Raw genomic sequence first — 57,152 nt, 5'->3', positions numbered from 1 at the left:
CCAGGTTGCGCGCAAGGACTTGGTGAGCCGTTTCGGAATCAGTGAACCCGCCGCCACAAAGGACCTGTCACTTTATGCAGAGATGGCCCCATCAATGTTGGAATATGACCTACGGCAACGCTGCTATGTCTATGCAGGCGGCACGCCACTTTTCACGCATGATGTTGACCAGTCGCTGTATTCCCTGTCTGGGGAGCGCGCAATTGCGCTCAATTCGGAGCATGCCAAGCGGCTGTCGAGCAGCGTACAGTCTTCAATAAAAAGGAAAGTGCCGGTAAGCCTTGTTGCTGCGCTTACCCGTGCCATGTATCAACGCAGGCAGATTTCCGCAACCTATGTGTCACTTGAAAGCGGCGCAAATGAGCGCACTCTGTCGCCAGCAGCATTGGTCCATGATGGTCTGCGTTGGCACATTCGATGTTTCAACCATGCGAAGGGAAAGTTCAGGGATTTCAATCTCGCGCGCTTCCATGAGGTAGCCGAAAATGGTCCTTCGGAAAAGTCGATAGACCAAGATCCTGAATGGACCAAGGAAGTAGCAGTTGTCCTTGGGCCTCACCCAAAAGCAGAATATCCAGAAACTATCCGATTCGACTATGACATGGAAGGCAATACCAAGATCGTTGCCATGAGCCTCTGCCTGGTGCCGTACTTCTTACGGCATTGGCATGTCGACACAACACCGACTGGCTCGAAAAACCCGAAAGAACATCAACTATTTCTTCTGAATCGACAGGAGCTAATTGATCAAGAAGTCGCGGGTTGGGTGTTCGACGCTGGCGTCGCCCACGAAACGCCGTTCACTGCTCGCGTCGAATAGACAGACTCTGAAAGTTCCACCTTTCCGAGAAGATGAATGGCGACAGGTCCCTAGTCGTAACTCTCATGGACAACTCGCTCAATCGCCCTATAAGCGGATTTTTTATAATTTTGATAATTACTAGCTATTGACATCGTAGATGACACCAATCGTAGACTAGCAAGTGAGAAATGGCCGTCGCTTGGAAGTGGCTCAGTAACTCCGTCAATAACCACCGCCTGCACCTCTTCGATACCATTTGTGAAGCAATAGTGGAGGCGTGCCGCACCCTCAATTAAGACAAGTGATCCCGAATGTCGCTCTAGAACAGGCGGAGTGACAATAGAACTTCCTCCGTCTGCGAGCTGTACTGACGTCGCTCCGAATAGCTTTTGCTCTCGCTCCAACAAATCCGTCAGAAAGTAACGTGCTTGAAGTGCCTTGTACTCTTTCACTCTTTTTTGCATAACAAAAATATCCCGAGTTACTTGAACGTTCTGAATCGTAATCGTCGCCCGAGCATACGCTGGGATCTGACGAAGACGGCTGATCAGGTTGCTTTCGTCGCGGGTGCCATACTCCAATGTAAGCGGCGTTCTCTTCCCTAATGATAGGTAGGGCTTAGCGTGACTAGCTAACATGCTGAGAATAGCCGGATCATTGTCCGTTGTGTATAAGCGTACATTTTCGGATTCGTAGCGGGATTTGTTTTGCGCATCTGAGGGTAAGTGAGTAAGAATTGCACTCGCTCGACTCGTTCCTAAATCAAACGCAAATCCAGTAAAAGGCAGGTTTCCCGTTGTTTCCTGGACTAGTACTCCTAGTAACTTTAGCAACTTCCTACGACGTTCCTCCTGTTCCTGGAAATCAGAGTGCAACTGCTTAACAGGCGAGACGACCATCGCTAAAGATATTCCACGGCGCAGTAACAGCAACAAACTTGGAAACACGTGGTCTAGCCAATATGTGTCAGAGCCCATCAGCACCAATGTTTTAGCACACGATCGCATCTGATGCACAACCAGCAGCATCTGCTCATCGAATCCACGAAATTCCTGCGCAGCCGAGTCATGACGTATCGAATTGAGCTTTTCCTTCTCGATAAAACTTCTCACTCCGATCATTCCTCGCTCGTAAAGAAAGCGCTTACTCTTCATATCGATGCGATCAAAATCTGTTGAACTAATTGACCCAGTCTTGATCTGCACGGGGTAGACATTTGGCTGTAGCTGTAGTTGAATTTCGGATGCACTGTCAATGACAGTCGCACTCATTCGGAGGGCGAAGTCCTTAAGGTCCTGAACCGGCTTGCTCCGAGTATCATCTTCTACAAGTCTAAACGCGAGAATGCGCGTGAGAACGTCACGTTCGTCGCTAGTCTGACTTTGCTTATTTAAGACATATGCAGGAAGATTGGATACCGCACCTCCATCAAGAAAAATGGAAGCCCCTGCCGGCGCTGGCTGAAAAAAGAAGGGAATGCTGCAGGAGTATCGGACAGCTAACGTTACGCTCTCCTCCGCAGTCGTACTTGAAGACCAAATTTTAGGTTGGCCATTAGAGAAGTCAGTTGCGACGACGTGCAGCGGTAAAGGCAATTCTGAGAACAGGACAGGCTTTTTGTTGATGGAATTGTTTCCCCGCAAAAGCTCGACCAGTCTTTGTTCAATCCAATCCCCAAGGCGCTTCGAGTCGTATAATCCTCCATATGTTGCTACATTTGCTAATCGTCGCATATCGCCCCAAGTAAAAGGTTTCAACACACGTGCCCAAAACGGCAATTTTTTTTCGAAAAAGATATTTTTTTTTGACGGCTGATCAAGCAACGGCAAGAAATCTAACTCCTGCAGATGTTGCCGAAGATACGCGGGAGTCGCGCCCGCAGCGACGAGTGCGGCAACGATCGAGCCACCGGAGGTTCCTGCCACCCGACTGAATGTGACCCCAGCTCTTTTCGCAGCAGCGTAAGCGCCAGCATGGGCTGCCGCTCGAACACCGCCGCCTTCGAACACTCCCCAGCAATGAAAGAAGAGTTCTGTCTTGGGCCGTCCCCCCATAGCTCCTTGACGGATACGCGCAAGCAATTGCAACGTGCTGGTCCTAAGCTCCACTGGACAGTAGACGTGTATCGCTGCCTGGACCTCTTTCGCCGTCGCATTGTTCTCACATACATCTTGGATAAAATCACATACTGTTTCCGAAAGTATGAGGTCAAGTTTGGTCGCAAGGATGACCGCACGTGCCGCTTGGATTTTTGGCTGCGCAACCTCATCAGCCATAAAGTCAAGGATACTTGATTTTAGAGCGATGCCAGCCCCCAAGTCCATGATGGAAGGCATTCCGTGGCATTGAGAGGGGAAGAATACCAGAGCATTGACGCCGTAATCTGCCGTTGTCGGAAGCGCATCAAACGTCGCATGCCGATTCTGACGTTTGAACAGGAAAGTATTATGTAAATTCCAAGCCTCCAATGGCATCAACCTCCCGCGAATCCCAACACCACCAAATGGATTCGCGAGCGCGTCCTTTGGGAAAAACTCCGCTACGTGCCGCTCGCTGTCAACTACGAAATCAATGTCACGCGACGAGACCTCTTTACCGTGTAAAAACTCAAGCAATCTGTCTCGAGCCCATCCGCCAAAAACGACCATTTTTTCGTTAGCAGCACTAATCTTCGTTAGAATTTCAAATAGCGTTGGGTCTTGCAAAAGAAGCTCATTGAATGCCTTTTGCATTGCTTGCGCAGCGGCATCTAACGTAGATTTATCAAGTGAAATCGCACTCGGCCGTTGTCGCTCTGACGGTAGCTGGACAGTCTCAATCATTTTTCTTGTACTCACACTTCAAAATCAAATTCCAATCAATGCGGTCCCGATCTGAGAAAATCGGATGGCCGAAGAATATTCCCGCCCTCGCAATAGGGTCTACAAAAGGATTCATTTTACATGTTGCCGAACGGAAAACACTCACCAACTGTCACAATATCACTAGTCTTGTTGTAAATTAATATTTTCATCTGATCAACGACATATAAGCTCTGCTCCATATTGCTAGATGATGACGTCACCTCGCTGGGAAGCGGAGTGTTTTTGAGCTGCGGGGCGCAATGCAACGGTAGAAAGTCGTAAGTCTGGTTGCCCGGATTGTCGGCCGTGTACACCAGCACATGACGCAGCCCGGCCTAGGAAGCTACAGCAGTTGGCAAGTCCCCTGCGCGCTCTACACCGGCAAGTCGTCAACCTGTTTTGTGCCAAAGCGAAGCCCTGGTTGACGTTGATTCACGGCGCCCCCGAGAAATCGAGATATTGGAGATCAGCGAGTGGGCAAAAACGACGCGCTTGAATTCGGCGACGTCCCGCCGATATGTGCCGCGCTCGGGCGACGAAATGACTAGTTGAATTTGTGTCCACAATTGCATTTGTGGGCCCAATTCTTTGGGCACCCCATTCGACAATGTAGGTATTGGATCAGCTCGCCCAGACGTGATTGATGAGACACTTATGATAGTTCATGAAAAATGATTCTGATTTTCAAGAAGCATGCTATCTTTGCAAGCAACATTGAGACTTACAATCTGAAGGATACCAATAATGACTATGGACTGGAAATTACTTACGTCCGCCAAAAGGCTTGGTCGCGAAACAACGCCAAGTGCTGCTGATGCACGATCTGAATATTTGAAGGACTGGGACCGGATTGTGTATTCCAGTGCATTTCGGCGGCTCCAAGACAAGACCCAAGTCTTTCCGTTAGCGGAAAGTGACTACGTTCGTACCCGTCTGACACACAGCATTGAGGTGTCATCTGTGGGGCGTTCTCTCGGGACGCTGTGTGGAGCTTATATTTTGGAAAGTGAGCGTGATCTCGACATTGGCTCTCAAGATTTCGGAAGTATTGTCGCGGCAGCGTGCTTAGCGCATGACATCGGAAATCCACCTTTTGGACATTCCGGAGAAGATGCGATCCAGTCTTGGTTTTCGCTCAAAGGAGAAGAGTATCTGGGGGAGCTGTCGGATGCGGAGAAAATGGATCTCTGTAAATTTGAAGGAAATGCACAGGGTTTCAGACTTATTACTCGGTTACAGAACGCGATTAATCGCGGTGGATTCCAGCTTACCTATGCTGTACTGTCTTCATATGCGAAATATCCTCGTGGCTCAGATATGCCCCATGCTTTGAAGACCAATATCAGTGAAAAAAAATTTGGTTACTGTTCCCAGGATGCTGGCAATTTCGAGTCCGTAGCGATAGGAACGGGGTTGATCAAAAAATCGAATGGTGTTTACGCGAGGCATCCTCTAGCGTTCCTCATGGAGGCTGCAGACGATATTTGCTATGGTATCGTCGACCTGGAGGACGGACATCGCCTTGGTAGAGTATCCTTTACAGAAACGCATGATTTATTGTGGCCAATTGCTTTCCCTACTGGACAAGAACCAAGCGCTTCATACACATCTCTCGACGATAATGCTGGAAAAATTGAGTATTTGCGTGCACGATCTATCGGAAATTTAATCAACGCAACGGTCGATGTATTTAAATTAAATTACGCGGCGATCATGCAAGGAAAATTTGAGAGTGCTTTGGTAGAAAGTTGCAAATTCTCCAACGATCTCGAAAAGATACTTGTTCTATCTCGAGCGCGAATTTATACAACGCCTACAGTACTTCAGATCGAGGCTGCAGGCTATGAAATACTTGGTGGACTTCTTACGAAGTTGGTACCAGCTTTACTTGCGCCAGCTAATGAACGATCAAATGCTCAAAAGAAAATCGTTCAGATAGTGCCAAAGCAATTTACGTTGGGCAACTCCGCTTACGAACGACTAATGGGCGCAACCGACTATGTTTCAGGTATGACAGATTCATTTGCACTCACCTTATTTCGGCGTTTAAACGGAATTGAATTGCCAGGAAGTTCAATTTGATTCAAATAAATTAAAGCGTCATAGGTATAGCCTTCAGGCAGAGGCACTTGCAGAAGTGGATCTTCAAGCTCATACCGCGCAAGTGAAGGCTGGATACATTGAAGATATCCCTGAGCAAGCTCCTGCGGTAATTTCTCTTAATATGTGAGCAGCAAGTGCTTGCGTCATGGAATTTATCGCTCGTGCCTATCCTTTCCGGCATAATCAAATGCAAAATTTGCGTGTACTAGATTTATGCTCGCCGAGGGCATAGAAGAGTTCATCGGCGAGGCCGAATTTCAGGTCAATTTTGCGCCTGAACTTGGTAGAGGTGCACGCGAGCCATTGCTAGGCTTACCCGCGCTGGCTGCTCCGAGGCTGGAAGCGGGGCAATGAATTGGCGAATTTGGTGGCTCAAACTCAAGGAAGCATTGCTCCCTCACGCCAACTACAAATGCTTAACTCCAGCGATCTACCGGAGCGTTTGCCCGCGCGTGACCTTGTGCTCCTAATCGAAAGTAGTGAACTGTGGCGTATTGGTATGGCTTGCCTATGTGGTTGCAAACAGCAGATTGATTTACCTCTCATAAAAGAGGTAAGACCAAGGTGGGAGGTGAGTGTCCATAAAAACGTCGGCCAACTTTTCTTCCTTCGGTCTGGCTGAAAGACGGTTGTTGTTCACACTTTTACGTGCGTGGAGGTAAGGTCATATCGGCATAACACTGGCAGTTAATATTCAATATTCTTCAATGAATCAGTTTTCCATAAATCTAGTTTGTAAATTCGCTTCACATACAAAGGCGGTCACATGCAGAAGATTGGACAGGAAATAATTTTTTCGCCGACCGACCTCTCGGTCTTTGTCGAAAGCCCATTTGCTAGTTGGATGACGAGGTCCGAGCTGGAAAACCGAGATGATGCAGTTCCTCGTGACCCACCGGATGGTTTGATGACTCTTCTTGCGGATCGGGGGATCGAGCATGAAAGAGCTAAGCTAGAGGAGTTCCGGAAGCAGGGGCTCAGCATTATAGAAATTGCCACGTCGGGGTCTGTCAGTGATCGAATAAAGGCTACCGCAGTTGCGCTGCAAAGCGGTGCAGATGTCATTTATCAAGCGTACCTCTCCCTGCCTCCTTTTGCTGGCGTCGCTGACTTCCTATTGAAGAGCTCAGGTGATTCGACGCTAGGTGATTGGCATTATGTCGTCTGGGATACAAAGCTATCGTCAGTAGTGAAGCCTACTTATCTCCTTCAGACATGTTGCTATGCTGAGATGTTGGCAGGCGTCCAAGGCATCGTGTCTGGAACTCTAACCATCGCGCTTGGAAATGGGACTGATGAAGTGTTCCGAACTGCTGATTTCATGTCTTACTATGAATGCACGAAGGCCGAATTTCTCGCGGTGCAAGCTTCGTTTAACGCATTAGACCAGCCGGACCCCGCTAATTCGCGCTCTTGGGGTAATTGGTCGAACTATGCGAACGAATTGCTTACCGAACGTGACCATCTAATTCAGGTCGCGAATATCGGAAGAAGCCAAATAATTCGGCTTAATACGGCAGGAATTTTCACTATGCGGCAACTGGCGGAGTTGTCGGCTAGCGACGACATAAAAGGTATCGCCAGTCCTATGCTTGCAAGGCTACGAGCACAGGCCGCCATCCAACTTAGCAGTTTGGGTTTGGACAAGCCTTTATATGAGATTCGCGACATTCCTGGACAAGGACTCGCATTGTTACCTCCTCGTTCATCAGCTGATATTTTTTTCGATATTGAAGGATTTCCACTTGAAAAAGGTGGGCTCGAATATCTATGGGGAAGCTCGTATTTTGAGGGCGAGCAGCGACAATTTATCGATTTTTGGGCCCACAACGGCGAGCAGGAAAGAAAATGCTTCATCGATTTTATAGAGTGGGCATATGCGCGTTGGATTGAAGATCCCTCTATGCACATCTATCACTACGCCAGCTATGAAATTACGGCATGCAGGAAGCTGATGGGCCGTTATGGAGTTTGCGAAATGGAAGTGGATCAACTTCTTCGCAACGATGTCTTTGTTGATCTGTACAGGATCGTCAAGGATTCGCTGTTACTTGGCGAGCCACGCTACTCAATTAAAAACGTGGAGCATCTGTACCGATCAAAGCGAAGTTCTGATGTTGCCACAGGGGGTGACTCTGTAGTGGTATATGAGAAATGGCGTACAGAGTTCGCTAACGAACATCCAGGTGAAACACCTTCACAGGATGCATGGAAGAACTACGCCGACCTCTCAAATATACGAGATTACAATAAGGATGACTGTGATTCGACACAGGAACTTGCCGCCTGGCTACGCATACAGCAAAAAGAATTGAGCATCGCATATACGGGAAAGGCGGAGATTGTTGCTGCGCCTGAATCTGAAGCGTTAACAAACCTGATTCAGCTACGCGATTCATTGCTTGCGCGATCCACCTATGATATGGCAGCGAATTTAGATGAAGCAAACGTAGCTGAGACCTTGGCTTGGTTACTTGAGTTTCATCGCCGCGAGAGCAAACCGGTATTCTGGCGATTGTTCGATCGGCGTACAAAAAATGAGCATGAACTTTTTGACGACCTGGATTGCATTGCTGGGTGCGAACGAACAGTACGTCCGGCCTATAAACACGCGCCAAAAGATCGAAACCTAACGTATGAATACAAGTTTGACCCTGCTCAGGAATGTAAGGGGCAGCGAGGGAAGTCTTATATTCTTGAGCAAATCGATAATAGCAAAGTTGATGTTGTTAGTATTGATACCTCTTTGGGTATTGTTTGCATAAAGGCGGCGCAAGAACCTCTTGCCCGCATTACGCTTATTCCAGATGAATATATAAGCCCAAATCCGATTCCAAGTGCAATTGAAGCAGTCGCATCCCGATTTTTCACCTCACCTGAGAGTCTAGGGGCAATCCTTGATTTTCTTCAACGAAAACTTCCTCGCATTGCTGGCATTGAATTAGGTAGCGCCATTACAGTCGATGATCGGGCGAGCGGCCGTTTGGACTCCATTATTGCTGCAGTAGTTGGTATGCAGGATACATGTCTCACAATACAGGGTCCGCCAGGAACAGGTAAGACCTATACTGCATCGCATGTCATCGCCCAATTAATGAAAAATGGAAAAAGGGTAGGGATCAGCAGTAACAGTCATAAGGCGATTAACAATCTGTTGATGGGAGCCGCCCAAGTATGTGCGGATCAAGGCATTACAGCGAAATTCGTATGTACCTCTAATACGGATGAAAAGCTCAATGAGTTAGGCGTTTCCATCACCGAAAACAAGGGGCTGGCGGCTTGTGTTTCGGCTTCGTGTGTCATAGGAACGACCGCGTGGGGTTTTTGCCGAGAGGATCTAGAGCAACAGTTTGACTATCTATTCGTGGACGAGGCAGGCCAGGTCAGCGTCGCAAATCTTGTAGGGATGAGTCGCGCGACTCGTAATATCGTACTTATAGGAGATCAGATGCAGTTAGGACAGCCGACGCAAGGTAATCACCCTGGGGAAAGCGGGATGTCAGCACTTGATTACTATATGGGTACGCAAGCCACAATTCCAGATAATCAAGGAATTTTTTTGGGCGTGACCTGGCGCATGCATCCAGAAGTTAATCAATTTATTTCTGATGCAATTTACGAGGGAAGGTTGAATGCAGCAGAAGGCAACGAGCGCCAAATAATTCTAGTTCCAGATGATTATGCTGGGGTACTAAGGAGCGAGGCTGGCATCGTAATCGTACCCATTGAGCATCGTGGAAATACTCAGGGAAGTGATGAGGAGGCGGATGAAATTGCTCGCCTCACACAAGAACTCATTGGACGCACGATGATAAAAAAGAATGGCTCCGAAATGCCGGTTGGGTGGAGTGATATTCTCTTTGTTGCCCCATATAATTTCCAAGTGAATAAACTCAAGGAACGTCTAGCCGTACTGCCAGGGGGACACGCAGCACTTGTTGGAAGTGTGGACAAGTTCCAAGGACAGGAGGCGGCTATAGTATTTGTATCTATGTGTAGCAGTGATGCAAACGAGTCCGCAAGAGGCTTGGATTTCTTATTCGACGAGCGACGTCTCAATGTCGCGGTATCCCGGGCAAAGTGCCTAGCCGTGGTAGTTATGAATCCGTCACTTGCCACTACGAGAGTTTCGAGCCCAAATCAAATGAAAAAGGTAAATGTGCTTTCACGACTTTCTTTAACTCGATGAGCGCTGGCGACGAAAAATTGTTGATAAACTCGCCATCGACAAGTACAAGGCGAGCTTTAGAAACATATCCTATCGTTCGTCGATTCGGCAAAATTCTGACATTAGTCCGCGACCAATGAGTATCACAATAATGATGTCAGGGATTAGCCTGTTTGCAGACATGAACACGAACAATGCCGGGGCTGTTACCTGAGCTTTAGCACCGTAGGCTTCGCTTTGCTTGAGGGACTGCATAAAATGCTAGGTCTCAGTTTTGTACCTGACTGGCTGATGCGGCTATCGCAGGTCACTGGTGCGGTTTGCGCCTTCTATCCCGGGCTGAGCGGGCCTTTTGTCTGGGAACATCAAGACAGGCAAGCGGCCCTCGACCAACTTTATTAAAGCCCGACCAACTTTATTTGCTCTAGTCAGCGCAGTCCAGCCGGCTTACTCCACCGTCACCGACTTGGCCAGATTGCGTGGCTTGTCCACATCCGTGCCGCGCGCCAGCGCCGTGTGGTAGGCCAGCAATTGCAGCGCCACCACGTGCAGGATCGGCGACAGGTCGCCGTAGTGCTCGGGCAGGCGGATGACGTGCAGGCCTTCGCCGGAACTGATGCGCGAGTCCACGTCGGCAAACACATACAATTGGCCGCCGCGCGCGCGCACTTCCTGCATGTTCGATTTCAGCTTTTCGATCAGGGCGTCGTTCGGCGCGATGGTGACGACCGGCATTTCATTCGTCACCAGGGCCAGCGGGCCATGTTTCAGTTCGCCGGCCGGATACGCTTCGGCGTGGATGTACGAGATTTCCTTCAGTTTTAACGCGCCTTCCAGGGCGATCGGGTAGTGCATGCCACGGCCGAGGAAAAGGGCGTTTTCCTTGCGCGCGAATTCTTCCGACCAGGCGATGATCTGCGGTTCCAGCGCCAGCACGGAAGCGATGGCGACGGGCAGGTGGCGCATGGCTTTCAGGTGCGCCGCTTCCTGTTCTTCGGAGAGGCGGCCGTTCACTTGCGCCAGGCACAGGGTCAGCAGGAACAGGCCCGCCAACTGCGTCGTGAAAGCCTTGGTGGACGCCACGCCCACTTCCACGCCGGCGCGCGTGATATAGGCCAAGGCGCATTCGCGCACCATGGCGCTGGTGGCCACGTTGCAGATGGTTAAGGTGTGCTGCATGCCCAGGCTGCGCGCGTGTTTCAGGGCGGCCAGGGTGTCGGCCGTCTCGCCGCTTTGCGAAATGGTGACGACCAGGGTGTTCGGGTGCGGCACGCTGTCGCGGTAGCGGTATTCGCTGGCCACTTCCACGCTGACGGGCACCTTGGCGATCGATTCGATCCAGTATTTGGCCGTCATGCCCGCATACGAGCTGGTGCCGCAGGCGAGAATCAGGACGCGGTCGATCTGCTTGAAGATTTTATAAGCGCCGTCGCCAAACAGTTCCGGCATGATGCTGGTGACGCCTTCGAGGGTGTCGCCGATGGCGCGCGGCTGCTCGAAGATTTCCTTCTGCATGTAATGGCGGTACGGGCCAAGCTCGGCCGCGCCCGTGTGCGCATGCACGGTTTTCACTTCGCGTTCGACGGGCTTGCCGTCGACATCAACGATCCAGCAGCGCGACAGTTGCAGGTCGACCACGTCGCCTTCTTCCAGGTAGATGATCTGGTCGGTCGTGCCTGCCAGCGCCATGGCGTCGGAGGCAACGAAGTTTTCACCATTGCCCAGGCCGACGATCAGGGGCGAACCCTGGCGCGCGGCAACCACGCGGTGCGGTTCGTCGCGGCAGAACACGGCAATCGCATACGCGCCATCGAGGCGTTTGACGGCCTGCTGCACGGTCTCGAACAGGTCGCCGTTGTACATGTGTTCGACCAGGTGGGCGATCACTTCCGTATCCGTCTGGCTCTGGAAAACGTAGCCGAGGGCCGTCAGTTCGGCGCGCAGCTCGTCGTGGTTTTCAATGATGCCGTTATGCACCAGCGCCACGCGGGCATTCTCTTCCGTTGGGGAAAAGTGCGGGTGCGCATTGAAATTGACAGGCGCGCCATGCGTGGCCCAGCGCGTGTGGGCGATGCCCGTAAAACCGCTCAAGCCTTCTTCGGCGATCTGCTTTTCCAGTTCGGCCACGCGCGAGGTGGAACGCGAACGCTGCAAGCGGCCATCGGCGTGCAGGGCGATGCCGCAGGAATCGTAGCCGCGGTATTCCAGGCGCTTCAAGCCTTCGACCAGGATGGGAGTGATATTACGCTGCGCTACCGCGCCGACGATGCCGCACATGGAAACCTCTGTCTAAAATTTAATCAATGCACGCATGCTAATGCAGAGTGATTGAAATATGCTTTCTAAATCGGTGCATTTTTGACTGAATATTTCACCGCTATTTCATAGTGAAATATTATTTCATTTAGAATGGATTTATTTCCTAATTCATCACCATCATGAGCGAACACAACATTACCCTCGACGAGATCGATCGTCGCATCCTGAATGCTTTGCAAATTGATGCATCGCAAACCAACAGCGAGCTGGCCAAGGCGGTGCACGTCTCTGCGCCCACCTGTTTGCGGCGGGTCAAGCAGTTGAGGGAAAGCGGCGTGATCGAACGCCAAGTGGCCATCGTCGCGCCGCAGCTGGTGGGCGCGCGCCTGACGGCCATCGTGGAGATCACGCTCGACGTGCAGGCGGCCGAGCGCATGGCGGCATTCGAGCAGCTGGTGGCCGACGAGGCGGCCGTGCTGCAGTGCTACCGCGTCTCGCCGGGGCCTGACTTCGTGCTGATGGTGCAGGTGGCCGACATGCCAGCCTATCACGCGCTGGCGCACCGCGTCTTTACCGCGCATGCGAATGTACGCAACGTGAAAAGCTATTTTTCCACCTTCCGCAGCAAATTCGAAACGCGTATCGCCGTCTGAGTTCCTACGGCCAAGTTACCCACCGCTTGCCCACCGCTTATACGGCACTTTCCCACTGGCTATACGCAGCTTCTGCACAGGCTTATGCACAGGACAGGTACCTGCGGCAGGCAGTGCCTGTCAGGGATCTTCGCCAGACAAGGCCAGACGCCGCACCCTGCGCGCGCCGGCAATATCCCCATGCCATCCGATTATCGGGTCTTGCACCGTATCCAGAGAAAAATAGATGGGCTTGTGCACCACTTCCACACAGCTTGCCAACAGTTTATATGGCACTTATCGACAGGCTTATCCACAGATACCCGCCTCGACCCGCTTGCAACAGCGAAACCAGGCCCGTGAGCGCCGCACAATGCAGGCGGCGTGGCCCGTGCAGCGATGATGGACGCACACCAGGCAAGCGAACTCCACGAAAACAAATGGATGATCACGACAGCGCATCAAACAGCGAAGTTTTCCACCAGCTATCCACCACCTATCCCGGGCATTTCCACAGACTTACCCACATACACGGTCAACGTCATCCGCGTGCGGAAGGAGTTATCCCCACTTGTCCCCGCGCTATGCAGCGCTTATCCGCAGTCTTACGCACAGACTTGTCCACATTCCGGGAATAAACACATGGCTGGCAGCGAGGCCCTGGCAGGAAACGTGAAAAGAGCGGGGACAGGCGCAGGCCAGGCCATCAAGTGAGAACTTGCACATAGCTTATGCGCAGCTTGCCCACATGCTTATCCAGCACTTGTCGACGGGCTTACCCACATAGTTATCCACAGAAAGAAAAAGGCAGGCCGATGGCCTGCCTGTGTGCAAGGACTGCAGTGACGGTTTACTTCTTGATCTTCACGGGACGCGCCCAGCCGTCGATGGTCAATTGGCGGGCGCGCGAGACGGTCAGCTTGCCGGCCGGCGCATCTTTCGACAGGGTCGTGCCGGCGCCCAGGGTGGCACCCTTGCCGACGGTGACGGGCGCGATCAGCTGGCTGTCGCTGCCGATGAAAGCATCGTCTTCAATCACCGTGCGGAACTTGTTCACGCCATCGTAGTTGCAGGTAATGGTGCCAGCGCCGATGTTGACCCGTGAGCCGATGGTGGCGTCGCCGATGTAGGCCAGGTGGTTGGCCTTGCTGTGCGCGGCGACCTGGCTGTTTTTCACTTCGACGAAATTACCGATATGCACATCTTCGGCCAGGGCCGTACCCGGGCGCAGGCGCGCGTACGGGCCGATCAGTGAGCCAGCGCCGACGACGGCATCTTCGATATGGCAGAAGGGCTTGATGTACGCGCCGGCCGCCACGGTGGCGTTGATGATGACGTTGTTGGGTCCCACGCGCACGCCGTCGCCCAATTCCACCCGGCCTTCAAACACGCAGCCGACGTCGATGCTGACGTCGCGGCCGCAAATGAGTTCGCCGCGCACGTCGATGCGCGCCGGGTCGAGCAGGGTCACGCCCCGTTCCAGCAGCGCTTGCGCGATATTGTTCTGGTGAATGCGTTCCAGCTGCGCCAGTTGCACCTTGCTGTTGACGCCCGCCACTTCCCACACGGCGGCAGGATGCGCGGAGGTCACGACGACGCCATCGGCAACGGCCTGGGCAACGATATCGGTCAGATAGTATTCCCCTTGCGCATTGTTGTTCGACAGGGCCGCCAGCCATTTTTTCAGGGCAACGGTGGGCGCGACCATGATGCCGCTGTTGATCTCCCTGATGGCGCGCTCGTCCGGCGTGGCATCCTTTTCCTCGACGATGCGCACGATGGCGCCGTGTTCGCGCACGATGCGGCCCAGGCCGAAAGGATCGTCCTGTTCCACGGTCAGGATGGCCAGCTTGTCCTTGCCGGCGGCCTGCACCAGTTGCTGCAGGGAAGCGGCACTGGTCAGCGGCACGTCGCCATACAGCACCAGGGTGGGCACCGTGTCGTCGAGCAGGGACACGGCTTGCTGCACCGCGTGGCCCGTACCGAGCTGCTGCGCCTGTTCTGCGGCCTGTATCTGCACGGCATGGCTGGCGTTGTAGCCATCGAGCAACTTCAGCACCGCTGCGCCCCCATGCCCGTAAATCACGCATAATCGGGACGGCGCCAGGCTACGCGCTGTATCGATCACATGCGACAGCAGCGGCTTGCCAGCCAGCGGGTGCAGTACTTTTGGCAGTGCCGACTGCATGCGTTTCCCCATACCGGCGGCGAGAATGACAACGTTCATAGACCGTAATTTTTTTAAGTTAAGAATATGAAAAAGTTTAACACGCAGCCCCCATTCTCCAGCCGCTTTCGTTACGCCGTGCTGGCCATGCTGTTCATCATCGTCGCCGGCTGCAGCGGCTTGCGCCTCGCGTATAACAATGGCGACACCGTGCTGTACTGGTGGCTCAACGCCTACGTCGACCTGGACCGCGACCAGAAGGGCTGGGTGCGCGAGGATATCGACAAGCTGTTCGACTGGCACCGCAAGACGCAATTGAAGGATTACGTGGAAATCCTGCGCACAGGCCAGAAACAGCTGCAGGGCAACGTCACGCAGGCGGACCTGATGGCGGACTACAGCGAGATCAAGCACCGCACCCAGGCGCTGCTGTTGAAGGCGGCGCCCGAGCTGGCCGACCTGGCCCGTTCGCTCAAGCCCGAGCAGATCGCGCAGATGGAAAAGAAGTTCAAATCAAATAATGACGATTACCGCAAGAAATACCTGAGCGGCGACCAGGACAAGCGCCAGCAGTTGCGCTACAAGAAAGCCATGGAGCAATTCGAGCTGTGGTTCGGCAGTTTCAGCCGCGAGCAGGAAGCGCAGATTCGCAAGGCATCGGACGCGCGCCCGCTGAACAATGAGATCTGGCTCGACGAACGCATGCGGCGCCAGCAGAATGTGCTCAACCTGGTAAAAAAGGTGCAGCAGGAAAAGCTCGGCAAGGACGCCACCGTGGCCCTCATCAACACCCTGGTCAAGGACAGTTTCGAACGCCTCGAGCACTCCGAGCGCAAGGCCTTTTTTGATGCCTACGAAAGCAGCACGGCGCAGATGGTCCTGACGGTGATCAAGATCGCCACGCCGGCGCAAAAAGAGCATGCGATCAAGCGCATGCAGGGCTGGATCGACGATTTCAATTCCCTCGCCAGCCAGCCCAAATAAGGCCAACTGGACGCCAGCGCCAGCCGGGGGGCGGGCGCTGGGCCAGGGGGCCATATGCTATAGTGGCCGCCATTGAATTGAAGAAATCCCCATGCAAAAGAAGATTAAAAAACCCGCCAAAGTTCCCGTCCACCACGCGCCGCCACCGAACCAGGTGCGCATCATCGGCGGCCAGTGGAAGCGTTCCGTGCTGCCTGTGTTGCAGGCACTGGGCTTGCGCCCGACACCGGACCGCGTGCGCGAAACCGTGTTCAACTGGATCAACCACTTGCGCGACGGCGACTGGTCCAGTGCCCAGGTGCTGGATCTGTTCGCCGGCAGCGGCGCACTGGGCTTTGAAGCGGCCAGCCGCGGCGCCGCGTCCGTCACCATGGTCGACACGCATACGCCCGTGATCCGCCAGCTGGAAGAGAACAAGACGAAATTGCGCGCCGAGAACGTGCAGCTGCTGCGCGGCGACGCCCTGCTGACGGCGCAAGGCCTGGCGGCACGGGGCCAGCGCTTCGACCTGATCTTCCTCGATCCGCCCTACCAGCAGGATTTCCTGGCGAAAGCCTTGCCGCTGTGCGCCAACCTGCTCAAGGAAGGCGGCATGGTCTACGCGGAATCGGGCTTGCCGCTGGTCTTCGACGAGAATAGCGCCCTGGAGAAGCCGGAATGGATGGCGCCGTGGGAAGTCATCCGCGCCGACAAGGCGGGCACCGTCTACTATCATTTGCTAACTTACAACAAAGTACCGGCAACTGCCTGAATCTGCCTGTTAATTGAGCAGAAACAGCCCCCAGCCCGAGGCCCTGCACCAAAGTAGACACCATTTTCAGGCATAATGCGCGTCTATATTGGTGCATCGTTAGGGAGCCGCAATGGTTGTAGCCGTTTATCCAGGAACATTCGATCCGCTCACGCGTGGTCATGAAGATTTGGTGCGCCGCGCATCGGGTCTGTTTGACAAGCTGATCGTCGGTGTGGCCGACAGCAAGAACAAGCAACCGTTTTTCTCGCTCGACGAACGCCTGGAAATCGCCAACGAAGTGCTGGGGCATTACCCGAATGTGCAAGTGGAAAGCTTTTCCGGCCTGCTCAAGGATTTCGTGCGCAAGCATGAAGCGCGGGTCATCGTGCGCGGCTTGCGCGCCGTCTCCGACTTCGAATACGAATTCCAGATGGCGGGCATGAACCGCTACCTGCTGCCCGATGTCGAAACCATGTTCCTGACGCCATCCGACCAGTACCAGTTCATTTCCGGCACCATCGTGCGCGAAATCGCGGCGCTGGGCGGCGACGTCTCGAAGTTTGTCTTCCCCTCGGTGAACCGCTGGCTGCAAAACAAGATTGCCGCCAACGCGGCCTCATCGCAATAAGTAAGAGTGAAATCATGGCATTACTGATCACCGACGAATGCATCAATTGCGACATTTGCGAGCCCGAGTGCCCGAATGACGCGATCTACATGGGCGCGGAAATCTACGAAATCGATCCCAACAAGTGTACCGAATGCGTGGGCCACTTTGACGAGCCGCAATGCCAGCAAGTGTGCCCCGTCAGCTGCATCCCGTTCAATCCCGCCTGGCGCGAAAGCCCGGAGCAATTGATGGCCAAGTACGAGCGCCTGCAGGCAGAGCTGCCTGCCGCCAAGCCTTAACCTTTCCTCCACGCCACTGTCCGTGGCGCCAGCTTCTGCCAACTGTTCTACACTGTGTGCTGGCTGTTCCGCAGCACCTGGTTATCCACGGAGGTAGAAGATGCAAATAAGCACATCCCGTCTGGCCCGCTGCCTGGCCGCCGCCAGCCTGTGCGGCGCCCTGGCGCAGCCGGCCCTGGCCGTCGACGTGGGCGGCGTCAAGCTCGACGATACGGTGCAGCTGGCCAGCCGCGAGTTGAAACTCAATGGCGCCGGCGTGCGCTACAAGGTCATTTTCAAGGTCTACACGATCGCCCTGTACCTGCCGGAAAAGAAAACCCAGCTGGCCGACATCCTGGCGCTGCCGGGTCCGCGGCGCCTGGAAATCGTCATGTTGCGCGATATCACCTCCGACGAGCTGGGCAAGGCCTTCATGCAGGGCTTGAACCGCAGTTCCGACCAGGCCGACCGTACCCGTTTGCTGAGCCAGACGATGCAGTTCGGCGCCATGTTCGAAATGGTCCCGGGCTTGAAAAAGGGCGACATCCTGACGGTGGACTGGCTGCCGGAAGAGGGCACATTGTGCAGGCTGAACGGCAAGCAGGTGGGCGACAAGGTACCCGAGCTGGCCTTCTACAATGCGCTGCTGAAAATTTGGATCGGCGCCCATCCGGCCGACACCCAGTTGCGCGCCCACTTGCTGGGCGACACGGCATAGCCAACAACGCGGACGAAAAAAAAGCCGGTTCGCACCGGCTTGTCATGCTGCAATAGCGAACTTAGGCGCGGCTCGACAGGGCGCGCAGTTCAGCCGCATTGCTTGGCGATACGCCATCCATCTTGCCCAAGGTACGCTTGAGCGACTGCGCTTCGCGCATCTGCTGGCGCGCCAGGCGCTGCTCGCGGCTCAGCTTTGGACGCACCACCAGCACCATGGCGCGGGCAATGCCTACCAGCAAAGGCTTGAACAGCAGGGCAAAAGCGCCCGCAGCCACGATCACCAGTACGATTTGCAGGGCGTTGAGCAGGGAAATCTCCAGCACGGGTGCGGATACTGCGTACAGGGCGGAGGCGAAGGTAGACATACTGTTCCAGTGCATTATAGAATTTGACGGTACTATAGTGCAGTGCAACATATAAATCTAATTCCATTTCTTGATACCAATTATATGAATCATGAATGGAAAGATGTAATATTTTTTAACGAGTGAAAATATTCGTGCCCGGCGCGGTTTACACTCATGACACATTACTTTGAATTCAACTTTTATCTGGGCTTTCCATGAGTTTTCTGACGCTGGATCTGAACTTGCTGCGGGTTTTCGACGCCGTCATGACGGAACAAAACCTGACGCGCGCAGCCGGCCACCTGGCGATGACGCAGCCGGCGGTATCGAACGCCATCAAGCGCTTGCGCGAAAGCCTCGGTGACGAGTTGCTGATCCGCACCGCGTATGGCGTGAAACCCACGCCGCGCGCCGAAGCCCTGTGGCCTTCCGTGCGTTCGGCCCTGGCCAGCCTGGAAGCGGCCGTCACGCCGGAAACCTTTGACGTGTCGAAAACCCACGCCACCTTCCGCATGGCCATGGCCGACGCCACGGCAGCGTTCTGGCTGCCTTCCCTGATGCGCTCGATCGAACGCGAAGCGCCCGGCGTCAACGTGCGCATGATGCCGCTGACCACGCGCGAACCGCGCCCGATGCTGCTGCGCGGCGACATCGACCTGGCCGTCGGCTTCTTTCCCGGCGTGGCGGCGCAATTGTCGAGCGAGACGGGTTCGCCCATCCGCCATGAACGCCTGTATTCCGGCAAGTATGTGTGCGTGATGCGGCGCGGCCATCCGCTGGCCGACAAGGAATTGACCTTGGATAACTACTGCGCGGCGAACCATTTGCTGGTGAGCTTTTCCGGCCGCGCGCATGGCTTGATCGACGAGGCGCTGTCGCAGATCCACCGCGAGCGGCGCATCCTGTTGACGGTGAACCAGTTCTTCACGGCCGGCAGAGTCGTCGCCAATTCCGACCTGATCACCGTCCTGCCGCGCCATCTGATCGCCTCGACGGGCATGACGGAATCGCTGCTGTACAAGGATTTGCCATTGACCTTGCCTGCCGTCCACCTGGACATGCTGTGGCACGAGCGCGACGCGCGCAGCCCCGCCCACAAATGGCTGCGCAATCACCTGGAAAGCATGAACACGCCCACCCTGCGCACCGCCACGGCGGCCGGCGGCGGCGTGGCACCGAAGCCCCATATAGAGTGACAAAATTAGCGGCACGAACGTCTGAGAAAATCGTGGCGAGCGGAAGTAAGGCTCGGCGCCCCCGTTGGCCCGAGAAGCGGAACTGTGCTCTGGCACAGTGAGCATCGCAGGCCGCAAATTACGACGCGCAGTAGATTTAATCAGATGTTCATCATGCGTGGCTGCTGGAACGATATCCCACCCTGAAGCCGCCCCAGTGCTTGCCATCGACGTGGATGGGAACGGATAAATCGTGCATGACTTCGCCCGTGTCGCGTTTATACGTCTGCAGCAGGAACGGTTTGGTGTTGCTGCCGCAGCGCGCGCCCGTGCGGTCGCTGAAGATGCGCTTGGTCCGGTTGTTGACGATATCGGTGGCGTAGTCGCCCGTCAGCGGCTGGGAAAATTTCTTGTTATGCGTTGGAAAGTATCCATTGTTGTCGACGGCGCCCGCATACGCCAGGTGGGGCAGGGCGGCCAGCACGCCTTCCTGCAAGTCCGGCAGCACCTTGTCTGTAAACGCGTCGAACTTGGTGTTGTGCTTGGGCGGATTGGTGTTCGGGATGGGCCGGTAATGGCGGTCGAACAGGGCTTCGCGCGTGATGCGGCCCGAAGCGATCGCCTGCTCGAACAGCTTGCCCACGTCGCGCGCGGCGCGCTGGGCGGCCGCGCGGATTTCATCGTGCGGCGTGGCCACGCTCGATTCACCGAGGGCGCCGGCGATCACTTCGGCCCGCTCGGCCAGGGCCATGGCCGATTGCGTGGCACGCGGCAATTCGGCGTTGGTCGACAGCATGCTGTCACGGATTTGCAAGATGGCGTCGGCAATGACCTGCGTCGTGTCGACGTGTTCGCGCGAAGCACGGGCGATCTGCCCGATCTCGTCTTCCGACACGCCCGATGATTCCTCGATATGGCTCAAGGACGCGTGCACGCTTTCCACATTGCGCGCCGCTTCCGTCACGCCGGCAGCCAGCGAGCTCATGCCGAGCGCGGCTTTTTCCGACTGCTCATTGATTTCGCGCACCATCACGCTGATCTCATCGGAGGCTTCCTTGGTGCGCTGCGCCAGCTGCCGCACTTCCCCGGCCACCACGGCGAAGCCACGGCCATGTTCGCCGGCGCGCGCCGCCTCGATGGCGGCGTTCAGCGCCAGCAGATTGGTGCGCGCGGAAATATCGGAAATGGCTTCCGTAAAGCCCGTGATGCGCCTGGATTTTTCCTGCAGGCTCAGCATGGCGCTGGAAGCGCCCTGCGCTTCCTCGCGGGCGCTATTGATGCGCCGCAAGCCCTGGTCCACTTCGGCGCGCGCCGCCACGCTTTCCACGCGCACGCCGGCAGCCACCTTGGCGGCCCGTTCCGCATTGGCGGCGATCTTTTCCGTCATCACCGCGTTCTGTTCCGAACTGTCGGCGATGTCGCTGGCCGTCTGCACGTCGAGTTCCACCTTCTGTTTGACGGAGTCGACGAAATACGAGGTTTCCGCCGCGCCGATCATGATGGCGTCGATGGCCGTGCCCACCGTATCGGCGAACTGGTGCAAGCCCGGCTCGCCGCGCGGACGGCTGGCAAACGCCAGCAGCGCGGCGCCGATGGCGGCGGCCACGCAGGCAATCAGATAGGGATGGTCGCCGCCCGACAGCAGCAGCAGATAGGCCAGGCAACAGGCCACGGCCATGGCCAGGATCGTGAATACAAAGAAACGCACCAGCTGATGCTGCAACTGCTTCATTTGTCCCCCGCTGCGCGAAACCGTCACGCCCCCATCGGGGACGTGGTGTAACCGTATGCGGGGAGGCACGATTGCCCGCCTTGCACCCTGAACTGGCGTCTGTGCGTCGTTTCAGGCGGCTACCGGATAGCAGAATTGTAGTTCTACCCTACAACATTTGTTCCGATAGCTCAATCACAAAAGAGGCGACACTACTCCCCGGTCACTTAATCGGCAATTTGGTCGTGTTTTTGACCTCTTCCATGACGGCATAAGTGTGGGTTTCCCGCACACCTTTTTGCAACAGGGTCTTGCCGAGGAATTCGCGGTAAGCGGCCATATCCTTGACGCGCGCCTTGACCAGATAATCGAAACCGCCGGCAACCATATGACATTCCAGTACCTCTGGAATGATTTGTACGCTATGCTTGAAGGCGTCGAACACTTCCGGTGTCGTGCGATCGAGCACCACTTCGATGAAGACCAGCAACGAGACGTCGAGCAACTGCGGGTTCAACTGGGCCGTGTAGCCCATGATGTAGCCCGATTCATGCAGCTTGCGCACGCGCTCCAGGCAAGCGGCAGGCGACAGGTTCACACGTGCGGCCAGCTCCACGTTGCTGATGCGTCCATCACTCTGCAATTCCATCAGGATTTTCTTACTGATCTTGTCCAGCATGCGAATCACCCCCATATAAATATTATTTGGTTAAATTGTCGCATCAAAAACTATCTATTGCTAGTGCTGTGTATTACCAGAATTAATCCATAAGAATCCCCTTTACAATCGAATCATCTTAACGTTCGACTTTCTGTATTTTTTTGCACCAAAAAAGGGCAAGAATTACCGCAAGTTTCGTCTTCTTTTTCCTTGTAAAGAGTTCCTATGCACCCTGCTGGCCCCTCGGCTTTTACCCCGATTCCCTTTGCCGCGCTCCAGGCGGAAATCCTGCCCGAAGCGACGCCACAACGCGCTGCCATCACGGCCGCCTATAGGCGCGACGAGGTTTCCGCCGTGCAGTGGTTGTTGCAGCAAGTGCGCGCCAGCAGCGATGAAACAACGGCCGAAGGCCAGGCCCTGGCGCACCGTCTGGTCTCCGCCGTGCGCCAAAAACGCACACGCGCCTCCGGTGTCGATGCACTGATGCATGAGTTCTCGCTGTCCTCGGAAGAGGGTGTTGCATTGATGTGTTTGGCCGAAGCGCTGTTGCGTATACCCGACAGTCAAACGGCCGATCGCCTCATCGCCGACAAAATCAGCAAGGGCGACTGGCGCAAGCACCTGGGCGAATCGCCCTCGCTGTTCGTCAACGCGGCCACCTGGGGCTTGCTGATTACGGGCAAATTGGTCAGTACCAGCAGCGAATCAGGCCTGGGCTCGGCCATGACCAAACTCATCGCCAAGGGCGGCGAACCGCTGATACGCAAGGGCGTCGATCTGGCCATGCGCATGCTGGGCAACCAGTTTGTCACGGGCCAAACCATCGAGGAAGCGCTGAAAAACAGCCGCGAGAACGAAACGCGCGGCTACCGCTACTCGTACGACATGCTGGGCGAAGCGGCGCTGACGGAAAAAGACGCGGCCAACTACTATGCCTCGTATGAAACGGCGATCCACGCCATCGGCAAGGCCTCGAATGGCCGCGGCATCAAGAACGGCCCCGGCATTTCCGTGAAACTGTCGGCCCTGCACGCGCGCTACAGCCGCGCCCAGCGTGCCCGCGTCATGGACGAATTGTTGCCTCGCGTCAAAGCGCTGCTATTGCTGGCGAAGCAGTACAACATCGGCTTCAATATCGATGCGGAAGAAACCGACCGCCTGGAACTGTCGCTCGACCTGATGGAAGCGCTGGCCTTCGATCCTGACCTGGCCGGCTTTGAAGGCATTGGCTACGTGGTGCAGGCGTATCAAAAACGCTGCCCGTATGCCATCGATTACCTTATCGACCTGGCGCGCCGCAGCAACCGCAAGTTCATGGTGCGCCTGGTGAAAGGCGCGTATTGGGATGCGGAAATCAAACGCGCGCAAGTCGACGGCCAGGAAGGCTATCCCGTCTACACGCGCAAGGTCTACACGGACGTGTCCTACCTGGTGTGCGCGCAAAAACTGCTGGCCGCCAGCAAGGATATCTACCCGCAATTTGCCACGCACAATGCGCAAACGCTGTCGACCATTTACACCTGGGCCAAGCGCGACGGCATTACCGACTACGAATTCCAGTGCCTGCACGGCATGGGCGAGACCCTGTACGACCAGGTCGTCGGCCCGGCCAACCTGGACAAGCCATGCCGCATCTACGCCCCTGTCGGCTCGCATGAAACCCTGCTGGCCTACCTGGTGCGCCGCCTGCTGGAAAACGGCGCCAACTCTTCGTTCGTCAACCAGATCGTCGACGAAAGCGTGGCCATCGATAGCCTGATCCGCGATCCGCTGGAACTGGCGCGCCTGCAGGGCGGCTTGCCGCACCCGTCGATTCCGCTGCCGCTGGACATGTTTGGCAACGAACGCAAGAACTCGTCCGGCCTGGACCTGTCGAATGAAGACACCCTGCGCACCCTGGCCGCCGGCCTGGCACAGCAGCATCAATGGCAGGCGACGCCGCTGATCGATGGTGCCGTCAGCCTGAACGCGCCCACGCAGGTCATCCATAACCCGGCGCAACACGACGATATCGTCGGCAAGGTTGCCGAAGCTGGCCCAGCGGATGTGGAAACGGCGCTGGCCAGCGCCAGCGCCTACGCCATGGACTGGCAGACCACGGAGCCGTCGATCCGCGCGCAAGCCTTGCTGCGCGCGGCCGACCTGTTCGAGGAACACCATATCGAGCTGATGGCCCTGGCCGTGCGCGAAGCGGGCAAGTCCCTGCCGAACGCGATCGCCGAGATCCGCGAAGCCGTCGATTTCCTGCGCTACTACGCGGCGCAGGTGGAGCATGCGCCCAACACCCTGGCGCTCGGTCCCGTTACCTGCATCAGCCCGTGGAATTTCCCGTTGGCTATCTTTACGGGCCAGCTGGCCGCCGCCCTGGCCGCCGGCAACGTGGTGCTGGCCAAGCCGGCGGAGCAAACGCCGCTGATCGCCTGGCGCGCCGTGCAATTGCTGCATGCGGCTGGCGTGCCGCGCGGCGCGCTGCAATTTTTGCCTGGCAGCGGTGAAGTGGTTGGCGCCGGCCTGTGCAACGACACGCGCGTAAAAGGCGTGATTTTCACAGGGTCGACGGAAGTGGCGCAGCTGATCAACCGCAACCTGGCCGCGCGTGCCGTGGCGGAAAGCATCGACATTCCCCTGATCGCCGAGACGGGCGGGCAGAATGCCCTGATCGTCGATTCGTCCGCCTTGCCGGAACAGGTGGTGCAGGACGTGATGTCGTCCGCCTTCGACAGCGCCGGCCAGCGCTGCTCGGCCTTGCGCGTGCTGTTCCTGCAGGCGGAAATCGCCGATAAAACCATCCACATGCTGAAAGGCGCCATGCAGGAATTGCGTGTTGGCAATCCTGACCGCCTGGCAACGGATATCGGCCCCGTCATCGATGCGGAAGCGCAAGGCAATCTGCTGGCGCACATCAACAAGATGAAGACCGTGGCCCTCGACCATTATTCGCTCGACCTGCCCACCGTGAAAGGCACGTTTGTCGCCCCGACCGTGCTGGAAATCAAGTCGCTGTCGCAATTGACGCACGAAGTGTTCGGCCCCGTGCTGCACGTGATCCGCTACAAGCGCGCCGAATTGCCGCAACTGGTGCAATCGATCAATGACAGCGGTTACGGTTTGACCCTGGGCATCCATACGCGCATCGATGAAACCATCGACTTCATCACCAAGCGCGCGCATGTGGGCAATATCTACGTGAACCGCAACATCGTCGGTGCCGTGGTGGGCGTGCAGCCGTTCGGCGGCGAAGGCAAATCGGGCACCGGTCCGAAAGCCGGTGGCCCGCTGTACCTGAAACGCCTGCAGCGCAATGCCCCGGCCGGCGCGCAGCACCAGCGCCAGGCGGCACCGGCGCTCGATGCGCTGACCGTGTGGGCGAAGATGCATGGCCACGACAAGGTCATGCATCTGGCGCAGGAATACACGCGTACGACCTTGCTGGGCAGCACCACCGTCTTGCCAGGCCCGACGGGCGAACGCAATACCCTGAGCTTTGCCGCGCGCGGCACGATTCTGTGTGCGGCAGCCACGACGGGCGTGCTGATGAACCAGCTGGCGGCCGTGCTGGCGACGGGCAACCAGGCGCTGGTGCTGGCGCAATCGCCGGCATTGATCCCGGGCGACTTGCCGGCGGCGTTGAAAGACCGCATCCAGGTCGTCACCAGCCTGGAGTCCGTCAAGCATGATTTCCAGATCGCCATGATCGAACCCGTGCTCGACAGCCAGCTCAAACCACTGCTGGCGGCCCGGGAAGGCGCCCTGGTGGGCACGATCGAGACGACGGAAGAGGGTGTCATCCCCCTGTGGCGCCTGGTCGCCGAGCGGGCGCTGTGCGTGAATACGACGGCGGCCGGCGGTAACGCCAGCCTGATGATGCTGAGTGTTTAAAGGACGCTGAGAAAAACTCCAGGCGTTGTTGCCTGGCCTGGCCGTACAGTCGTACTGCCTGCGGCAAGGCGCCTCACCCTGAACATTTTTCAGTTTCCCTTGTGTTGAAATAGAAAGGGCAGAACCAGTGGTTCTGCCCTTTTTTTATGCACGCCGAATAAAAATCAGCCAGCCAGGCGCTGGCACAGTTGCTGGATCACGGTAAACGCATACGGTGAGGCGACGCTCTGCACGAAACGCATGAAGTCGACTGCCGCCTCTTCGTTGGCGTTGTCGGAAATGGTGCGCATGACGGTAAACGGCACGCCCAGTTCAAAACATACTTGCGCCACGGCGGCCCCTTCCATTTCGACGGCCAGCAAATCGGGCAGATCCTGTTTCAATTGACGGATGTGCGCGGCATTGCTGATGAACTGGTCGCCGCTGGCAATCATGCCGCGATGTACTTTGGCGTGCTGCAGACCAAATTGCGCGATATCGGCCGCCTGCAGCACGCTGGAAGCGTCGTTACGCAGGAAATCTTCCGCAGCGCCGGCCAGTTGCGTGCTCAGCTCCAGGTCCGTGGCAAAGCGCTGCAGACCCGTCAGCGGCACTTCAAAGCGGGGAAACAGGGGACGCGCATCCATATCGTGCTGCAGCAGCGCTTCCGCGACCACGATATCGCCCACTTTCACGTGTTTATCCCCACTGCCGGCCACGCCGGTGAAGACGATGTGGGTAACTCCGTACTTTTCCACAAGGATAGAAGCTGTCATGGCAGCGGCAACCTTGCCCAGACGCGACAGGACGCACACAGCGTCGATATTCCAGAGTGTTCCCAGGGTGTAGTCGCGCATGACGTGCGAGTGCCTCTGGGGGCCTTGCATGGCTTCTACCAGCCCCTGCTGTTCTTCGTGCAAGGCACTGATGATGCCTAAACGCATTTTTTTGTGTGGATACATGCCGTTTTTACAGGTTTTACAGGTTGCAAGACTTAAAACACGTGCTTGACAGCCGTTCGGGCAACTTTTCCACCGTCCGCGTTTGTCTCTGTGTTTTAAATAAAGATGTATACATAAAAATAGTAATGATAGTAAACGCCCATTTTTTTGTGGATAAGTCGGTATACCGTATAAAAATCATCGACTTGGCGTCCAAAAAAGTAGGCGCACAAGCATTGTATCCACGCCGGACTTGTTTGGGATAAAAATCGGCTTGTGGACAAAGATCGACTTTTCCCACATCTCATCCTGTGGATATGCAGGCACTTATCCACAACGACAAGCAAAAATCGGGGTTTCTGTTGCAATCCAGGCCACTCGGCGCTTGCCGGGACGCGATACGCATGCCGGTGCAAAGAACGTCGGCAGTTCACTGGCGCGGTTCTTTCACCGACGCTGGCATCAAGGTAATTCCTGGAAGACGGTTTGGCAGTGCGTCGTGCTGTCGCCTTTGACTTTTTTTTTACCGTTCGATGCCTGTTTTTTGCAAGTATCCCCGGACTTCCGCTTTTTTTGTCGGTTTACAATAGATCTATATATAAAAATAGTAGTAATAGTAAACGCGTATTTTTCTGTGGATAAGTCGCTTTTTTTCAACAGGATCAACCGTTTACGTGAAAAATAAAGCGTGCATAATCGCTGTATCACACGAGGAGCGAAATTGTATAAAATGCGGGCCTGCGCATAACTTCGTGTTTACACACAAGTCATCCTGTGGATATCAAGTGAGTTATCCACAATCGTTTCAAAAACCCCCTCTTGACACCTATCTTGTTACCAGTCCTGTGCCTGGCAGGAACCGTTTGCGTCTGCTTGATTGCAAAACGGTTTTGCAGTGCTGTGCGCGTGACGTTGGCCGTGCCGGTTTTCGTGGCGCAGTTGCTGGCGCGATTTTTTTTTTTGCAACGCGCTGTTTTTTTGTGATGTTGACGTTGGTGCCGGTCATGGCGCGCAGCAGGACAAAACGCAGCGTTGTCGGGTTTACCTTAACAAGCTTGTATACAAGCATAGTAATAGTAGTTAACGCCGACAACTTCTGTGGATAACTACGGATTTATCCTTGTAAACAATCGCTTGGCGCGCGGATAAACGCTGAGTAAGCGTTGTATGCCCATAGGACCGTTTCTGGACAAAAAAAAGTACGGTAAAAAAATTTTCGTTTACGCACATTGTGTACCTGTGGATATCCATATGGTTATCCACAGCTGATGACCCTTGTCTGAAACGATTTTTTTCCCTGTCCGCAGCCTTGTTGTCGCGCCAAAACCATGGCAATGCGATTAATGTCGCCCTGGCACGGCACAGGTGGTACTCTGGCTTGCGGCTCGCAAGCGACTCACAGCGCACGGCCGTGCATGCATGAACGAATACAGACTCTGGTAACGGGACGCGGCGGGGAGACACGCCGCGCGACAGCTTGATGGCATACCTAAAGGAGCTTCATTGGAATCGGCAGGCGAATACGACTACATCATCGTGGGCGGCGGCACGGCAGGCTGCGTGCTGGCCAACCGGCTCACGCGCGACAAGGACGCCAGTGTGTTGCTGGTGGAAGCGGGCGGCAAGGACGACTATGTGTGGATCCACATCCCCGTCGGTTATCTGCATTGCATCGGCAATCCCCGCACGGACTGGCTGTATTCCACGCAGGCGGACGCGGGCCTGGGCGGACGCAGCCTGATCTATCCACGCGGAAAAGTGCTGGGCGGCAGTTCTTCCATCAATGGCATGATCTATATGCGCGGCCAGGCCGGCGATTACGACCATTGGGCCGACCTGACGGACGACGCTTCCTGGCGCTGGGACAAAATCTTGCCGCTATTTAAGCAAAGCGAGGATTATTACGGCGGCGCCTCGGAAAACCATGGCGTGGGCGGAGAATGGCGTGTGGAAAAACAGCGCCTGTCGTGGGATATCCTGAACGCCTTTCGCGATGCGGCGCAGCAAGTCGGCATTCCGAAAACCAGCGATTTCAATGGCGGCGACAATAGCGGCAGCGCGTACTTCGACGTCAACCAGCGCCGCGGCATCCGCTGGAATACCTCGAAAGCCTTCTTGAAACCGGCTGCGCGCCGCCCGAATCTGACCATCATGACCGGTTGCCACGTGGAACGGTTATTACTGGAAACGACAGAAGCGGGACCGCGCTGCGCAGGCATCGTGTTTACGGGCGGCGGCACGCAGTGGCAAGCGACGGCGAAACGCGAAACCATCCTGACGGCGGGCGCCATCGGTTCGCCGCAATTGCTGCAATTGTCCGGCATCGGCCCGGCCGCCTTGCTGCGTCAGCATGGCATCGAGCCCGTGCGCGATGCCCCTGGCGTGGGCGGCAATCTGCAAGACCATTTGCAGCTGCGCATGGTCTTTAAAGTGCAGGGCGTGAAAACCTTGAATGTGATGGCCAGCAATATGTTCGGCAAGATGCAGATCGGCTTGCAATATGCGCTGTTCCAGAGCGGGCCCATGTCGATGGCGCCATCGCAGCTGGGCGCGTTCGCGAAATCCGACCCGCAGCAAGCGACGCCGAATTTGCAATACCACGTGCAGCCCTTGTCGCTGGATAAGTTCGGCGAGCCATTGCATGCGTTTCCCGCGTTTACAGCCAGCGTCTGCAATCTGCGTCCCACCTCGCGCGGACGGGTCGATATCGCCTCGGCCGACAGCTATGCGGCGCCGAAGATCGTGCCCAATTACCTGAGTACCGACCAGGACCGCAAGGTGGCGACCGATGCCCTGCGCCTGACGCGCAGCATCGCCGCCGCGCCGGCACTGCAGAAATTTGCGCCTGAAGAATACAAGCCCGGCATCGCCTTCCAGAGCGAGGAAGAACTGGCCCAGGCGGCCAGCCAGATCGGCACCACCATTTTTCACCCGGTGGGCACCTGCCGCATGGGCCTGGCCAGCGATCCCTTGAGCGTCGTCGACAGCCAGCTGCGGGTGCTGGGCGTGGCCGGCTTGCGCGTGGTCGACGCTTCCATCATGCCGTACATTACTTCTGGTAATACCAACTCGCCGACCGTGATGATCGCGGAAAAGGCGGCGCAAATGATACACGCGGCCTGGAAATGACGGGCTAAAAGCGCCTGTTTGCGCCATTCGGGCTGGCCAGAAATGACCGTAGTTATACTGTATTGTGCGTTAAATTTAAGTTGTGTATTATAAAAATGACTAAGTAGTACAAAAAGTACAACTAGGAGACACGATGTCAAACGTAATCTTGGAAACAAGAAATTTGACCAAGGAATTCAAGGGTTTCACGGCGGTCAGTGACGTCAACTTGAAGGTGGAACGGGGCCATATCCACGCCCTGATCGGCCCGAATGGCGCCGGCAAGACCACGTGTTTCAACTTGCTCACCAAATTCCTGGTCCCCACATCCGGACAGATCCTGTTCAATGGGAAAGACATCACGGCCGCCAAACCGGCCCAGATCGCCCGCATGGGCGTGATCCGCTCGTTCCAGATTTCCGCCGTCTTCCCGCATTTGTCCGTGCTGCAAAATGTGCGCATCGGCTTGCAGCGCCAGCTGGGCACCTCGTTCCGCTTCTGGCAAAGCGAACGCTCGCTGAACCAGCTCAATGACCGCGCCATGGCCTTGCTGGCCGAGGTCGACCTGACGGAGTTCGCCGACACCATCACGGTCGACATGCCGTACGGGCGCAAGCGGGCGCTGGAAATTGCCACCACCCTGGCGATGGAACCGGAAATGATGCTGCTCGATGAACCGACGCAGGGCATGGGCCACGAAGACGTGCACCGCGTCACGGAACTGATCAAGAAGGTGTCGGCTGGCCGCACGATTTTGATGGTGGAACACAATATGAACGTGGTCTCCGGAATCTGCGACAAGATTTCCGTGCTGCAGCGCGGCGCCATGCTGGCCGAAGGGACTTATGCGGAAGTGTCGCGTAATCCACAGGTGATGGAAGCGTACATGGGCACCACCCACGCGGAACTGGAAGGGGCGCATTGATGGCTACACAAGTGAATGGCGGCGCACCCGCGCTGGAAATTGCACAGCTGCACACCTGGTATGGCGAATCGCACATCCTGCACGACGTAAACCTGACAGTGCAGCAGGGCGAAGTGGTGACCTTGTTGGGCCGCAATGGCGCTGGCCGCACCACCACCTTGCGCGCCATCATGGGCCTGACGGGCGCGCGCACGGGCTCCATCAAGGTCAACGGCGTCGAAGCGATAGGTTTGGCCACGCACAAAATCGCCCACCTGGGTATCGGTTACTGTCCTGAAGAGCGCGGCATTTTCTCGTCGCTGTCGACGGAGGAAAACCTGATGCTGCCGCCGACCCTGGCCAGCGGCGAGAAGGGCATGTCGGTGGAGGAGATCTACGCCATGTTCCCGAACCTGCAGGAGCGCCGCCACAGCCAGGGCACGCGGCTGTCGGGCGGCGAGCAGCAGATGCTGGCCGTGGCGCGCATCCTGCGCACGGGCGCGCGCCTGCTGCTGCTCGATGAAATTTCCGAAGGCCTGGCGCCCGTCATCGTGCAGGGCCTGGCGCGCATGATCACCACCCTGAAAGCGAAGGGTTACACCATCGTCATGGTGGAGCAGAATTTCCGGTTTGCCGCGCCGCTGGCGGACCGGTTTTATGTGATGGAGCACGGTCAGATCGTCGAGACTTTTGCTGCATCCGAACTGGAGGCCAAGATGCCGGTATTGACCGAGCTGCTAGGCGTGTAGTCCCCATGTAGTGCGTTTTACTCGTCATCGACCAGCAATCGTCTGAATAGCAAACAATAATCCCAACGGAGACACTATGAAACGTAACGCTATCGCCATTGCCACCGCCACTCTCTGCGCACTGGGCTTGTCCGCTGCCGCGCACGCCCAGGTGTCGGGCGACACCATCAAGATCGGCTTTATTTCCGACATGTCCGGCGTGTATTCCGACGTCGACGGCCTCGGTGGCGCGGAAGCCATCAAGATGGCGATCGCCGATGCCGGCGTCGTACTGGCTGGCAAAAAGGTGGAATTCATTTCTGCCGATCACCAGAACAAGGCCGACATCGCCGCTTCGAAGGCGCGCGAATGGTTCGACCAGCAGGGCGTCGACATGCTGATCGGCGGCACCAATTCCGGCGCCAGCCTGGCCATGGCCAAGGTGGCGGCGGAAAAGAAAAAAATCTTCATCGCCATCGGCGCCGGCTCCTCGCGCCTGACGAATGAAGAGTGCACGCCATACACCGTGCATTACGCCTACGACACCGTGGCGCTGGCGCGCGGCACGGGCGGCACCATCGTCAAGCAGGGCGGCAAGAACTGGTACTTCATGACGGCCGACTACGCGTTCGGCCACTCGCTGGAAAAAGACACGGCCGAAGTCGTCAAGGCGGCCGGCGGCAAGGTGCTGGGCAGCGTCAAGCATCCGCTGGGCGCCTCGGATTTCTCGTCCTTCCTGCTGCAGGCGCAAGCGGCAAAGCCGCAGATCCTGGGCCTGGCCAATGCCGGTGGCGACGCCATCAACAGCATCAAGGCGGCCAACGAATTTGGCGTGACGAAAAACGTGAAATTGGCTGGTCTGCTGATCTTCATCAATGACATCCATTCGCTGGGCTTGAACCTGACGCAGGGCATGTACCTGACGGACGGCTGGTACTGGGACTTGAATCCGGAAACGCGGGCCTGGTCGAAACGTTACTTTGACAAGATGAAGAAGGAACCGTCGATGCTGCAGGCGGCCGACTATTCGGCGGCGGCGAACTACCTGAAAGCCGTCAAGGCGGTGGGCACGGACGATACCGACAAGGTCATGGCGTATCTGAAGAAAACCAAGATCAACGACATGTTCACCAAGAACGGCGAAGTGCGTCCCGATGGCCGCATGGTGCACGACATGTATCTGATGGAAGTGAAAAAGCCGTCCGAGTCAAAATACCCATGGGATTACTACAAGGTGGTGGCCACCGTGCCCGGCGCGCAAGCGTACGTGACCAAGGCTGAATCGAAGTGTTCGCTGTGGAAGTAACGTTGTAGCAATCCCTGCGGATTGCCCGCCGCGCGCGGGCAGTCTGCCTTCCTGCGCGCCACCTACCGGTGCGCAGGGTGCGCCTTGCGCCGCCGCACCCGTCCGCGGTGGCGTGTTTCCCTTGATACCACACCGCTACCCGGCGGTGCTTTTTATACTGTGATGCCATGGAAATTTTCGGCGTTCCATTACAAGCGATGATGAGCCAGCTGCTGCTGGGCCTCGTCAACGGCTCGTTCTATGCCATGTTGTCCCTCGGTCTGGCCGTGATCTTCGGCTTGCTCAACGTCATTAATTTCTCGCACGGCGCCATGTACATGATGGGCGCCTTCCTGGCCTGGATGGGCCTCAGCTATTTCGACATCAATTACTGGGCCATGCTGGTCATCGCCCCGATCCTCGTCGGCCTGGTCGGCATCCTGATTGAAAAGACCATGCTGCGCTGGCTGTATAAACTCGACCACCTGTATGGCTTGCTGCTGACCTTTGGCATCACGCTGATCATGGAAGGCGTGTTCCGCTCGTTCTATGGCGTCTCGGGCCAGCCGTATGCGGTACCCGAAGCGCTGGCCGGCGCCACCGACCTGGGTTTCATGATCCTGCCGAACTACCGGGCGTGGGTCGTCATCGCTTCGCTCTCCGTCTGCCTGGCCACCTGGTTCGTCATCGAAAAAACCAAGTTAGGTGCCTACCTGCGGGCCGGCACGGAAAACCCGAAGCTGGTGGAAGCGTTCGGCATCAACGTGCCGCTGATGGTGACCCTGACCTTCGGCTTCGGCGTGGCGCTGGCCGGGTTCGCCGGCGTGCTGGCCGCCCCCATCATCCAGGTCTCGCCGCTGATGGGCTCGAATCTCATCATCGTCGTGTTCGCCGTGGTGGTGATCGGCGGCATGGGTTCCATCATGGGCTCGATCCTGACGGGCCTGGGCCTGGGCGTGATCGAGGGCCTGACCCGCGTGTTCTACCCGGAAGGCTCGGCCACCGTGGTTTTCGTGGTGATGGTCATCGTGCTGCTGCTGCGTCCCGCCGGCCTGTTCGGTAAAGAAAAGTAATCCTCATCAGTCATGTATTGGAGCTACCACGATGAATAAGAATGTAGGCTACGCCATTGCCCTGCTGCTGGCTCTGGCGGCCCCGTTTTACGGCTATCCCGTCTTCCTGATGAAGTTGCTGTGCTTTGCCCTGTTTGCCTGCGCCTTCAATTTATTGATCGGCTATACGGGCTTGCTGTCGTTTGGCCACGCTGCCTTCTTTGGCGGCGCCGGCTATGTCACCGGCTATGCGCTGCGCACCTGGGGCTGGCCGACGGAACTGGGCTTGCTGGCCGGCGTCGCCACCGGGGCGCTATTGGGCCTGGTGATGGGCGGCCTGGCCATCCGTCGCCAGGGCATCTATTTCACCATGATCACCCTGGCGCTGGCGCAGATGGTGTACTTCCTCGCCTTGCGCCTGCCGTTCACGGGCGGCGAGGATGGCTTGCAGGGTGTTCCACGTGGAACCTTGCTGGGCACAATCGACCTGGGCAACGACACGGTGCTGTACTACGTGGTGCTGGCCATCTTCATCGCCGGCTTCGCCCTGATCGTGCGCACCATCCACTCGCCGTTCGGGCAAGTATTGAAAGCCATCAAGGAAAACGAGCCGCGCGCCATCTCGCTCGGCTACGACGTCAACAAGTACAAGCTGATGGCCATCGTCCTGTCGGCGTCGCTGGCCGCGCTGGCCGGCGCCACCAAGACCCTGGTGCTGGGCTTTGAGACGTTGACCGATGTGTACTGGGGCATGTCGGGCCTGGTCGTGCTGATGACACTGGTCGGTGGCATGGGCACCCTGGCCGGCCCCATCATCGGCGCCGTGCTGATCATCGCGCTGGAAAACAAGCTGGGCGACTTTGGCACCTATCTGGCCACGCACACGGGTGTCGAGTGGTTCGGGACGTTGGGCGAATCGGTGGGCATCGTTACCGGCATCATCTTCGTCATCTGCGTGCTGATGTTTCGGCGTGGCATCGTCGGCGAAGCGCTTGCCCGTTTCGGCGGCAGGCCGGCCAAGGCCGCTGTCTGATGGTTGCAGCAACGCCGGACTGTCTGTCCGGCGTTTTTCATTGTGCGTCCAGTGTTACCTCAACGGAGAGAACCACCATGCAAACAAGGAATATGCGCACCGGCACCGGCCTGTGCACCGTGCTGCTGCTGTCAGCCTGCGGCAGCAATCATGCACCGGAAGAGCTGAACCAGATGCCCAGCTACCTGGGCACGATCACGCGGGCCGACTACGACGGCAAGAGCAACGACCTGCTGACGGCCGGCCTGGGCAAGACGGGGCTGGCGGCAGCGGCACCCGCATACGCGAATGCGGAGAGTCCCACGCCGCTGGAACTGCGCCGCAACGCCATCCACGCCAACTACCGCGCCGTGCTCGACATTGCCGCCAACAGCGGCTACGGCACCCTGTACGGGCCGAACGTGGATGCGGCGGGCAATGCGGGCAGCGGCGAAGGCTTGATCGCCGGCAGCGAATACATCGCCTATGCGGACGATGGCACGGGCAAGAAAAACGTCACCCTGATGGTGCAGGTGCCGGCCAGTTTCGACCCGGACCGTGCCTGCATCGTCACGGGCACGTCCAGCGGCTCGCGTGGCATCTATGGCGCCATCGGCAGCTCGGGCGAGTGGGGCCTGAAAAAGGGCTGCGCCGTGGCCTATGCGGACAAAGGTTCCGGCACGGGCCTGTATGTGTTCGAGGATGACAGCGTCAACCTGCAAAACGGCGTGCGCGCGGGCAGGGTCGCGGCCGGCAAGAACGCGCAATTCGCGCCCGACCTGAGCGACGCCGAGCGCCAGGCCTGGGCGGCTGCGAACCCCAACCGCATCGCCTTCAAGCATGCGCACTCGCAGCAGAATCCGGAGAAGGACTGGGGCAAGGTCACCTTGCAAGCCATCGAGCTGGCGTACTACGTGTTGAACGAGCGCTACGGCGTGCTGGCGCGCGACGGCAGTTCGCACCTGCTGCGCCTGACGCCGAAGAACACCATCACGATCGCCTCGAGCATTTCCAACGGCGGCGGCTCGGCCTTGCTGGCAGCCGAGCAGGATACGCGCGGCCTGATCAGCGGCGTGGCCGTCAGCGAGCCGCAGGTCCAGCCGGCGCCATCGACCGCCTACAGCGTGCGCCAGGGCGGGGTGGTGGTGAGTGGGCCGGGCCGCGCGCTGTTCGACTACGCCACCTATGCCGCCCTGTACCAGCCGTGCATCGCCTCCGTGGCCGGCAGCGCGGGACGCTGCACGGCGCTCGTCGCCAAGGGCTTGCTGAGCGGCACCGACCTGGCGCAACAGCAGGCAGACGCGAAGCGGCGCCTGCAGGCGTATGGCTGGCTGGCGGACTCCGATCCCCTGCAGGCGGCGCACGCGGGCACCAACATCCTGGTGGCTGTCACGTATGCGTACGCCTACGGCAAATTCTCCGTGACGGACAAGGTGTGCGGTTTTAGCTTTGCGCAGACGGACGGGACGGGCAACCCCATCGCCTACACGAGCGCGCAAAAGGCGGCCAGCTTTGCCGCGCAAAACGGCATCCTGGGCAATGTCGTGTATGAGAACAGCGTTGGCGGCGCAAAGGTGTACACGGCTGGCGTGTCGCCTTCCAACGGCCTGGCCGACCAGTCACTCGATGGTTTCCTGTGCCTGCGCAGCCTGGCGACGGGACGCGACAGCGTCAGCGGCACCGCCTTGCAGGGCACGCTGGCGGCGCAGAGTGTCCGGGTGCGTGCCGGCGTGGCCGAGGTGCAGGCAACGGCCAAGCTCAATGGCAAACCGGCCATCATCGTGCATGGCCGCAGCGATACGCTGATTCCCGTGAATCACGCGTCGCGTGCCTATGTGGGACTGAATGCGGTGGGCGAGGGCGCAGGCAGCAAGCTGCGCTATATCGAGGTGACCCATGCCAACCACTTCGATTCCTTCAGCAGCGCCTTGCCGACCTTGATCGTGCCCCTGCACGTGTATCTGAACCGGGCGCTCGACGCCATGTATGCACACTTGACCGTCAAGCAGGCCTTGCCGCCATCGCAGGTGGTGCGCACGGTAACGCGTGCCGATGCATCGACCTTGATCACGAATGTCAACGTGCCGCCGATCGCGGCGGCACCGGCGGCCGGTAATCTCATCAGTGTGACGGGCACGGTGGTGGATATTCCCAACTAGACTGCACCGTCTGGGGAACTTGCGGCCACGTTTCACGTGGCCGTTTTTATACCCGGGCTAGATCCAGGCGGAGTCGGGGATCTGCCCCAGACCCTGGAACACGGGCTTGGAAAACCAGTAGCCCTGCATCAGCGAAATGCCGCAGCCGGAAAGAAAATCGCGCTCGGCGCGCGTCTCGATGCCTTCGGCCAGCACGCGGATGCCCAGCTCGCGGCACAAGCTGGCGACGGCCCGCACGATGGCCTGGCGCGGCGGCGAGGTGTCGATCTGCCGCACCAGGTCCATGTCGATCTTGACGATGTCGGGCTGGTATTCGGCCAGCAGGTTCAAGCCCGCATAGCCGGCGCCAAAATCATCGATGGCCGTCTGGAAACCGAAGCGGCGATAGGCGCGGAAAATCTCGACCAGGTGGGGACGGTCCTGCACCCGTTCGCCTTCCGTCACTTCAAAGATGATTTTGTCGGTAGGAAAGTTGTGCAGCTTGGCCGCTTCCAGGGTGCTGCGGATGCAGACCTCGGGACGGTACACGGCATTGGGCAGGAAATTGATCGACAGAAAACCTTGCATGCCCAGCCTGGCTGCGCCAGCCACGGCCTTGACGCGGCAAGCCTGGTCAAAGCGGTAGCGGTTCTCGTCGTTCACTTGCGCCAGCACGCTGGCGGCACCTTCGCCATGCGGGCCGCGTACCAGCGCCTCGTGTGCGTAGATGCTGCGCGTGGCGAGGTCGACGATAGGTTGATAGGCGTACTCGAAGGCAAAGCCCAGCGGTGCGCTATCGTGGCAGCCGGTGCAGCGCCCGGGTGGCGGGCTGCTGTCGTCGGCATGAATGGGTATGTCGGGTGGCGTCATGGCGGCAGTGTAACAGGGTGGGTCAGGCGACTCCGTCTGCTGGCTCACAGTGCGGCCGCATAGATGGCGCGCGCGTCGCTGCGCGTGACGCTGCGGGGATTGTTTCCCAGCAAGCGCGTTTGCAGCATGGCTTCGTCGGCCAGGCGGTCCAGGTCGCTGGCGGCGATGCCCACCTCGCGCAGGGTTCGTGCGATGCCGGTCGCGAGGGCAATGTCCTGCATGGCATCGATCAAGGCATGGGCGCGTGCATCGTCGCTGCCCGTGATGCCGGGTTGCAAAACGGCGGCCAGCTGCGCATACAGGGGCGCGGCATGGGACAAGTTAAAGCGCAGCACATGCGGCAGCACCAGCGCGTTCGACAATCCATGTGGCACGTGGAACAGGCCGCCGATGGGATAGGCGAGGGCGTGCACGGCGGCGACGGGGGCGTTGGAAAATGCCTGGCCGGCCAGCATGGCGCCCAGCAGCATGGCCTGGCGCGCGGCCAGGTTCTGGCCATCGCGGCATGCTGTGACGAGGTTGGCGGACAGCAGCGACAGCGCCTGGGTGGCCAGCATGTCGGACAGCGGATTCTTTTGCAGGCGGCTGGTATATGCCTCGATCGCATGCACCATGGCATCGATGCCGGTGGCGGCCGTCACCGCCGGTGGCAGGCCCAGGGTCAGGCTGGCGTCGAGCAGGGCCAGGTCCGCATACAGTTGCGGGGCGACTACGCCCATCTTGGTGGTGGCGCCCGTCGTGACGATGGCGATGCTGGTCACTTCCGAACCCGTGCCGGCCGTGGTTGGCAACTGCACCAGCGGCAGGCGCTGGCCGTGGACATTGCCGATACCATACAGTTGCCCCAGCTCCTGGTGGCCCGGTGCCAGCACGGCGATCAGCTTGGCCACATCCAGCGAGCTGCCGCCACCGAGGCCAATCACCAGTTCCACGTGAAACATCTGTGCCTCCGCCACGCCAGCCAGGATGACGGCTTCGGGTGGATCCGCTTGGACATCGGCGAACACGTGCACCTCGACACCTGACGCCTGCAGACTGCGCAAGGGAGTATCGGCCAGTCCGGTGCGCAAAAAGCCCGCATCGGTGACGAGCAGGGCGCGGCGTACGTGTGGAAAGTGGCGGGCCACGTGCTGGCCCAGCTGGGCGGCACAGCCTGCTTCGACGATCAGATGCGGCACGGTGCGGAACTGGAAGGCGGACATGCGGACTCCTGGCAGTGGGACAGTAACGAGCTTACTCCGCTTTCCAACGCCGCGCATGTTTCACGTGGAACCACGCTGCAGCACCAGCAGCGCCAGGCTGACCGTCAGCGCGACGCCGGCCACCGTTGCCAGCAGCCGGCATGCCTGGGCATCCTTGCGGTACTCGCGCGTGGCGGCATAGGCCAGCGCCACACCCAGCACGATATTGAGCAGGAGCAGGTTTCTCATTCCTAATGCTCACTCCCACTCCAGCGCGCCCTTTTTCCACTCATAGGCCAAGCCTATCGTCAGTACGGCGAGAAACCCCATGACGGCCCAGAAGCCGACCAGTCCCAGTGCGTTGACGTTGGCCGCCCACGGCATCAGGAAAATGACTTCGATATCGAACAGGATGAACAGGATGGCGACCAGGTAGAAGCGGATGTCGAATTTCATGCGCGCGTCGCCAAACGCTTCGAAGCCGCATTCATATTGCGACAGCTTTTGCGGGTCGGGCTTGTGCGGTCCCAGCACCCGTCCCAGCAGCATGGGCACGATGCCGACCAGGATACCGACGAGGATGAAGAGCAGGACGGGAAAGTAGTTTTCGAGGAGCATGGGAATTCCTTTGGAGATTTGCTGTGTAGTACAGGCGGTGGGTGAGGTGGTAGCGCAGGACGTGTCTACGCCAGGCGCTACCGGGGAAAACTTAGTGGGCCGAAGACAGCTTCATCAGAACGATGCCGCTGACGATCAGGACGGCAGCGCAGATGCGCATCAAGCTCAGCTGTTCGCCCAGGACGGCGACGCCAACGATGAAGGCGCCGACGGCGCCGATGCCGGTCCAGATGGTGTACGCCGTGCCGAGGGGCAGGGTACGCATGGCGATCGACAGCAAGCCGAAGCTGGCGATCATCATGACCACGGTAACGATAGAGGGGGTGAGTCTGGTGAAACCCTCGGAGAGTTTCATCGAATATGCCCACACGACTTCAAACATGCCGGCAATCAGTAAAAGTATCCAGGCCATGGCGGCTCCTTTGCAGAGCGGGCCGTCCCGGTGTGTTCCCATGTGGGGGAGGCCGTCCTCCTGAATGACCGTCCCGATGGCCACTGGCGTGGCGACGTTGATGGACGATGCGGCAATTGTAGCAAACATTGTCGTACCCTGCAGCTCTATCCCGGGTGCGCTTGCGGGGTCAATTCGTGTTCCACGTGAAACAGAAACGGGTGGCGCCACACCCTTGCTGAGTAAAAATTAAGCAAAAAATGGCCGGCGGAAGGTTGCGCCTGCAAAAAGACTCTATAATCGGAGCTCTCTTCCCGCATTTTTACTTGCACTGTTACCTATTTATCATGTTATTTCCTACAGAATTCGACGTCATCGTTGTCGGTGGTGGTCACGCCGGTACCGAAGCGGCCCTCGCTTCCGCCCGCATGGGGCAGAAGACGCTTTTGCTCACGCATAATATTGAGACACTGGGCCAGATGTCGTGCAATCCTTCCATCGGTGGCATCGGCAAGGGCCACCTGGTCAAGGAAGTCGATGCCATGGGCGGTGCGATGGCGATCGCCACCGACGAGTCCGGTATCCAGTTCCGCATCCTGAATTCCTCGAAAGGCCCGGCAGTCCGCGCCACGCGCGCCCAGGCCGACCGCATCCTGTATAAAGCCGCCATCCGCACGCGTCTGGAAAACCAGCCTAACCTGTGGCTGTTCCAGCAAGCCGTCGATGACCTGATCGTCGAAGGCGACCGCGTCGTAGGCGCCGTGACGCAGATCGGCCTGAAGTTCCTGGCGCGCGCCGTGGTGCTGACGGCAGGTACTTTCCTCGACGGCAAGATCCACGTGGGCCTGAACAATTATTCGGCCGGCCGTGCCGGCGATCCGCCTGCCATCTCGCTGTCGGCCCGCCTGAAAGAGCTGAAACTGCCGCAGGGCCGTTTGAAAACGGGCACGCCGCCGCGCATCGATGGCCGCACGATCGACTTTTCCGTGATGCAGGAACAGCCGGGCGACCTCGACCCGGTACCCGTGTTCTCCGTCATGGGCAACACGGCCATGCACCCGCGCCAGGTGCCGTGCTGGGTCACGCACACGAACGCACAGACGCACGACATCATCCGCGCCGGCCTCGATCGCAGCCCCATGTACACGGGCGTAATCGAGGGCGTCGGCCCCCGCTACTGCCCGTCGATCGAAGACAAGATCCACCGCTTCTCGGGCAAGGAATCACACCAGATCTTCCTTGAGCCGGAAGGCTTGACGACGCACGAGTTCTATCCGAACGGCATCTCCACCAGCCTGCCGTTCGACGTGCAGATCGCCCTGGTGCAGTCGATGAAGGGCATGGAAAACGCCCACATCCTGCGCCCTGGTTACGCCATCGAATACGATTATTTCGACCCGCGCGGCTTGAAGGCTTCGCTGGAAACGAAGGCCGTGGCGGGCCTGTTCTTCGCCGGCCAGATCAATGGCACCACCGGCTACGAGGAAGCGGCCGCGCAAGGCATGCTGGCGGGCCTGAATGCGGCCTTGCTGACGCAAGACAAGGACGCCTGGGTACCGGGCCGCTCCGAGGCCTATCTGGGCGTGCTGGTCGACGATCTGATCACCCAGGGCGTGCAGGAGCCGTACCGCATGTTCACCAGCCGCGCCGAGTACCGTTTGAGCCTGCGCGAAGACAATGCCGACATGCGCCTGACGGAAATCGGCCGCGCTCTGGGCTGCGTCGGCGACGCCCAGTGGCAAGCCTTTGAAACCAAGCGCGAAGCGGTGGCGCTGGAGCTCGAGCGCCTGCGTTCCACGTGGGTCAACCCGCGCATCCTGGCGGCCGCCGAGTCGGAACGCATCGTCGGCCAGGCCATCGAGCGCGAATACTCGCTGGCGGACTTGCTGCGCCGCCCGAACGTTGCCTATGACACCTTGATGAGCATGACGGGCATGGAGGGCCAGGCTCTGGCCGGCCCCGGTGTGGCAGACGCGGCCGTGCGCGAGCAGGTGGAAATCCAGCTCAAATACGCGGGCTACATCGAGCGCCAGAGCAAGGAAATCGAGCGCCACGAACACTATGAAAACCTGGCCTTGCCGGAAGGTTTTAACTATCTGGACATCAGCGCGCTGTCGGTCGAAGTGCGGCAAAAACTCGACAAGCAGCGCCCGGAAACCCTGGGCCAGGCATCGCGCATTTCCGGCGTGACCCCGGCGGCCATTTCGCTGCTGCTGGTGCACCTGAAAAAGCGCGGTTTTGGTGCAGGTCAGGCCGAAATACAGACCACCACTTTAAAGGATGAGGTTGTTGAATGAAGCAGTTTGACCGGGCCGCTTTGGCCCAGATTTTGAATGAAGGCATCGCCGCGCTGGGCCTGGAGCTGAGCGCGGATCAGACGGAAAAACTGCTCGATTACCTGGCCTTGCTGGCCAAATGGAATAGCGTGTACAACCTGACGTCGGTGCGCGATCCCCTGCAGATGCTGACCTTGCACGTGCTCGATTCGCTGGCGGCCGTGCCAGCGTTCGCGCAAGCCAAGAACGTGCTCGACGTGGGCGCTGGCGGCGGCTTGCCGGGCATGGTCCTGGCTATCGCCCGGCCCGATGTGAAGGTGTCGATGATCGACACGGTGCATAAAAAGACGGCATTCCTGACGCAAGTGAAGGCCGAACTGGGCCTGGCCAACGTCACCGTGTACACGAAACGGGTGGAGCAGCTGGAAGTGCAGCAGAAATTCGACGTGATCACCTCGCGCGCCTTTGCCGACCTGTCCGACTTCGTCAACTGGTCGAACCATGTGCTGGCCGAGGGTGGGCAATTCATCGCCTTGAAAGGGGTGGCACCGCCAGACGAGAGAGAGCGACTGCCGGCGGACTGGAAAGTGACGGAATTACGAGCAATCCAGGTGCCAGGGCTAAATGCAGAGCGTCATCTGGTCTTTATAGCAAGAATTTAAAGAACGCAGAATTAAACGATATAAATCATATAAACAGTTTATACGGTATAAATAATATAAACCGTATAAACGATTTATATCGTATAAATCAAATAAACAGTATAAATCGTTTCGGCAGGATGCCGGGGCGCACGATGAAGTTTGCACCTATTTACAACTAGAAGATACATGGCCAAAATTTTTTGTGTAGCAAATCAAAAGGGTGGTGTTGGTAAAACCACAACAAGCGTCAACCTCTCCGCCGGTCTGGCCAAGTTGAACCAGCGCGTGCTGCTGGTCGACCTCGACCCGCAGGGCAATGCGACCATGGGCGCCGGCATCAACAAGGCCGGCTTGAAGGCGTCGACCTATGAAGTGATGCTGGGCGAGTCCGATGTCAAAACGGCACGCCAGCGTTCGGAAGCCGGACGCTTCGATGTGCTGCCCTCGAACCGCGAGCTGGCCGGCGCCGAAGTGGAGATGGTCGAGCTGGACAACCGCGAACGCCGCCTGAAGGATGCGCTGGCCGAAGTGGATGGCGAATATGACTTCATATTAGTAGACTGCCCACCGGCATTATCGATGCTGACCCTGAACGGCCTGTGCGCCGCGCATGGCGTGATCATTCCGATGCAGTGCGAGTACTACGCCTTGGAAGGACTGTCCGATCTGGTCAACACCATCAAGAAGGTACACGCCAACCTGAACCCGGATCTGAAGATTATTGGACTCTTGCGCGTGATGTTCGATCCGCGCATGACATTATCGCAACAAGTGTCGGCGCAGCTGGAACAGCACTTCGGCGACAAGGTATTCAATACCATCATCCCGCGCAACGTGCGCCTGGCCGAAGCGCCATCGTACGGCTTGCCCGGCGTGACTTTCGACCCCAGCTCGAAAGGTGCCCAGGCGTATATCGCCTTCGGCGCCGAGATGGTCGAACGCATCAAACATATGTAAACAAGGGGCGAGCGTCTGCACATCAAGATGTGAGCGCTTACTCTGAAAACACGATTAGGACAGCATGGCTACGAAAAAATTAAAAGGACTCGGTCGCGGACTCGACGCCCTCCTGGGCGGCGGCGGCGACTTCGCCAGTCCGGAAACCAATCAACCGTCGAACTTGCCCGTGTCACAAATGCAAGCCGGCAAATACCAGCCGCGTACGCGCATGGACGAAGGCGCCCTCAATGAACTGGCCGCCTCGATCAAGGCGCAGGGGCTGATGCAGCCGATCCTGGTGCGTCCGATCGGCCAGGATACCTTGAGCGGCCTTGTCAAATATGAAATCATTGCCGGTGAGCGCCGTTTCCGCGCTTCGCAACTAGCCGGCCTGACGGAAGTGCCGGTGCTGGTGCGCGACGTCGACGACCTGGCCGCCGCAGCCATGGCGCTGATCGAGAACATCCAGCGCGAAGACTTGAATCCTTTGGAAGAGGCGCAGGGCATTCATCGCCTGATCGCCGACTTCAGTTTTACGCATGAGCAAGCGGCCACTGCGCTGGGACGCTCGCGCAGCGCTGTGTCCAACTTGTTGCGCCTGATGAATCTGGCCCATCCCGTGCAGACCATGCTGATGGCCGGCGATATCGACATGGGCCACGCGCGCGCGCTGCTGGCCGTCGACGCGGCCAGCCAGATCACGCTGGCCAACCAGGTGGTGGCCAAGCGCCTGTCCGTGCGCGAGACGGAAAAGCTGGTGACCCGCACCATCGAGGAAGCGGCGAATCCGGTCGAGCCGCGCCACAAGGAAAAGTCCGGCGATATCGCGCGCCTGGAAGAAGAGCTGTCCGATGCGCTGGCCACGCCGGTGGTCTTCAAGATGGGCAATAAAGGGCGTGGCCAACTGGTGATCGATTTTGCCGATCTTGACGTGCTCGATGGTGTGCTGGCACGCTTGCGTGGTTAAATAGCAAGCTGCAAAGACAGGGGATATACGGTGTGGACAATCCGGCCATGCTTTCCGGATGGAGCACGTGATTCCTTGATAACACGGCTGGAAGCGGCCCGGCAAGCGACTTTGCCATATAGTGGTGCAAATGGCGGCGAATAGTCGGTAAAGCGTCAGTTTCGCGCAGCAATTGCCCTGCTGCGGTGCAGCAACGTTTGACTCTATAGATCAAAGCCAACTATAATCCCGTGTCTTTGCGTGTGTAGATTTTTCTGGGAACCTGGCAATTGAGTGATTCACAACAAAATATTGCCAAACCAGTCTACAAAGTAGTTGCTTTGCAGCTCGCAATTGCCATCAGTTTTGCCACGGTCACCCTGTTTTTCGGTGGCAGTGTGAAGGGCTGGTCCGCCGCATATGGCGGCGCTATCGCAGTCATCGGTAGCCTGGTGTATGCCATGTTGGTCGTTCGCGGTTCTAGCGACGCCAATAAGGCATTCCGGGCGCATTTGCGCGCAGAAGTGGTGAAAATATTTATCACAGCGGTGCTCTTTATCTTGGCACTGGTGTTGTTTCAGTCGGCCGCCTGGTTATGGCTGATCTTGGGTTTCGCGGTGGCAACCTTAGCATACTGGTTTTCATTGCTCGCTGTTTAATCATTGGTTTTGGGGCCTGTTGTGCTCTGAAACGACAAATCTAAATTCATTATGACCACAGAACACGCTATTGAAGCGGGCCATGCTGCCCCGGCCAACGCCACAGAATACATCAGCCACCATCTGGCTCACCTACGCAATGCCGAAGGCACCATCAATCTGGACACGTTCTGGATTTCGGCCATTCTGGGCTTTGTTTTCCTGGCTGTTTTCTACATGGCTTCGCGTCGTGCCACTGCCGGCGTGCCTGGCAAGCTGCAAAACTTCGTCGAAATGATCATGGAAATGGTCAATGACACTATTAATGGGGCCTTTCACGCGAAAAGCAAGATCATCGCACCGCTGGCCATCACTATTTTTGTATGGGTCTGGCTGCTGAACGCGATGGACTTCCTGCCGGTTGACTTGCTGCCGATGATTCTGAGCTGGTTTGGCGTGCATAAACTGCGCGTCGTGGCAACGGCCGACGTCAACCACACCTTCGCCATGTCGTTCTCGGTAGTCCTGTGCATTATCGCTTTCTCGGTCAAGGCCAAGGGCCTGGGCGGCTGGATCAAGGAGCTGTTCACGGCACCGTTCCATGCGAGCGGCATCATCGGCACGATCTTGCTGGCCCCTGTCAATTTCCTGCTGCAAATGGTTGAGCTGGTTGCAAAACTGATCTCCCTGTCGCTGCGACTGTTCGGCAATATGTATGCCGGCGAACTGATTTTCATCTTGATCGCGTTGTTGCCTTGGTGGGCACAGTGGGCGTTGGGTGGTCCATGGGCAATTTTCCATATCTTGATTGTAACTTTGCAAGCTTTTGTGTTTATGGCGTTGACGGTTGTGTATCTGAGCCTTGCGGTTGAGAAACATTAATCATTAACTTTATATTTTGTTTTTTTAGTATCTTTCGTTTTTAAATTTAGGAGAATTTTATGCAAGCTCTGATCGCACAAGTACAAAGCATGACCGTTCTGGCAGCAGCAATCATCATCGGCCTGGCCGCAATCGGCACCGCTCTGGGCTTCGCTATTCTGGGTGGCAAATTCCTGGAAGCTTCGGCACGTCAACCAGAACTGATGCCACAACTGCAAACCAAACTGTTCGTTATCGCTGGTCTGCTGGATGCAATCTCGATGATCGGCGTTGGTATCGCTCTGCTGTACACGTTCGCTAACCCGTTCCTGTCCGCTCTGACGGCTGTTGCTCAGTAATTCGCTCCAACCCTAGGAGAAACTTTTAGTTAGGAGCAAAGGTATGGACATCAATATGTCGCTCATCGGCCAGATGATCACCTTCGCGGTGTTGGTCTGGTTCTCGATGAAGTTCGTATTTCCAGCGTTGAACAACGCGCTGGATGAGCGTGCCAAACGAATCGCGGATGGATTGGCTGCGGCCGATCAAGGTCAGGCTTCGATGGCTGTCGCTGAAAAGCGTGCGCAAGAGGCATTGAACAGTGCACGTGAAGAAGCTTCGCAACGCGTTGCGGACGCTGAAAAGCGCGCGCAGCTGGTTGCTGAAGAGATCAAGCAAAATGCACAAGCTGAAGCTGCGCGTATCATTGCGCAAGCCCAGTCGGACGCCGAACAGCAACTGTCGAAAGCACGCGAACAATTGCGCGCTCAGGTGGCTGACCTGGCTGTCAAGGGTGCCGAGCAGATCTTGAAGCGTGAAGTAAACCCAACGGCTCACGCCGAAATGTTGCAGCGTCTTGCTGTCGAGCTGTAATCATGGCAGAACTCGCAACCGTCGCCCGTCCCTACGCGGAAGCTTTGTTCCGCGTAGCCCAAGCTGGTAAGGAGTCAAGCAACCTCGCGGCGTGGTCCGAACTGGTGTCCGAACTGGCACAGATCGGTAGCCACCCCGAGGTACAGGCGTACGCGCGCAATCCGAAAGTTTCGGAAAGCGACGTCGCCGCCACCATCCTGTCGTTGTTGAAATCGCCGCTCAATGAAGAAGTGAAAAACTTCGTCACGTTGTTGATCGAAAATGGCCGCATCAGCCTGCTGCCGGAAATCGGCGCGCAATTCCATGCCTTGAAAAATGGCCTGGAAGGTGCGGCTGACGCCGAGATCACGAGCGCTTTCGATCTGAGCGAAGGCCAAACGGCCGAGCTGGTCGCAACGCTGGAAAAGAAATTCAGTCGTAAGCTCAACCCTGCCGTCACAGTGGATCCATCGCTGCTCGGCGGCGTGCGCGTGGTCGTAGGCGACCAGGTGCTCGATACCTCGGTGCGCGCCAAGTTGCAGCAACTGCACGCTGCACTGGTGTCGTAAGACACGCGCTTCGGCAGGCCAGCTTAGACAGACCCTTACCCCTCGCGCAAGCTGAGAGAAACACTTTTAGGAGTTAGTATGCAACTCAACCCATCTGAAATCAGCGAGTTGATCAAGAGCCGGATCCAAGGTCTTGACGGCGGCGCTGAAGTGCGTAATCAAGGCACGGTTATTTCCGTCGCCGACGGTATCTGCCGCATCCACGGTTTGTCGGACGTGATGCAAGGCGAGATGCTGGAATTCCCAGGCAACACGTTTGGCCTGGCAATGAATCTGGAACGCGACTCCGTCGGCTCCGTGATTCTGGGTGCCTACGAGCACATCTCCGAAGGCGACACGGTGAAATGCACCGGCCGCATTCTGGAAGTGCCAGTCGGTCCTGAGCTGCTCGGCCGCGTAGTCAACGCGCTGGGCCAGCCGATCGACGGCAAAGGCGCCATCGAGACCAAACTGACGGCCGCGATTGAAAAAATCGCCCCGGGCGTGATCGCCCGTGAGTCCGTTTCGCAACCGATGCAAACCGGCCTGAAGTCGATCGATGCGATGGTTCCAGTTGGCCGCGGCCAGCGCGAACTGATCATCGGCGACCGTCAAACCGGCAAGTCGGCTGTGGCGATTGATGCGATCATCAATCAAAAAGGCCAGGGCATGAAATGTATCTACGTCGCGATTGGCCAAAAAGCCTCGTCGATCAAGAACATCGTGCGCTCGCTGGAACAGCACGGCGCGATGGAATACACCATCGTTGTCGCCGCTTCCGCTTCGGAATCGGCCGCCATGCAATACATCTCGCCGTACTCCGGTTGCGCCATGGGCGAATACTTCCGTGACCGCGGTGAAGATGCACTGATCGTCTACGATGATCTGTCCAAACAAGCTGTTGCATACCGTCAAATCTCGCTGCTGCTGCGCCGTCCACCAGGTCGCGAAGCGTACCCAGGCGACGTGTTCTACCTGCACAGCCGCCTGCTGGAACGCGCAGCACGCGTGAACGCCGACTACGTCGAGAAGTTCACCGACGGCGCCGTCAAAGGCAAGACGGGTTCCCTGACGGCGCTGCCGATCATTGAAACGCAAGCTGGCGACGTGTCCGCCTTCGTTCCAACCAACGTGATTTCGATTACCGACGGTCAGATCTTCCTGGAAACCTCGCTGTTCAACGCCGGTATCCGTCCTGCGATTAACGCCGGTATTTCCGTATCGCGCGTCGGTGGCGCCGCCCAGACCAAGGTCATCAAAAACCTGTCCGGCGGTATCCGTACCGACTTGGCGCAGTACCGTGAACTGGCTGCGTTTGCGCAGTTCGCTTCGGACCTGGATGAATCGACCCGCAAGCAGCTGGACCGTGGTGCCCGCGTGACGGAATTGCTCAAGCAAGCCCAGTACTCGCCACTGTCGATCTCGCTGATGGCCGTATCGCTGTTCTCGGTGAACAAAGGCTTCATGGACGACGTGCCAGTCAAGCAAGTGCTGTCGTTCGAAGCTGGTGTCCACGCTTACATGAAGACCAAGCAAGCTGCTCTGCTGGCCAAGATCGAAGAAACCAAGCAACTCGACAAAGACAGCGAAGCAACTCTGTCGGCGGCCATTGCTGATTTCAAGAAATCCGGCGCATATTAAGCGGCCAGGCGGCGCCCACCTTTGAGTGAGGCGCCGCCCTACGCGCAGAAGGAGTAAGGACTCATGGCATCAAGCAAAGAGATACGAGGCAAGATCAAGAGCGTAGAGAATACGAAGAAGATCACCAAGGCGATGGAAATGGTCGCCGCGTCCAAAATGCGCAAGGCGCAAGACCGGATGCGGGCCGCCCGTCCCTACAGTGACAAGATTCGGAATATCGCCGCCAATCTGGCGAATGCCAATCCGGAATACACGCACCCGTTCCTGGCAGCTGCCCAGGGTACGCAAGCGAAGGCAGTAGGTTTCATCGTTGTGACGACCGACAAGGGTCTGTGCGGCGGCATGAATACCAACATCCTGCGCCAGGTGACGTCGAAGTCGCGCGAGCTGGAAGCAGCTGGCAACCGGGTTGAAGCAGTTGCCATCGGTAACAAGGGTTTGGGTTTTTTGAATCGCATCGGCGTCAAGATCGTCGCCTCTGCCATTCAAACTGGTGATACGCCCCACCTGGAAAAATTGATCGGACCTGTCAAGGTCATGCTCGAAGAGTTCCAGGCTGGCAAGCTCGACGCAGTGTACCTGTGCTACACCAAATTCATCAACACGATGAAGCAGGAACCAGTGGTCGAACAGCTGCTGCCATTGACGGCCGACAAAATGGTCGCCGACAAGAGCGCACACTCGTGGGATTACATCTACGAGCCGGATGCACAAAGCATCATCGACGAATTGCTGGAGCGCTATGTAGAAGCGCTGGTGTACCAGGCAGTCGCGGAGAATCTGGCGTCCGAGCAATCGGCACGGATGGTCGCGATGAAAGCTGCAAGCGACAACGCGGGTAGTGTGATCGGCGAATTAAAGCTGATCTACAACAAGACCCGCCAAGCTGCGATTACCAAAGAACTCTCCGAAATCGTCGCCGGTGCGGCTGCGGTTTAAACGAATTTAACTATATTGAAGGAACGAACATGGCTGATGGCAAAATCGTTCAGTGTATCGGCGCTGTGGTGGACGTTGAGTTTCCCCGCAACGCGATGCCTAAGGTATTTGATGCCTTGAAGATGGCAGGCTCGGAACTGACCCTGGAAGTACAACAGCAGTTGGGCGACGGCATTGTCCGTACCATTGCACTCGGCTCGTCCGATGGCCTGCGTCGCGGCATGATGATCCAGAACACCGGCAAACCAATCATGGTGCCAGTCGGTAAAGCAACCCTGGGTCGCATCATGGACGTGCTGGGCAACCCGATCGACGAGTGCGGCCCCGTGTCGCACGAGCAGATCGCGTCGATCCACCGCACCGCTCCTGCATACGACGAACTGTCGCCTTCGCAAGAACTGCTGGAAACCGGCATCAAGGTGATCGATCTGGTTTGCCCGTTTGCAAAAGGCGGTAAAGTTGGTCTGTTCGGCGGCGCTGGCGTAGGCAAGACCGTGAACATGATGGAACTGATTAACAACATCGCCAAGGCGCACAGCGGCGTGTCCGTGTTCGCCGGTGTCGGTGAGCGTACCCGTGAAGGTAACGACTTCTACCACGAGATGGCTGACGCGAAAGTGGTCGATCTGGAAAATCCAGAGAACTCCAAAGTGGCGATGGTCTACGGTCAGATGAATGAACCGCCAGGTAACCGTCTGCGCGTCGCGCTGACCGGCCTGACGATCGCTGAATCGTTCCGTGATGAAGGCAAGGACGTTCTGTTCTTCGTCGACAACATTTACCGCTTCACGCTGGCTGGTACCGAAGTGTCGGCACTGCTGGGCCGTATGCCGTCGGCCGTGGGTTACCAACCGACCCTGGCTGAAGAAATGGGCCGTCTGCAAGAGCGTATCACGTCGACCAAGACCGGTTCGATCACCTCGATCCAGGCCGTCTACGTTCCAGCCGATGATTACACCGATCCGTCGCCTGCTACCACCTTTGCTCACTTGGATTCGACCGTTGCGCTGTCGCGTGACATCGCTTCCCTGGGTATCTACCCAGCCGTGGACCCGCTGGATTCGACCTCGCGTCAGCTGGATCCGTTGATCGTTGGTCAAGAGCACTATGACACCGCGCGTGCCGTGCAAACGACCTTGCAACGCTACAAGGAATTGCGCGACATTATCGCGATTCTGGGTATGGACGAGCTGGCACCGGAAGACAAACTGCTGGTTGCCCGCGCACGTAAGATGCAGCGTTTCCTGTCGCAGCCTTTCCACGTCGCTGAAGTCTTTACCGGCGCGCCTGGTAAATACGTTTCGCTCAAAGACACGATCAAGGGCTTCAAAATGATCGCTTCGGGCGAACTCGATCACCTGCCGGAACAAGCGTTCTACATGGTCGGCACGATCGAAGAAGCAATCGAAAAAGCCAAGAAACTTAACTAAGTTAAGTCTGGGCCTAACCCCGCCCCTCAGAAGGCGGGGTTCTTCAACCCGATAGGACACACATGGCACACACAATTCACGTTGACGTGGTTTCCGCTGAAGAACTGATTTTTTCAGGTGAAGCAGAATTCGTCGCGTTGCCGGGTGAACAGGGCGAGCTGGGTATCTACCCACGCCACACGCCTTTGATTACCCGCATCCGTCCGGGCGCGGTCCGCATCAAGGTAGTCGGCCAGGCAGAAGAAGAGTTCGTCTTCGTCGCCGGCGGCCTGCTGGAAGTGCAACCGGATACCGTGACCGTCCTGGCCGATACCGCGATCCGCGGTCACGACCTCGACGAAGCGAAAGCGCTGGAAGCGAAGAAGTTGGCGGAAGAAAATATCCACAACAAGGATTCGGGCATCGACTACGCGCAAGCGCAAGCCGAGCTGGCCAGCGCGATTGCGCAGCTGGCAGCGATCCAGAAGCTGCGCAAGATTTAATTTCAATCTGCGCCGCACAAGAAAGGCAGCCTTCGGGCTGCCTTTTTTTATGCCACGGCCTCCCGCCTTATTCGCAGCTTGGTTGCCAGCCGCCATCACGCAACTGGGTTGCCAAGCTGGCATTGCCCTCATTGACCAGCTTGAGGGTCGCCTGCTTGCCCGCCGCCGACTGGTCCTCGCCAGGCGGCGTTTTTACCGCATACTGGAACTGCAACAGCCCACCACAGGCGGCGGCGCCATGAAAACTCTTGCTTACATTCGATTCATACACGGGGTTGGCGGCATCCGGTTCATAGACTGAACGCATCAGCACATGGCCATCGTGGATCACGACGGAAGAAACGGGCTCCGGCTTGGTGGCCGCCAGCGACTTGAGCAGGGCCGCCGAGAAGGCAAATGGATCGCTTTTGGCATTGCTATCGTATAGCAGGGTAATCAGGCTGCTCCATTTTTCCACCGCTTCCCCGTTCGTCGTGTATTCATACAAGGCCCGTTTGCTGTTGCGATTCTGTGGCGCGGTAAACGCCAGCTTGTAGACCTTGTCGGCATAGTGTATCTCTTGCGGCACGCTCAGCTTTTGCGCGAACAGCGTGCCGCTGGCGAACAGGCACGCTGACAATGTACTCAGAAGTAAAATGGTTTTTTTCTTGAACACAGTGCATCCTCATTCCATGGTGGGCGGGCCGCGTGCATCGCATGCGGCGCATGTCTGTTGGTACAGCATTTGACTATACCTTGCATATTTCCCAACTGCAACTTTGATAAAGTTGACAAGCTGTGATTCCGTACGCCTGTTCACGCAAGCCCGTTCTTGCCGCGTTGCTTGACGGCTTTGAGCGTCACTTTCCACCTGGCGCGCGCGGCAATGCGTTCGAGCGGGGTTGCCTCGCCGCGCCGGGCGTCGCGCAGCAGCTTGTGATAATTGCGCAGGCGGTCCGCATCGATGGCGCCACGCACCTGGCAACCGGGTTCGCTGGCGTGCCTGCAATCGCGGAACTGGCACGTCGCTGCCAGCGCCGCGATGTCGTCAAAGGTGGCGGCCAGGGTTGACGCATCGGCATCGGCCTGCCAGCTGCGCAAGCCCGGCGTGTCGATGATGCAGGCGCCGCTGGCGCACAGGTGCAGCGAGCGCGCCGTCGTCGTGTGCCGGCCACGGCTGTCGCCATGGCGCACGCCTTTCGTCGCCTGCTGCGCGACGCACAGGGTATTGGTCAGGCTGGACTTGCCGGCCCCCGATGAACCCAGCAGCACCAGGGTCTGTCCCGCCTCCAGCCACGGCTCCAGGATGGCCACGTCATACGCATGGCGCGTATCGATGGCAAACAGGGGCACGTGGGAGGGCAGGCGTTGCCTGAGCTGCGCCAGCTTGCCCGCCACGTCGCTGGCCACGTCCGCCTTGCTCAGCACCACCACGGGCGTCACTTGCGCGGCCAGCACGATGGCCAGGTAGCGCTCCAGGCGGCGCGGGTTGAAGTCTTCGTCCAGTCCCATCACCAGCAGGGCCGTGTCGACATTGCTGGCCAGTAGCTGGCGCCGGCCGTCATTGCCGCGCCGCGCGATCTGCGTGACTGGGGATAAGTAGGCCGTTATCCACAAGGTGCCGTGTGCATCGGCTTCGGCGGCGATCCAGTCGCCGACCGTGAGGATATGGTCCTGCGCCCGCAAGTCGTGCAGCAGGTGCCGCAGGATCTGCGCCGGGCGTTCCTGCACGCCGTCGTGCACGCCGATGCTGTCGCGGTGCACGGCGCTCACGCGCATCAGCTGTGCGGTGGAAGAAGAGAGGTCGAGTTGGGCGGCTGCGCCGGCGATGGCCTGCTGCAGTCCGATGTAGCGTAGTTGTGCAAAATCGCATGCGATCATGGTAGCGTGATTCCGTATTCTGTCGTCCGCGTGCGGACATATCGCCTGCGCGTGCAGGCACCGCCAGTCGCGATGACTGGCACGAAAGAAGGGGAACGTCGGCTACGCGATCACGCGTATGGAGAAGTGCGGGCTAAAAGGTTTAGCAGGGAAAAACGGTGATCAGGCAGCCGACAGCACGGCAGTATCCGAATGGCGCATGTTGTCTACTCCTAGTGTGTGATGGAAAATGCCAGTGTGCCAGCGGCGCGCGCCGGCGTCAACGGAATGTGTGGCTTGGCTGCACCTGCCGTAGGCCGGATGAGTCCGCAGGGCGTAATCCGACACATTGTTGGCGCGATTGTTGAATTAGCTGCACATGCCGTAAGCCTGGCGTTCGGGGAAATAGCGGTACGTAAACGTGCGCACCGGATAGCGCTTGCCGGCGATGAGCATGTCGGGCATGGACAGGTCGAAGCGCTGGGGCAGCTGGCGCGGCAGCTGCAGGCGCAATCGCCATTGCGTCTCGGCGCTTGAACCGACGGCGGAAAACATGATGGGCAAGGTCTCGATGACGTCGACGATTTCCGCCTTGCGGTTCATGCCGCGCTGGTAGATGGTCAGTACCTTGGCTGCGGCGAACGGCGGTTTGTGCGGTTCTTCCAGCAGGAACGACAGGCGCGTAAAACTCGCTTGCGTACCGATGGGCAAGGTAAAGATCAATGCCAGTTCCGTGCCGCCTTCCTTCAAGGTGACGGGCGGCGTGGCGTACACGCTGATCCCGCGCGGCAGCTCGAAGCGCGAGCCTTCCGTCCACGTCTTGCATTCGGGCGTAGTGGCCTGGTACAGGCTGGGCGCCGTGTAGTCGTTGCAGGCGGAGACCAGCAGCAGGGGCAGGGCAAGCAGGGCGGAACGGCGCATGGAAGTCACGGTTGGAAGATGAGCCGACAGTGTAAGCGATCCCCCCGCGATCCACCAGCGGGCTTATGCCTGCCCGGGCGGTGCGCGCCGCACGGACTGCAGCTGGCAGTGCGGCGCCTGCAGCGCATCCTTGATGGCGCCCAATGCCAGTTGCGGCCGCGCCGCGCCGCACATGAAGATGTCGACGGCGGCGAAGCCGCATTCCGGCCACGTATGGATCGAGATGTGCGACTCGGCCAGCAGCACCACGCCCGTGACGCCCATGCCGGTGCCAAAGCTGTGGAAATGGCTGTGCAGCACTTGCGCGCCGGCCGCGATGGCCGCGCCGCGCAGCAGCTGTTCCAGCGCGGCGCCGTCGCGCAGCCGTTCCGGTGCGATACCGGACAGGTCGGCCAGCAAATGGGTTCCCAGGGGCAGATGCGGTGTGGCTGTCATGCTTACTTGTGGCTGCCGCCGCTGGAGCCGCCGCCATAGCTGCCGCCACCGCCGCCCGTGCGCGAACTCCAGCTGCTGCCGCCACCGGTGCCGCTGCCGGCCACCTTGAACATGCGCACCCAATTGGCGGCCGTGACGGAAAACGTCACCATCAAGGCATAGATCACGTATTTACTCATGGGGGATTCTTTTCATTCTTGTCGAGGAAGGCGGCCGGCAGGAACAGCGCCAGGCAGCCCAGCAAACTCCACATCAGGGTGCTGGAAAACGAGACAAACATCGGGATCGCATTCAGCACCAGCACAATGACGATGAAAATCTTGGCAATGCCACGGTGGCTCAGCTGGATATTCGTCGTTTTGCTGGCGCCATGGAAAGCGGCGCCGAACCAGGCGGCCATCTGGTCATAGGCGACGGGCACGGAGCGCGACCAGGTCATTTCCTCGCCGGTGATTTCCGCCGCCAGCTTGGTTTGGCCATGCTCGAATTCCACCACCTGCGTGCTGTCGCCCACCGCCACTTTCCAGTTGAAGGCGCCAGCCGCGTACACGACCTGCGAGCCATAGCCATACAGCTTGCGGTAGGTGGCGCCATCGAGGGTGCAACTGTCGGCATCCACGGAAGCCCAGCTGGGCCAGTTCGGCAGCACGTTGGCGCGCGACCAGCCATCGTCCGTCTCCACCAGCCAGAAGAAGCCGGCGCGCGCGTTGTACAGCAGGTATTCGTTCCACTCGCTGCCTTCGTCGTCGGCGCGGCGCATCATGCCGATCACCGTGAAGTCCACATTGTTGATCTTCGCGCTGGCGCCCAGTTCCAGCGTGATGTCGGCGTTCTCGTGCACCTGCTTGCCGATGGCCAGCACCTGCGCTTCCGGGCCGCTGGCGTCGAGCTGCGCGTGGCAGGCGGGGCACACCAGCTGAGCCGCCGCGCCTGGGACGTACTGGATGCCGCTGCCGCAGGATGGGCAGTCGAGCGCATCGAGCTTGCCGCGGTACTTGCCGGCGCTTTTGGCGATGGCGTCGTCATCGCGCAGCAGCTGGCATTGCAAGCCATCCAGGGTGACGGCCACGCCCTGGTAGACGACGGGCTGCGGGCCATCCGTGTAGTCGAGCGTGACAAAGCTGGCGTAGTTGCGGAAATCCGCCACCTGGATGCGCCAGCCGGCGCCCACCTTGAACGGCAGTTCGCCCTGGCCGGCGATGCATTCGGCGCTGCGGATCTCGGCCGCCGTATATGGTTCGCCGCAGATCGTGTAGCGCCTGCCCGGCGCCAGTTCGCCAAAGGCGGGCAAGGTATCTTGCGTGCTGCGTTCGCGCGTCAGGGTGTACAGGCCGGACGAGTCGCCCAGCCAGGCGGTGCTGGCGTCATCGAACAGCAGATACCATTCGTTCCACGTGCCGGCGCTGTAGCGCTGCTGGATGCGCCCGACGACGGTGAAGTGCAGGCCATCGTGCACGCCGGCCGTGCCGATCTGGATCGGTG

51 protein-coding genes and 1 pseudogene (3 of these 52 only partly in view) are annotated in these 57,152 nt (G+C 58.0%); 34 read left to right on the top strand and 18 right to left on the bottom strand.

Annotated features, from left to right (window positions below; translation table 11 throughout):
* Positions 1–26: the final stretch of a methylenetetrahydrofolate reductase gene (locus tag ACQ4WR_RS13015; RefSeq protein ID WP_436487680.1), read on the top strand. Its footprint begins 583 nt before the window's first position; the window shows 26 of its 609 coding nt (coding positions 584–609); its start codon lies beyond the left edge, outside the window; its stop codon occupies positions 24–26.
* Positions 1–820, top strand: the 3' portion of a protein-coding gene (locus ACQ4WR_RS13010; protein WP_436487678.1) for a BrxR family transcriptional regulator. It extends 68 nt beyond the left edge of the window; 820 of the gene's 888 nt are visible here — the last part of the coding sequence; the start codon falls outside the window, past its left edge; the stop codon is at positions 818–820. Before ACQ4WR_RS13015 ends, ACQ4WR_RS13010 begins: the two co-directional genes overlap by 94 nt.
* A gap of 50 nt (positions 821–870) precedes the next feature.
* Here the strand turns inward: ACQ4WR_RS13010 and ACQ4WR_RS13005 are convergent, their stop codons facing one another.
* Positions 871–3,624 (bottom strand): patatin-like phospholipase family protein, encoded by a 2,754-nt coding sequence (locus tag ACQ4WR_RS13005; RefSeq protein ID WP_436487676.1) that lies wholly within the window; start codon positions 3,622–3,624, stop codon positions 871–873.
* A gap of 765 nt (positions 3,625–4,389) precedes the next feature.
* On the opposite strand from ACQ4WR_RS13005, the gene ACQ4WR_RS13000 reads away from it, so the two are divergent.
* The 4 genes and pseudogenes from ACQ4WR_RS13000 to ACQ4WR_RS12985 all read left to right on the top strand — a co-directional run bounded on the left by ACQ4WR_RS13000 (position 4,390) and on the right by ACQ4WR_RS12985 (position 9,937).
* A complete protein-coding gene (locus ACQ4WR_RS13000; RefSeq protein ID WP_436487674.1) occupies positions 4,390–5,727 on the top strand; it encodes a deoxyguanosinetriphosphate triphosphohydrolase in 1,338 nt (445 codons plus the stop codon).
* Positions 5,728–6,160: 433 nt separating this feature from the next.
* Positions 6,161–6,370, top strand: a complete 210-nt coding sequence (locus tag ACQ4WR_RS12995) for a ubiquitination-like system serine protease family protein (RefSeq protein ID WP_436487840.1) — start codon at positions 6,161–6,163, stop codon at positions 6,368–6,370.
* Positions 6,352–6,426: pseudogene (locus ACQ4WR_RS12990) on the top strand (DUF6527 family protein); the annotation flags it as partial. The gene ACQ4WR_RS12995 and the pseudogene ACQ4WR_RS12990, both read left to right, overlap by 19 nt.
* Before the next feature lie 88 nt (positions 6,427–6,514).
* Positions 6,515–9,937: a TM0106 family RecB-like putative nuclease gene (locus ACQ4WR_RS12985; RefSeq protein ID WP_436487673.1), complete on the top strand. Its 3,423-nt coding sequence runs from the start codon at positions 6,515–6,517 to the stop codon at positions 9,935–9,937.
* 426 nt (positions 9,938–10,363) lie between these two features.
* On the opposite strand, the gene glmS is transcribed toward ACQ4WR_RS12985, so the two are convergent.
* Positions 10,364–12,193 (bottom strand): glutamine--fructose-6-phosphate transaminase (isomerizing), encoded by a 1,830-nt coding sequence (glmS, locus tag ACQ4WR_RS12980; protein WP_436487671.1) that lies wholly within the window; start codon positions 12,191–12,193, stop codon positions 10,364–10,366.
* Between the two features lie 161 nt (positions 12,194–12,354).
* On the opposite strand from glmS, the gene ACQ4WR_RS12975 reads away from it, so the two are divergent.
* Positions 12,355–12,828, top strand: a complete 474-nt coding sequence (locus ACQ4WR_RS12975; protein WP_102293039.1) for an Lrp/AsnC family transcriptional regulator — start codon at positions 12,355–12,357, stop codon at positions 12,826–12,828.
* An 829-nt stretch (positions 12,829–13,657) separates the two neighbouring features.
* On the opposite strand, the gene glmU is transcribed toward ACQ4WR_RS12975, so the two are convergent.
* A complete protein-coding gene (gene glmU / locus ACQ4WR_RS12970; RefSeq protein WP_436487669.1) occupies positions 13,658–15,034 on the bottom strand; it encodes a bifunctional UDP-N-acetylglucosamine diphosphorylase/glucosamine-1-phosphate N-acetyltransferase GlmU in 1,377 nt (458 codons plus the stop codon).
* Positions 15,035–15,061: 27 nt separating this feature from the next.
* Between glmU and ACQ4WR_RS12965 the strand changes: the two genes are divergently transcribed.
* The 5 genes from ACQ4WR_RS12965 (at position 15,062) to ACQ4WR_RS12945 (ending at position 18,297) form a co-directional block, all read left to right on the top strand.
* A complete protein-coding gene (locus tag ACQ4WR_RS12965; RefSeq protein WP_436487667.1) occupies positions 15,062–15,958 on the top strand; it encodes a DUF6279 family lipoprotein in 897 nt (298 codons plus the stop codon).
* Positions 15,959–16,049: 91 nt separating this feature from the next.
* Positions 16,050–16,709: a 16S rRNA (guanine(966)-N(2))-methyltransferase RsmD gene (gene rsmD, locus ACQ4WR_RS12960; RefSeq protein WP_436487665.1), complete on the top strand. Its 660-nt coding sequence runs from the start codon at positions 16,050–16,052 to the stop codon at positions 16,707–16,709.
* Positions 16,710–16,821: 112 nt separating this feature from the next.
* Positions 16,822–17,319 carry a pantetheine-phosphate adenylyltransferase gene (coaD, locus tag ACQ4WR_RS12955; RefSeq protein ID WP_034752633.1) on the top strand — a complete coding sequence of 166 codons (498 nt, stop codon included), beginning with the start codon at positions 16,822–16,824 and terminating at the stop codon, positions 17,317–17,319.
* A 14-nt stretch (positions 17,320–17,333) separates the two neighbouring features.
* A complete protein-coding gene (locus ACQ4WR_RS12950) occupies positions 17,334–17,600 on the top strand; it encodes a YfhL family 4Fe-4S dicluster ferredoxin (RefSeq protein WP_070218911.1) in 267 nt (88 codons plus the stop codon).
* Between the two features lie 100 nt (positions 17,601–17,700).
* Entirely contained in the window at positions 17,701–18,297 is a 597-nt protein-coding gene (locus ACQ4WR_RS12945; RefSeq protein ID WP_102293036.1) for a chalcone isomerase family protein, read from the top strand.
* Positions 18,298–18,358: 61 nt separating this feature from the next.
* On the opposite strand, the gene ACQ4WR_RS12940 is transcribed toward ACQ4WR_RS12945, so the two are convergent.
* Positions 18,359–18,664, bottom strand: a complete 306-nt coding sequence (locus tag ACQ4WR_RS12940) for a hypothetical protein (protein ID WP_102293035.1) — start codon at positions 18,662–18,664, stop codon at positions 18,359–18,361.
* Between the two features lie 197 nt (positions 18,665–18,861).
* On the opposite strand from ACQ4WR_RS12940, the gene ACQ4WR_RS12935 reads away from it, so the two are divergent.
* Complete coding sequence (locus ACQ4WR_RS12935) at positions 18,862–19,842, top strand: LysR family transcriptional regulator (RefSeq protein WP_034752642.1); 981 nt, start codon at positions 18,862–18,864, stop codon at positions 19,840–19,842.
* Between the two features lie 151 nt (positions 19,843–19,993).
* On the opposite strand, the gene ACQ4WR_RS12930 is transcribed toward ACQ4WR_RS12935, so the two are convergent.
* Positions 19,994–21,553 (bottom strand): methyl-accepting chemotaxis protein, encoded by a 1,560-nt coding sequence (locus ACQ4WR_RS12930; RefSeq protein WP_436487662.1) that lies wholly within the window; start codon positions 21,551–21,553, stop codon positions 19,994–19,996.
* Between the two features lie 202 nt (positions 21,554–21,755).
* Complete coding sequence (locus ACQ4WR_RS12925; protein ID WP_010393827.1) at positions 21,756–22,211, bottom strand: Lrp/AsnC ligand binding domain-containing protein; 456 nt, start codon at positions 22,209–22,211, stop codon at positions 21,756–21,758.
* 207 nt (positions 22,212–22,418) lie between these two features.
* Here ACQ4WR_RS12925 and putA point away from each other — a divergent pair, with 207 nt between their 5' ends.
* Entirely contained in the window at positions 22,419–26,072 is a 3,654-nt protein-coding gene (putA, locus tag ACQ4WR_RS12920; protein ID WP_436487660.1) for a trifunctional transcriptional regulator/proline dehydrogenase/L-glutamate gamma-semialdehyde dehydrogenase, read from the top strand.
* A 164-nt stretch (positions 26,073–26,236) separates the two neighbouring features.
* Here the strand turns inward: putA and ACQ4WR_RS12915 are convergent, their stop codons facing one another.
* Positions 26,237–26,995 (bottom strand): 5'-methylthioadenosine/adenosylhomocysteine nucleosidase, encoded by a 759-nt coding sequence (locus ACQ4WR_RS12915; protein WP_436487658.1) that lies wholly within the window; start codon positions 26,993–26,995, stop codon positions 26,237–26,239.
* Positions 26,996–28,495: 1,500 nt separating this feature from the next.
* On the opposite strand from ACQ4WR_RS12915, the gene ACQ4WR_RS12910 reads away from it, so the two are divergent.
* The 7 genes from ACQ4WR_RS12910 (at position 28,496) to ACQ4WR_RS12880 (ending at position 37,240) form a co-directional block, all read left to right on the top strand.
* Positions 28,496–30,121, top strand: coding sequence for a GMC family oxidoreductase (locus tag ACQ4WR_RS12910; protein WP_436487656.1), 1,626 nt, complete (start codon positions 28,496–28,498; stop codon positions 30,119–30,121).
* A gap of 133 nt (positions 30,122–30,254) precedes the next feature.
* Positions 30,255–31,025, top strand: coding sequence for an ABC transporter ATP-binding protein (locus ACQ4WR_RS12905; RefSeq protein WP_436487654.1), 771 nt, complete (start codon positions 30,255–30,257; stop codon positions 31,023–31,025).
* Positions 31,025–31,753 carry an ABC transporter ATP-binding protein gene (locus tag ACQ4WR_RS12900; protein WP_436487652.1) on the top strand — a complete coding sequence of 243 codons (729 nt, stop codon included), beginning with the start codon at positions 31,025–31,027 and terminating at the stop codon, positions 31,751–31,753. Before ACQ4WR_RS12905 ends, ACQ4WR_RS12900 begins: the two co-directional genes overlap by 1 nt.
* 76 nt (positions 31,754–31,829) lie before the next feature.
* Positions 31,830–33,038 carry an ABC transporter substrate-binding protein gene (locus tag ACQ4WR_RS12895; RefSeq protein WP_436487650.1) on the top strand — a complete coding sequence of 403 codons (1,209 nt, stop codon included), beginning with the start codon at positions 31,830–31,832 and terminating at the stop codon, positions 33,036–33,038.
* A 167-nt stretch (positions 33,039–33,205) separates the two neighbouring features.
* Positions 33,206–34,090 carry a branched-chain amino acid ABC transporter permease gene (locus ACQ4WR_RS12890; protein WP_070288905.1) on the top strand — a complete coding sequence of 295 codons (885 nt, stop codon included), beginning with the start codon at positions 33,206–33,208 and terminating at the stop codon, positions 34,088–34,090.
* 31 nt (positions 34,091–34,121) lie between these two features.
* On the top strand, positions 34,122–35,102 hold the full coding sequence (locus ACQ4WR_RS12885; protein WP_102293026.1) for a branched-chain amino acid ABC transporter permease: 981 nt from the start codon (positions 34,122–34,124) through the stop codon (positions 35,100–35,102).
* A gap of 92 nt (positions 35,103–35,194) precedes the next feature.
* A complete protein-coding gene (locus ACQ4WR_RS12880; protein ID WP_436487647.1) occupies positions 35,195–37,240 on the top strand; it encodes a 3-hydroxybutyrate oligomer hydrolase family protein in 2,046 nt (681 codons plus the stop codon).
* Between the two features lie 57 nt (positions 37,241–37,297).
* Here the strand turns inward: ACQ4WR_RS12880 and ACQ4WR_RS12875 are convergent, their stop codons facing one another.
* From ACQ4WR_RS12875 to sugE, 5 genes are all read right to left on the bottom strand, one after another.
* Positions 37,298–38,089, bottom strand: a complete 792-nt coding sequence (locus tag ACQ4WR_RS12875) for an EAL domain-containing protein (RefSeq protein WP_436487645.1) — start codon at positions 38,087–38,089, stop codon at positions 37,298–37,300.
* A gap of 44 nt (positions 38,090–38,133) precedes the next feature.
* On the bottom strand, positions 38,134–39,291 hold the full coding sequence (locus tag ACQ4WR_RS12870; RefSeq protein ID WP_436487643.1) for an iron-containing alcohol dehydrogenase: 1,158 nt from the start codon (positions 39,289–39,291) through the stop codon (positions 38,134–38,136).
* A 60-nt stretch (positions 39,292–39,351) separates the two neighbouring features.
* On the bottom strand, positions 39,352–39,519 hold the full coding sequence (locus tag ACQ4WR_RS12865) for a hypothetical protein (protein ID WP_180979295.1): 168 nt from the start codon (positions 39,517–39,519) through the stop codon (positions 39,352–39,354).
* Between the two features lie 9 nt (positions 39,520–39,528).
* Positions 39,529–39,888: an NADH-quinone oxidoreductase subunit A gene (locus ACQ4WR_RS12860; RefSeq protein ID WP_436487641.1), complete on the bottom strand. Its 360-nt coding sequence runs from the start codon at positions 39,886–39,888 to the stop codon at positions 39,529–39,531.
* Between the two features lie 91 nt (positions 39,889–39,979).
* Entirely contained in the window at positions 39,980–40,300 is a 321-nt protein-coding gene (gene sugE, locus ACQ4WR_RS12855) for a quaternary ammonium compound efflux SMR transporter SugE (protein WP_102293021.1), read from the bottom strand.
* Positions 40,301–40,626: 326 nt separating this feature from the next.
* Between sugE and mnmG the strand changes: the two genes are divergently transcribed.
* The 13 genes from mnmG to ACQ4WR_RS12790 all read left to right on the top strand — a co-directional run bounded on the left by mnmG (position 40,627) and on the right by ACQ4WR_RS12790 (position 52,475).
* On the top strand, positions 40,627–42,576 hold the full coding sequence (gene mnmG, locus ACQ4WR_RS12850) for a tRNA uridine-5-carboxymethylaminomethyl(34) synthesis enzyme MnmG (RefSeq protein ID WP_436487639.1): 1,950 nt from the start codon (positions 40,627–40,629) through the stop codon (positions 42,574–42,576).
* Positions 42,573–43,217 (top strand): 16S rRNA (guanine(527)-N(7))-methyltransferase RsmG, encoded by a 645-nt coding sequence (rsmG, locus tag ACQ4WR_RS12845; protein ID WP_102293019.1) that lies wholly within the window; start codon positions 42,573–42,575, stop codon positions 43,215–43,217. The genes mnmG and rsmG overlap by 4 nt, the downstream gene beginning before the upstream one ends.
* Before the next feature lie 168 nt (positions 43,218–43,385).
* Positions 43,386–44,156, top strand: coding sequence for a ParA family protein (locus ACQ4WR_RS12840; RefSeq protein WP_034752687.1), 771 nt, complete (start codon positions 43,386–43,388; stop codon positions 44,154–44,156).
* 64 nt (positions 44,157–44,220) lie between these two features.
* A complete protein-coding gene (locus ACQ4WR_RS12835; RefSeq protein ID WP_102293018.1) occupies positions 44,221–45,105 on the top strand; it encodes a ParB/RepB/Spo0J family partition protein in 885 nt (294 codons plus the stop codon).
* 269 nt (positions 45,106–45,374) lie between these two features.
* Positions 45,375–45,743 (top strand): ATP synthase subunit I, encoded by a 369-nt coding sequence (locus ACQ4WR_RS12830; protein ID WP_076564767.1) that lies wholly within the window; start codon positions 45,375–45,377, stop codon positions 45,741–45,743.
* Between the two features lie 51 nt (positions 45,744–45,794).
* On the top strand, positions 45,795–46,604 hold the full coding sequence (atpB, locus tag ACQ4WR_RS12825; RefSeq protein WP_102293017.1) for a F0F1 ATP synthase subunit A: 810 nt from the start codon (positions 45,795–45,797) through the stop codon (positions 46,602–46,604).
* Between the two features lie 59 nt (positions 46,605–46,663).
* Complete coding sequence (atpE, locus tag ACQ4WR_RS12820; protein WP_071080009.1) at positions 46,664–46,942, top strand: F0F1 ATP synthase subunit C; 279 nt, start codon at positions 46,664–46,666, stop codon at positions 46,940–46,942.
* A 43-nt stretch (positions 46,943–46,985) separates the two neighbouring features.
* A complete protein-coding gene (locus tag ACQ4WR_RS12815) occupies positions 46,986–47,456 on the top strand; it encodes a F0F1 ATP synthase subunit B (RefSeq protein WP_071325906.1) in 471 nt (156 codons plus the stop codon).
* A gap of 2 nt (positions 47,457–47,458) precedes the next feature.
* Entirely contained in the window at positions 47,459–48,004 is a 546-nt protein-coding gene (locus tag ACQ4WR_RS12810) for a F0F1 ATP synthase subunit delta (protein WP_071080008.1), read from the top strand.
* A 78-nt stretch (positions 48,005–48,082) separates the two neighbouring features.
* A complete protein-coding gene (gene atpA, locus ACQ4WR_RS12805) occupies positions 48,083–49,624 on the top strand; it encodes a F0F1 ATP synthase subunit alpha (RefSeq protein WP_034752701.1) in 1,542 nt (513 codons plus the stop codon).
* A 63-nt stretch (positions 49,625–49,687) separates the two neighbouring features.
* Positions 49,688–50,563: a F0F1 ATP synthase subunit gamma gene (gene atpG / locus ACQ4WR_RS12800; protein WP_102293016.1), complete on the top strand. Its 876-nt coding sequence runs from the start codon at positions 49,688–49,690 to the stop codon at positions 50,561–50,563.
* 29 nt (positions 50,564–50,592) lie between these two features.
* Positions 50,593–51,993, top strand: a complete 1,401-nt coding sequence (gene atpD / locus ACQ4WR_RS12795; RefSeq protein WP_034752705.1) for a F0F1 ATP synthase subunit beta — start codon at positions 50,593–50,595, stop codon at positions 51,991–51,993.
* A gap of 62 nt (positions 51,994–52,055) precedes the next feature.
* Positions 52,056–52,475 carry a F0F1 ATP synthase subunit epsilon gene (locus ACQ4WR_RS12790; protein WP_058050961.1) on the top strand — a complete coding sequence of 140 codons (420 nt, stop codon included), beginning with the start codon at positions 52,056–52,058 and terminating at the stop codon, positions 52,473–52,475.
* Positions 52,476–52,542: 67 nt separating this feature from the next.
* Here ACQ4WR_RS12790 and ACQ4WR_RS12785 read toward each other — a convergent pair whose 3' ends face one another.
* From ACQ4WR_RS12785 to ACQ4WR_RS12760, 6 genes are all read right to left on the bottom strand, one after another.
* Positions 52,543–53,130, bottom strand: a complete 588-nt coding sequence (locus ACQ4WR_RS12785) for an HI_0983 family protein (protein ID WP_436487635.1) — start codon at positions 53,128–53,130, stop codon at positions 52,543–52,545.
* A 140-nt stretch (positions 53,131–53,270) separates the two neighbouring features.
* Positions 53,271–54,335, bottom strand: coding sequence for a ribosome small subunit-dependent GTPase A (gene rsgA / locus ACQ4WR_RS12780; RefSeq protein WP_436487633.1), 1,065 nt, complete (start codon positions 54,333–54,335; stop codon positions 53,271–53,273).
* A gap of 348 nt (positions 54,336–54,683) precedes the next feature.
* The gene (locus ACQ4WR_RS12775; protein WP_436487631.1) at positions 54,684–55,235 is read right to left on the bottom strand and encodes a hypothetical protein; all 552 of its coding nucleotides are present in this window, start codon (positions 55,233–55,235) and stop codon (positions 54,684–54,686) included.
* Positions 55,236–55,298: 63 nt separating this feature from the next.
* Complete coding sequence (speD, locus tag ACQ4WR_RS12770; RefSeq protein WP_436487629.1) at positions 55,299–55,670, bottom strand: adenosylmethionine decarboxylase; 372 nt, start codon at positions 55,668–55,670, stop codon at positions 55,299–55,301.
* A gap of 2 nt (positions 55,671–55,672) precedes the next feature.
* The gene (locus ACQ4WR_RS12765; protein WP_436487627.1) at positions 55,673–55,849 is read right to left on the bottom strand and encodes a hypothetical protein; all 177 of its coding nucleotides are present in this window, start codon (positions 55,847–55,849) and stop codon (positions 55,673–55,675) included.
* Positions 55,846–57,152, bottom strand: partial view of a DUF4178 domain-containing protein gene (locus ACQ4WR_RS12760; protein ID WP_102293010.1) — the 3' portion only. It continues 157 nt past the right edge of the window; only the last 1,307 of its 1,464 coding nucleotides appear in the window; its start codon lies beyond the right edge, outside the window; its stop codon occupies positions 55,846–55,848. The genes ACQ4WR_RS12765 and ACQ4WR_RS12760 overlap by 4 nt, the downstream gene beginning before the upstream one ends.

Origin of the sequence: Janthinobacterium amylolyticum (genome assembly GCF_051380655.1) — a bacterium.
Lineage (GTDB): Bacteria > Pseudomonadota > Gammaproteobacteria > Burkholderiales > Burkholderiaceae_D > Janthinobacterium.
Note: the sequence above shows the minus strand (reverse complement) of the source record. Positions and strands in the feature narration are given on the sequence as shown.

Excerpts from the sequence above, each read along its gene's own strand:
- ACQ4WR_RS13005 (WP_436487676.1), bottom strand. The coding sequence starts at position 3,624 with ATGATTGAGACTGTCCAGCTACCGTCAGAGCGACAACGGCCGAGTGCG.
- ACQ4WR_RS13000 (WP_436487674.1), top strand. The coding sequence starts at position 4,390 with ATGACTATGGACTGGAAATTACTTACGTCCGCCAAAAGGCTTGGTCGC.
- ACQ4WR_RS12995 (WP_436487840.1), top strand. The coding sequence starts at position 6,161 with ATGCTTAACTCCAGCGATCTACCGGAGCGTTTGCCCGCGCGTGACCTT.
- ACQ4WR_RS12985 (WP_436487673.1), top strand. The coding sequence starts at position 6,515 with ATGCAGAAGATTGGACAGGAAATAATTTTTTCGCCGACCGACCTCTCG.
- glmS (WP_436487671.1), bottom strand. The coding sequence starts at position 12,193 with ATGTGCGGCATCGTCGGCGCGGTAGCGCAGCGTAATATCACTCCCATC.
- ACQ4WR_RS12975 (WP_102293039.1), top strand. The coding sequence starts at position 12,355 with ATGAGCGAACACAACATTACCCTCGACGAGATCGATCGTCGCATCCTG.
- glmU (WP_436487669.1), bottom strand. The coding sequence starts at position 15,034 with ATGAACGTTGTCATTCTCGCCGCCGGTATGGGGAAACGCATGCAGTCG.
- ACQ4WR_RS12965 (WP_436487667.1), top strand. The coding sequence starts at position 15,062 with ATGAAAAAGTTTAACACGCAGCCCCCATTCTCCAGCCGCTTTCGTTAC.
- rsmD (WP_436487665.1), top strand. The coding sequence starts at position 16,050 with ATGCAAAAGAAGATTAAAAAACCCGCCAAAGTTCCCGTCCACCACGCG.
- coaD (WP_034752633.1), top strand. The coding sequence starts at position 16,822 with ATGGTTGTAGCCGTTTATCCAGGAACATTCGATCCGCTCACGCGTGGT.
- ACQ4WR_RS12950 (WP_070218911.1), top strand. The coding sequence starts at position 17,334 with ATGGCATTACTGATCACCGACGAATGCATCAATTGCGACATTTGCGAG.
- ACQ4WR_RS12945 (WP_102293036.1), top strand. The coding sequence starts at position 17,701 with ATGCAAATAAGCACATCCCGTCTGGCCCGCTGCCTGGCCGCCGCCAGC.
- ACQ4WR_RS12940 (WP_102293035.1), bottom strand. The coding sequence starts at position 18,664 with ATGTCTACCTTCGCCTCCGCCCTGTACGCAGTATCCGCACCCGTGCTG.
- ACQ4WR_RS12935 (WP_034752642.1), top strand. The coding sequence starts at position 18,862 with ATGAGTTTTCTGACGCTGGATCTGAACTTGCTGCGGGTTTTCGACGCC.
- ACQ4WR_RS12930 (WP_436487662.1), bottom strand. The coding sequence starts at position 21,553 with ATGAAGCAGTTGCAGCATCAGCTGGTGCGTTTCTTTGTATTCACGATC.
- ACQ4WR_RS12925 (WP_010393827.1), bottom strand. The coding sequence starts at position 22,211 with ATGCTGGACAAGATCAGTAAGAAAATCCTGATGGAATTGCAGAGTGAT.
- putA (WP_436487660.1), top strand. The coding sequence starts at position 22,419 with ATGCACCCTGCTGGCCCCTCGGCTTTTACCCCGATTCCCTTTGCCGCG.
- ACQ4WR_RS12915 (WP_436487658.1), bottom strand. The coding sequence starts at position 26,995 with ATGCGTTTAGGCATCATCAGTGCCTTGCACGAAGAACAGCAGGGGCTG.
- ACQ4WR_RS12905 (WP_436487654.1), top strand. The coding sequence starts at position 30,255 with ATGTCAAACGTAATCTTGGAAACAAGAAATTTGACCAAGGAATTCAAG.
- ACQ4WR_RS12900 (WP_436487652.1), top strand. The coding sequence starts at position 31,025 with ATGGCTACACAAGTGAATGGCGGCGCACCCGCGCTGGAAATTGCACAG.
- ACQ4WR_RS12895 (WP_436487650.1), top strand. The coding sequence starts at position 31,830 with ATGAAACGTAACGCTATCGCCATTGCCACCGCCACTCTCTGCGCACTG.
- ACQ4WR_RS12890 (WP_070288905.1), top strand. The coding sequence starts at position 33,206 with ATGGAAATTTTCGGCGTTCCATTACAAGCGATGATGAGCCAGCTGCTG.
- ACQ4WR_RS12885 (WP_102293026.1), top strand. The coding sequence starts at position 34,122 with ATGAATAAGAATGTAGGCTACGCCATTGCCCTGCTGCTGGCTCTGGCG.
- ACQ4WR_RS12880 (WP_436487647.1), top strand. The coding sequence starts at position 35,195 with ATGCGCACCGGCACCGGCCTGTGCACCGTGCTGCTGCTGTCAGCCTGC.
- ACQ4WR_RS12875 (WP_436487645.1), bottom strand. The coding sequence starts at position 38,089 with ATGACGCCACCCGACATACCCATTCATGCCGACGACAGCAGCCCGCCA.
- ACQ4WR_RS12870 (WP_436487643.1), bottom strand. The coding sequence starts at position 39,291 with ATGTCCGCCTTCCAGTTCCGCACCGTGCCGCATCTGATCGTCGAAGCA.
- ACQ4WR_RS12865 (WP_180979295.1), bottom strand. The coding sequence starts at position 39,519 with ATGAGAAACCTGCTCCTGCTCAATATCGTGCTGGGTGTGGCGCTGGCC.
- ACQ4WR_RS12860 (WP_436487641.1), bottom strand. The coding sequence starts at position 39,888 with ATGCTCCTCGAAAACTACTTTCCCGTCCTGCTCTTCATCCTCGTCGGT.
- sugE (WP_102293021.1), bottom strand. The coding sequence starts at position 40,300 with ATGGCCTGGATACTTTTACTGATTGCCGGCATGTTTGAAGTCGTGTGG.
- mnmG (WP_436487639.1), top strand. The coding sequence starts at position 40,627 with ATGTTATTTCCTACAGAATTCGACGTCATCGTTGTCGGTGGTGGTCAC.
- rsmG (WP_102293019.1), top strand. The coding sequence starts at position 42,573 with ATGAAGCAGTTTGACCGGGCCGCTTTGGCCCAGATTTTGAATGAAGGC.
- ACQ4WR_RS12840 (WP_034752687.1), top strand. The coding sequence starts at position 43,386 with ATGGCCAAAATTTTTTGTGTAGCAAATCAAAAGGGTGGTGTTGGTAAA.
- ACQ4WR_RS12835 (WP_102293018.1), top strand. The coding sequence starts at position 44,221 with ATGGCTACGAAAAAATTAAAAGGACTCGGTCGCGGACTCGACGCCCTC.
- atpB (WP_102293017.1), top strand. The coding sequence starts at position 45,795 with ATGACCACAGAACACGCTATTGAAGCGGGCCATGCTGCCCCGGCCAAC.
- atpE (WP_071080009.1), top strand. The coding sequence starts at position 46,664 with ATGCAAGCTCTGATCGCACAAGTACAAAGCATGACCGTTCTGGCAGCA.
- ACQ4WR_RS12815 (WP_071325906.1), top strand. The coding sequence starts at position 46,986 with ATGGACATCAATATGTCGCTCATCGGCCAGATGATCACCTTCGCGGTG.
- ACQ4WR_RS12810 (WP_071080008.1), top strand. The coding sequence starts at position 47,459 with ATGGCAGAACTCGCAACCGTCGCCCGTCCCTACGCGGAAGCTTTGTTC.
- atpA (WP_034752701.1), top strand. The coding sequence starts at position 48,083 with ATGCAACTCAACCCATCTGAAATCAGCGAGTTGATCAAGAGCCGGATC.
- atpG (WP_102293016.1), top strand. The coding sequence starts at position 49,688 with ATGGCATCAAGCAAAGAGATACGAGGCAAGATCAAGAGCGTAGAGAAT.
- atpD (WP_034752705.1), top strand. The coding sequence starts at position 50,593 with ATGGCTGATGGCAAAATCGTTCAGTGTATCGGCGCTGTGGTGGACGTT.
- ACQ4WR_RS12790 (WP_058050961.1), top strand. The coding sequence starts at position 52,056 with ATGGCACACACAATTCACGTTGACGTGGTTTCCGCTGAAGAACTGATT.
- rsgA (WP_436487633.1), bottom strand. The coding sequence starts at position 54,335 with ATGATCGCATGCGATTTTGCACAACTACGCTACATCGGACTGCAGCAG.
- ACQ4WR_RS12775 (WP_436487631.1), bottom strand. The coding sequence starts at position 55,235 with ATGCGCCGTTCCGCCCTGCTTGCCCTGCCCCTGCTGCTGGTCTCCGCC.
- speD (WP_436487629.1), bottom strand. The coding sequence starts at position 55,670 with ATGACAGCCACACCGCATCTGCCCCTGGGAACCCATTTGCTGGCCGAC.
- ACQ4WR_RS12765 (WP_436487627.1), bottom strand. The coding sequence starts at position 55,849 with ATGAGTAAATACGTGATCTATGCCTTGATGGTGACGTTTTCCGTCACG.